Annotated in this window: 50 protein-coding genes and 2 pseudogenes (1 of these 52 running past the window's edge); 37 read left to right on the forward strand and 15 right to left on the reverse strand. The window is 37.3% G+C overall.

Annotated elements, in window-relative coordinates:
• Window positions 1–100 precede the first annotated feature (100 nt).
• Together B2107_RS06390 and B2107_RS06395 are read right to left on the reverse strand one after the other, a co-directional pair.
• Complete coding sequence (locus tag B2107_RS06390; RefSeq protein WP_293954175.1) at window positions 101–640, reverse strand: hypothetical protein; 540 nt, start codon at window positions 638–640, stop codon at window positions 101–103.
• Entirely contained in the window at window positions 588–1,106 is a 519-nt protein-coding gene (locus B2107_RS06395; RefSeq protein ID WP_293954177.1) for a hypothetical protein, read from the reverse strand. The genes B2107_RS06390 and B2107_RS06395 overlap by 53 nt, the downstream gene beginning before the upstream one ends.
• Before the next feature lie 32 nt (window positions 1,107–1,138).
• On the opposite strand from B2107_RS06395, the gene B2107_RS06400 reads away from it, so the two are divergent.
• From B2107_RS06400 to B2107_RS06415, 4 genes are all read left to right on the forward strand, one after another.
• Entirely contained in the window at window positions 1,139–1,456 is a 318-nt protein-coding gene (locus B2107_RS06400) for a hypothetical protein (protein WP_293954179.1), read from the forward strand.
• Window positions 1,457–1,671: 215 nt separating this feature from the next.
• Window positions 1,672–2,010, forward strand: a complete 339-nt coding sequence (locus B2107_RS06405) for a hypothetical protein (RefSeq protein ID WP_293954181.1) — start codon at window positions 1,672–1,674, stop codon at window positions 2,008–2,010.
• Between the two features lie 309 nt (window positions 2,011–2,319).
• A complete protein-coding gene (locus B2107_RS06410; RefSeq protein ID WP_293954183.1) occupies window positions 2,320–4,059 on the forward strand; it encodes an IPT/TIG domain-containing protein in 1,740 nt (579 codons plus the stop codon).
• 16 nt (window positions 4,060–4,075) lie between these two features.
• The gene (locus B2107_RS06415; protein WP_293954185.1) at window positions 4,076–5,812 is read left to right on the forward strand and encodes an IPT/TIG domain-containing protein; all 1,737 of its coding nucleotides are present in this window, start codon (window positions 4,076–4,078) and stop codon (window positions 5,810–5,812) included.
• 170 nt (window positions 5,813–5,982) lie between these two features.
• Here the strand turns inward: B2107_RS06415 and B2107_RS06420 are convergent, their stop codons facing one another.
• Together B2107_RS06420 and B2107_RS06425 are read right to left on the reverse strand one after the other, a co-directional pair.
• Window positions 5,983–6,672 carry a hypothetical protein gene (locus B2107_RS06420; protein WP_293954187.1) on the reverse strand — a complete coding sequence of 230 codons (690 nt, stop codon included), beginning with the start codon at window positions 6,670–6,672 and terminating at the stop codon, window positions 5,983–5,985.
• A complete protein-coding gene (locus B2107_RS06425; protein WP_293954188.1) occupies window positions 6,626–6,940 on the reverse strand; it encodes a hypothetical protein in 315 nt (104 codons plus the stop codon). The genes B2107_RS06420 and B2107_RS06425 overlap by 47 nt, the downstream gene beginning before the upstream one ends.
• An 838-nt stretch (window positions 6,941–7,778) precedes the next feature.
• On the opposite strand from B2107_RS06425, the gene B2107_RS06430 reads away from it, so the two are divergent.
• From B2107_RS06430 to B2107_RS06465, 8 genes are all read left to right on the forward strand, one after another.
• A complete protein-coding gene (locus tag B2107_RS06430; RefSeq protein WP_293884898.1) occupies window positions 7,779–8,030 on the forward strand; it encodes a type II toxin-antitoxin system Y4mF family antitoxin in 252 nt (83 codons plus the stop codon).
• A 7-nt stretch (window positions 8,031–8,037) separates the two neighbouring features.
• Window positions 8,038–8,343: a HipA N-terminal domain-containing protein gene (locus tag B2107_RS06435; protein ID WP_293954190.1), complete on the forward strand. Its 306-nt coding sequence runs from the start codon at window positions 8,038–8,040 to the stop codon at window positions 8,341–8,343.
• A complete protein-coding gene (locus B2107_RS06440; RefSeq protein ID WP_293954192.1) occupies window positions 8,333–9,286 on the forward strand; it encodes a HipA domain-containing protein in 954 nt (317 codons plus the stop codon). Before B2107_RS06435 ends, B2107_RS06440 begins: the two co-directional genes overlap by 11 nt.
• Before the next feature lie 108 nt (window positions 9,287–9,394).
• Window positions 9,395–9,670, forward strand: a complete 276-nt coding sequence (locus B2107_RS06445) for a hypothetical protein (RefSeq protein ID WP_293884901.1) — start codon at window positions 9,395–9,397, stop codon at window positions 9,668–9,670.
• Between the two features lie 271 nt (window positions 9,671–9,941).
• Window positions 9,942–10,274 (forward strand): DUF6984 family protein, encoded by a 333-nt coding sequence (locus B2107_RS06450; RefSeq protein ID WP_293954194.1) that lies wholly within the window; start codon window positions 9,942–9,944, stop codon window positions 10,272–10,274.
• A complete protein-coding gene (locus B2107_RS06455) occupies window positions 10,271–10,636 on the forward strand; it encodes a hypothetical protein (RefSeq protein ID WP_293884903.1) in 366 nt (121 codons plus the stop codon). The genes B2107_RS06450 and B2107_RS06455 overlap by 4 nt, the downstream gene beginning before the upstream one ends.
• A 24-nt stretch (window positions 10,637–10,660) precedes the next feature.
• Window positions 10,661–11,875 (forward strand): hypothetical protein, encoded by a 1,215-nt coding sequence (locus B2107_RS06460; protein WP_293954196.1) that lies wholly within the window; start codon window positions 10,661–10,663, stop codon window positions 11,873–11,875.
• The gene (locus B2107_RS06465; RefSeq protein ID WP_293954198.1) at window positions 11,872–13,068 is read left to right on the forward strand and encodes a hypothetical protein; all 1,197 of its coding nucleotides are present in this window, start codon (window positions 11,872–11,874) and stop codon (window positions 13,066–13,068) included. Before B2107_RS06460 ends, B2107_RS06465 begins: the two co-directional genes overlap by 4 nt.
• A 237-nt stretch (window positions 13,069–13,305) precedes the next feature.
• Here the strand turns inward: B2107_RS06465 and B2107_RS06470 are convergent, their stop codons facing one another.
• A complete protein-coding gene (locus B2107_RS06470; protein ID WP_183043945.1) occupies window positions 13,306–13,452 on the reverse strand; it encodes a hypothetical protein in 147 nt (48 codons plus the stop codon).
• A gap of 130 nt (window positions 13,453–13,582) precedes the next feature.
• Here B2107_RS06470 and B2107_RS06475 point away from each other — a divergent pair, with 130 nt between their 5' ends.
• Window positions 13,583–15,400 carry a DUF4365 domain-containing protein gene (locus tag B2107_RS06475; RefSeq protein ID WP_293954201.1) on the forward strand — a complete coding sequence of 606 codons (1,818 nt, stop codon included), beginning with the start codon at window positions 13,583–13,585 and terminating at the stop codon, window positions 15,398–15,400.
• Between the two features lie 203 nt (window positions 15,401–15,603).
• On the opposite strand, the gene B2107_RS06480 is transcribed toward B2107_RS06475, so the two are convergent.
• The 4 genes and pseudogenes from B2107_RS06480 to B2107_RS06495 all read right to left on the reverse strand — a co-directional run.
• Window positions 15,604–16,041, reverse strand: a complete 438-nt coding sequence (locus B2107_RS06480) for a hypothetical protein (RefSeq protein WP_293954203.1) — start codon at window positions 16,039–16,041, stop codon at window positions 15,604–15,606.
• Window positions 16,042–16,047: 6 nt separating this feature from the next.
• Complete coding sequence (locus B2107_RS06485) at window positions 16,048–16,548, reverse strand: helix-turn-helix domain-containing protein (RefSeq protein WP_293939415.1); 501 nt, start codon at window positions 16,546–16,548, stop codon at window positions 16,048–16,050.
• 7 nt (window positions 16,549–16,555) lie between these two features.
• Window positions 16,556–17,110 carry a hypothetical protein gene (locus B2107_RS06490; RefSeq protein WP_293939413.1) on the reverse strand — a complete coding sequence of 185 codons (555 nt, stop codon included), beginning with the start codon at window positions 17,108–17,110 and terminating at the stop codon, window positions 16,556–16,558.
• 95 nt (window positions 17,111–17,205) lie between these two features.
• Window positions 17,206–17,664 (reverse strand): annotated as a pseudogene (locus B2107_RS06495) (transposase); the annotation flags it as partial.
• A 451-nt stretch (window positions 17,665–18,115) separates the two neighbouring features.
• Here B2107_RS06495 and B2107_RS06500 point away from each other — a divergent pair.
• On the forward strand, window positions 18,116–19,588 hold the full coding sequence (locus tag B2107_RS06500; RefSeq protein WP_293954207.1) for a recombinase family protein: 1,473 nt from the start codon (window positions 18,116–18,118) through the stop codon (window positions 19,586–19,588).
• On the forward strand, window positions 19,585–19,779 hold the full coding sequence (locus B2107_RS06505) for a hypothetical protein (protein ID WP_293954208.1): 195 nt from the start codon (window positions 19,585–19,587) through the stop codon (window positions 19,777–19,779). The genes B2107_RS06500 and B2107_RS06505 overlap by 4 nt, the downstream gene beginning before the upstream one ends.
• A gap of 271 nt (window positions 19,780–20,050) precedes the next feature.
• Here the strand turns inward: B2107_RS06505 and B2107_RS06510 are convergent, their stop codons facing one another.
• On the reverse strand, window positions 20,051–20,824 hold the full coding sequence (locus B2107_RS06510) for a hypothetical protein (protein WP_293954210.1): 774 nt from the start codon (window positions 20,822–20,824) through the stop codon (window positions 20,051–20,053).
• 186 nt (window positions 20,825–21,010) lie between these two features.
• Between B2107_RS06510 and B2107_RS06515 the strand changes: the two genes are divergently transcribed.
• The 14 genes from B2107_RS06515 (at window position 21,011) to B2107_RS06580 (ending at window position 41,944) form a co-directional block, all read left to right on the forward strand.
• Window positions 21,011–21,889 carry an AraC family transcriptional regulator gene (locus B2107_RS06515; RefSeq protein WP_293954212.1) on the forward strand — a complete coding sequence of 293 codons (879 nt, stop codon included), beginning with the start codon at window positions 21,011–21,013 and terminating at the stop codon, window positions 21,887–21,889.
• Between the two features lie 224 nt (window positions 21,890–22,113).
• A complete protein-coding gene (locus B2107_RS06520) occupies window positions 22,114–25,176 on the forward strand; it encodes a SusC/RagA family TonB-linked outer membrane protein (protein WP_293954214.1) in 3,063 nt (1,020 codons plus the stop codon).
• 11 nt (window positions 25,177–25,187) lie between these two features.
• Window positions 25,188–26,720, forward strand: coding sequence for a RagB/SusD family nutrient uptake outer membrane protein (locus B2107_RS06525; protein ID WP_293954216.1), 1,533 nt, complete (start codon window positions 25,188–25,190; stop codon window positions 26,718–26,720).
• 10 nt (window positions 26,721–26,730) lie between these two features.
• On the forward strand, window positions 26,731–27,669 hold the full coding sequence (locus tag B2107_RS06530) for a hypothetical protein (protein WP_293954218.1): 939 nt from the start codon (window positions 26,731–26,733) through the stop codon (window positions 27,667–27,669).
• Between the two features lie 8 nt (window positions 27,670–27,677).
• Window positions 27,678–28,865: a glycoside hydrolase family 26 protein gene (locus tag B2107_RS06535; RefSeq protein ID WP_293954220.1), complete on the forward strand. Its 1,188-nt coding sequence runs from the start codon at window positions 27,678–27,680 to the stop codon at window positions 28,863–28,865.
• A 6-nt stretch (window positions 28,866–28,871) separates the two neighbouring features.
• Window positions 28,872–30,542, forward strand: a complete 1,671-nt coding sequence (locus tag B2107_RS06540; protein WP_293954222.1) for a cellulase family glycosylhydrolase — start codon at window positions 28,872–28,874, stop codon at window positions 30,540–30,542.
• Window positions 30,543–30,564: 22 nt separating this feature from the next.
• Complete coding sequence (locus B2107_RS06545) at window positions 30,565–31,611, forward strand: glycoside hydrolase family 26 protein (protein ID WP_293954223.1); 1,047 nt, start codon at window positions 30,565–30,567, stop codon at window positions 31,609–31,611.
• A 92-nt stretch (window positions 31,612–31,703) separates the two neighbouring features.
• On the forward strand, window positions 31,704–32,906 hold the full coding sequence (locus tag B2107_RS06550; protein ID WP_293954225.1) for a hypothetical protein: 1,203 nt from the start codon (window positions 31,704–31,706) through the stop codon (window positions 32,904–32,906).
• Between the two features lie 254 nt (window positions 32,907–33,160).
• Complete coding sequence (locus B2107_RS06555; protein ID WP_293954227.1) at window positions 33,161–34,657, forward strand: glycoside hydrolase family 30 protein; 1,497 nt, start codon at window positions 33,161–33,163, stop codon at window positions 34,655–34,657.
• Window positions 34,658–34,748: 91 nt separating this feature from the next.
• Window positions 34,749–35,909, forward strand: a complete 1,161-nt coding sequence (locus B2107_RS06560) for an alpha/beta hydrolase (RefSeq protein ID WP_293954228.1) — start codon at window positions 34,749–34,751, stop codon at window positions 35,907–35,909.
• Window positions 35,910–35,945: 36 nt separating this feature from the next.
• Window positions 35,946–37,115: a glycosidase gene (locus tag B2107_RS06565; protein ID WP_293954230.1), complete on the forward strand. Its 1,170-nt coding sequence runs from the start codon at window positions 35,946–35,948 to the stop codon at window positions 37,113–37,115.
• Window positions 37,116–37,138: 23 nt separating this feature from the next.
• Entirely contained in the window at window positions 37,139–38,554 is a 1,416-nt protein-coding gene (locus tag B2107_RS06570; protein WP_293954232.1) for an MFS transporter, read from the forward strand.
• Between the two features lie 29 nt (window positions 38,555–38,583).
• The gene (locus B2107_RS06575) at window positions 38,584–39,753 is read left to right on the forward strand and encodes an AGE family epimerase/isomerase (RefSeq protein ID WP_293954234.1); all 1,170 of its coding nucleotides are present in this window, start codon (window positions 38,584–38,586) and stop codon (window positions 39,751–39,753) included.
• 1,285 nt (window positions 39,754–41,038) lie between these two features.
• A complete protein-coding gene (locus B2107_RS06580) occupies window positions 41,039–41,944 on the forward strand; it encodes a hypothetical protein (RefSeq protein WP_293954236.1) in 906 nt (301 codons plus the stop codon).
• A 206-nt stretch (window positions 41,945–42,150) separates the two neighbouring features.
• On the opposite strand, the gene B2107_RS06585 is transcribed toward B2107_RS06580, so the two are convergent.
• Window positions 42,151–42,963 carry a hypothetical protein gene (locus tag B2107_RS06585; RefSeq protein ID WP_293954238.1) on the reverse strand — a complete coding sequence of 271 codons (813 nt, stop codon included), beginning with the start codon at window positions 42,961–42,963 and terminating at the stop codon, window positions 42,151–42,153.
• 80 nt (window positions 42,964–43,043) lie between these two features.
• On the opposite strand from B2107_RS06585, the gene B2107_RS06590 reads away from it, so the two are divergent.
• A complete protein-coding gene (locus B2107_RS06590) occupies window positions 43,044–44,093 on the forward strand; it encodes a hypothetical protein (protein WP_293954240.1) in 1,050 nt (349 codons plus the stop codon).
• On the opposite strand, the gene B2107_RS06595 is transcribed toward B2107_RS06590, so the two are convergent.
• The gene (locus B2107_RS06595; RefSeq protein ID WP_293954242.1) at window positions 44,088–45,140 is read right to left on the reverse strand and encodes a helix-turn-helix domain-containing protein; all 1,053 of its coding nucleotides are present in this window, start codon (window positions 45,138–45,140) and stop codon (window positions 44,088–44,090) included. The genes B2107_RS06590 and B2107_RS06595 overlap by 6 nt on opposite strands.
• 97 nt (window positions 45,141–45,237) lie before the next feature.
• On the opposite strand from B2107_RS06595, the gene B2107_RS06600 reads away from it, so the two are divergent.
• Window positions 45,238–45,837, forward strand: a complete 600-nt coding sequence (locus B2107_RS06600) for a hypothetical protein (RefSeq protein ID WP_293954244.1) — start codon at window positions 45,238–45,240, stop codon at window positions 45,835–45,837.
• Between the two features lie 40 nt (window positions 45,838–45,877).
• Here the strand turns inward: B2107_RS06600 and B2107_RS06605 are convergent, their stop codons facing one another.
• Complete coding sequence (locus B2107_RS06605; protein ID WP_293954246.1) at window positions 45,878–46,795, reverse strand: DUF4238 domain-containing protein; 918 nt, start codon at window positions 46,793–46,795, stop codon at window positions 45,878–45,880.
• 405 nt (window positions 46,796–47,200) lie between these two features.
• Between B2107_RS06605 and B2107_RS06610 the strand changes: the two genes are divergently transcribed.
• The 4 genes from B2107_RS06610 (at window position 47,201) to B2107_RS06625 (ending at window position 51,954) form a co-directional block, all read left to right on the forward strand.
• The gene (locus tag B2107_RS06610; RefSeq protein ID WP_293954248.1) at window positions 47,201–48,394 is read left to right on the forward strand and encodes a DUF5623 domain-containing protein; all 1,194 of its coding nucleotides are present in this window, start codon (window positions 47,201–47,203) and stop codon (window positions 48,392–48,394) included.
• An 879-nt stretch (window positions 48,395–49,273) separates the two neighbouring features.
• Complete coding sequence (gene istA, locus B2107_RS06615) at window positions 49,274–50,827, forward strand: IS21 family transposase (RefSeq protein WP_088159865.1); 1,554 nt, start codon at window positions 49,274–49,276, stop codon at window positions 50,825–50,827.
• Between the two features lie 18 nt (window positions 50,828–50,845).
• Window positions 50,846–51,583 carry an IS21-like element helper ATPase IstB gene (gene istB / locus B2107_RS06620; protein WP_293954250.1) on the forward strand — a complete coding sequence of 246 codons (738 nt, stop codon included), beginning with the start codon at window positions 50,846–50,848 and terminating at the stop codon, window positions 51,581–51,583.
• Window positions 51,584–51,711: 128 nt separating this feature from the next.
• Window positions 51,712–51,954: a recombinase family protein gene (locus tag B2107_RS06625; protein WP_293954252.1), complete on the forward strand. Its 243-nt coding sequence runs from the start codon at window positions 51,712–51,714 to the stop codon at window positions 51,952–51,954.
• Window positions 51,955–52,058: 104 nt separating this feature from the next.
• On the opposite strand, the pseudogene B2107_RS21840 reads toward B2107_RS06625, so the two are convergent.
• Together B2107_RS21840 and B2107_RS06630 are read right to left on the reverse strand one after the other, a co-directional pair.
• A pseudogene (locus tag B2107_RS21840) lies at window positions 52,059–52,187 on the reverse strand (ATP-binding protein); the annotation flags it as partial.
• Window positions 52,188–52,655: 468 nt separating this feature from the next.
• Window positions 52,656–55,259, reverse strand: coding sequence for an NB-ARC domain-containing protein (locus tag B2107_RS06630; RefSeq protein ID WP_293954254.1), 2,604 nt, complete (start codon window positions 55,257–55,259; stop codon window positions 52,656–52,658).
• Window positions 55,260–56,040: 781 nt separating this feature from the next.
• On the opposite strand from B2107_RS06630, the gene B2107_RS06635 reads away from it, so the two are divergent.
• Together B2107_RS06635 and B2107_RS06640 are read left to right on the forward strand one after the other, a co-directional pair.
• Window positions 56,041–57,234: an ImmA/IrrE family metallo-endopeptidase gene (locus tag B2107_RS06635; RefSeq protein WP_293954256.1), complete on the forward strand. Its 1,194-nt coding sequence runs from the start codon at window positions 56,041–56,043 to the stop codon at window positions 57,232–57,234.
• 11 nt (window positions 57,235–57,245) lie between these two features.
• Window positions 57,246–57,671, forward strand: partial view of a hypothetical protein gene (locus tag B2107_RS06640; RefSeq protein ID WP_293954258.1) — the 5' portion only. It continues 129 nt past the right edge of the window; the window shows 426 of its 555 coding nt (coding positions 1–426); the start codon lies at window positions 57,246–57,248; its stop codon lies beyond the right edge, outside the window.

Raw genomic sequence — 57,671 nt, forward strand, 5'->3', positions numbered from 1 at the left:
GTTTAATTTACACTCCCTTTTTTTTACTTGCTTGTACCTACCTCTACAATCTAACTCATTTCAATATTAATAATTTTTGTGAGTTGGATTTCATTTATATCTATTTATTATTTTGATTCTTGATTTCTTTAATCTCTTTTTTCGAAAGGGGGACTGTGCTTGTCATAACTTCATTTATAAAAAAAAGTTTCACAGATATTTCTACTTGTGAATAAAATCGACCCATATCAACTTTAGCGATTTCAAGTTCACCTAATGAATTTCCATCGGATCCATTTATATTAATATTCCCGACAGTAGGTTCAGTTTTTATGGTAAACTTAAATCTTCCTTTACTATCAGCTGTTTTTTTAGCAATTAATTTATTATTTGTATCCCGAACTTCAATTTCTGCATTGGGTACTATTTTATTACTTCCTCCCATGCGTACCTCACCCTGAAGTGATATTATTCCTTCAAGATCTCTGTTATCTTTTAAATATTTTATATTATAGCCCCCACTGTCTTTTGCTTTGAAATAATTGGCATCTCGTTTCCTAATCGATATACAGGAAAACAATGTTACGGATAAAAATAAAAACAAGAATTTAACAGCCAAGTTTTGTACCTTTTCTGGATGCACCCTCTTTAATAATTCCATATTGTTCTGCTTTAATAGTATTAGTTATCCTAGTTTTTGTTTCATCGTCTAATTTATTAAATGCCTTAGTTCCGGTCAGCCCCTTCCATGCTAAATCATCGTAATAAGTATCATTCAATTTGTATCCCATCAATTCACCATAACTTTTAAGACTTGTCGATATATCAGTAATAAAGTTTTTAGTTATTATATCATGCTGTAAGCTGTTTTGATCTACGTTCAAAGATAGTTGTATATATTTTTCAAATAATTGTGGATAAGCTAATTTACTGTTTACTGGGTCATCTTTTGCCCATGCGACAATAAAAGCATGTATAGATTCATGCAATATTGTTGTTGCTACGGCTAGATCTGTAACATTCCGTACAACATCTGGATTATTATTGAAGTTTATTGTGACATATCCGGCTTTAGATACTGTTGTTTCAACACCACTAACCTGAGATATATCAGATAAATTTACCATTTTAAAATTCAAATTGTATCCGGGTACATATCTTGTCCAGTTCCACTGCTGCAAACGTATCTATAAATGGTATTAGAATAAATGCTGATTTAGTTGCTCAATATAATTATTTTATAATTGGAGCAGCAGGATCCAATCTAAGTTATTCAATCGTTAACAGTTATACAGGACGTCGTTTAAGAATCAGGAATGCGACCAAGCTTTATGAAGCCGGGGTCTCGCCGATCGAATCTAACACAACAGCAAATAGGCCAGCAGGATTGGACGTGAGGAGTACGGGACTAAGATTTATCGACAATACCTTAAATAAGGTTATCACATGGAGTGGAACGTCTTGGTTAGAAGGGTAAGCTAACTTTTCATACAAAGTGTGGGAGGCCAAACACTGGAATGTGGGCTTCAGCTATAAATTATAGCTGAAGCCCGTCTTTCTTTTACTTCGAATCTCCAGGTTTGTGCTTGTGTGGTTTCAGGTCTGGATGCTTCGGTTTAGTGTCGGGACCTGTCTTCAACTGATCCTGGACCAGAGGATGGTGGCAGCGTAATTTCAACTCGAGGAATTAAATTGATCCATCATTTCGTCGGTAACGTGAAGGTGCTATATTTTGGCGCTAAAGGTGTCGAAACGTGCGGACAGACATCACATTTCGATGATTATCCTTATTTCCAAAATGCGCTAAACTACTGTGCAGGCAAGGGAAAATGCATCAGCCTTCCGGGGCGCAAATTCTATACTTCAAAAACACTCAATATACCCTATAATAGCATAGGCGGGGGCATTGTCAGCGAACAAGGGAGTAATCCCTATGTTAAATCCTGTATCGAATTGATGCCAAGCTCTACGGACCTAGTTATAGCTTATCGTTTCGATGCTTTAAAGATCGTCCATAGTCAAGGGACGTAATAGAACTGTATCGTTTTCAAGGATCAAATCAGACGAAAAGAAAGTTTCTGGAATCATTTTTTTTTAAATCGATGGTCATATTTTTTGAATGAAGTTCATTTAAAACAAGTTCCGTGTAATTATCGGTTATTTTGTGATTGCTTACAACGGTTTTCTATACAAAGCTAATATAGAGAAAGTTTAGATATCTAACGGTTTGTCCTTATTTTTCTTTCGAAGTAATCTATTCGTTACTTTTTTTATTCAATTAATTTTTTATATCGTAGAATTGTCTGTATTTTGCAGACGAGATTTAGCCTATTTGATCCGATGAATTTTAATCATGTAATTAATCAAATTACTAGGAGGCAGACTATAGCTTTCCTATGTAGTGTTCTTATACTTCTAACAGTTTCCTGTGTAAAGGAAGAGACCGTAGTACCTCCCGACAATAATCCCACAGAGGTCGTCATTTTGCCACCGGAGAGTAATGCAGGCAATAATTTGATCCTAGCAGCTGAAGTCAGATATTTGAACAATAGCGATGCTATTCAGTCGCATGGCTTTTTAATTGAAAAATATAGCGACGAGACTCCCGTAAAAAAGGAATATGCCGTTACCACAAGTTTACAATCAGGTCGTATTACTTTTAAAGTTCCCGACCCTGAGCAATACAAAGAAGGTGATTATTATACTTGTAAATACTTTGTTCGGACGGAAAAAGGGCTTTATTACAGTCAACCCGCTAGGTTTTTGGTAAGTAGCCTTAGGGTAAAGCCCAAAGAAGATCTCACAGTCGTCGTAGGGGAGACCATCACTGTTGATGGCGAGTTTGGCGATGCTGAAAAAAATTACGGTTTATACTACGGTTACGTACCATCCGAAGAGCAGAAAGTGCCATTTGAACTTATCAATTCACGCAAAAGTATTCGTTTCAAAGTCCCGGCTGGAATAGAGCAGGGCAATAATGCGACCTTTAGATTAATTAGCAAAGACAAAAATGGCGGACAATTAAGCGTTATTGTCGCTCAAGGTTTTATTCTGGCGACATTAGTTCCCCCTGCGATCTATACATACTATGTCGATGAAAATCTTCAGTTACCCTCATCTATAAGAGAATATAATGACAATGCCAGGCTGCAAGTTTTCGTCGGTAATGTTTTTTTGAAGCACTCCAATTACTTGAGACTTTATGACTTTGTTAAAAGTCAGAAGGGTAAGACTTTTCCGATAGGCTACACGAATGGGCGCGACACGATCACCTTTCCACAGCCTTTGCAGCTTAAAGAAGCTGATCCCGATGAGTTCAAGATGATCCCAGCTTATGTTCATCCGGGGACTAATTTTGAAGTAGTAGGGCCAGATCCTGGTCGATTTGATTTTTATGGTTATGCTAGTGTTGGAAATAAGAAAGCATATTATTTCTTTCGGGATAATACATCAAAAAAAGGGGAGTTAGCCATAGACGATATTCCAGACGGTGAGTACCCATTGGAAATGAAGAATAGTTTCTTCAGCTATACAAGCAACAATAAAATTAAAGTAAAGAGCATACATATCAGTTCAAGCAGTCATACGGAATGTTATGCTGGAGATAAAATAAAGTTAAAAGGTACATTTATACTAGGGCGGTCTTATGGGTTGCGTGTCGATCCGGCTCAAGAAAGCTATTTTTCAACCTGTAATACCTCGGGTGAGATCATATTTGAAGTACCGGCTACCAAAGCCGGAAATTACCAAGCTCAGGTGACATATCTCAGCGAGATGGGACAACAGAAAAATTACTATTCCAATGCTATTCCATTGCAAGTCAAGGCTACTGTAATCAATTCGGTCTCTCCATTACGTGCTACAGCAGGAACCCTGATTACGATTGAGGGACATGGATTGAATGGATACAAAGTGCGAATTGCGGATAGGGAGATTCAACATACGCTATCCCAGAACGATAAAATACAGTTTAAAGTACCGGATGATCTACCAAAAGGTAAATATCGGGTGAACGCCAGATTTTTTAATTATGTCATTGAAAACGTCGTTTTCGCTAGTGATTACCTTGAAATACTTTAATCGCAAAAAATAAGTTATGAAAAAGACCAGGTCTATATATATAGTTGCATTTTTTTTGCTTTGGCTATCTATAAGCAGTTTAAGCATTTTGGTTGGGTGCAAAAAGAAAGAAGTCATCGAGCCTGTCGATTACAGTCCCATTCAACTGGAAACCACTACATTCAGTGATTTGGAAGATAAAACGGTTACCTTAAATGGACATATAGCTCGATTAAATGGGATGCCTGTGGAGGATTACGGATTCTTAATCCAAAAGGTAACCACCACAAACGGCGAGAAGGAAACTGTTGTCAGCTTGGGAAAAAAAGCTACAGTCGGGAATGTCACATTGAAATACCAGCACAACAGTAATTTTGAGTTGGGAGATCGTTATCGGTATACTTTGTATGTCAAAACAAAGAATGGTTTCTATCGTGGCGAGCCCAATACGTTTGAAGTGGATGGAATTAAGATCAATCTTTTGGAAGATAAGCTTGTGCCTAATAACAATAAAGTAACCGTTACTGGTGATTTTCAGTTCCTCTCCGAAAATATAAAGTTATATTATCAGAGCCAAAATCAGGGTGAGCATGTCATACCCTATCAAGTCGGTAGTGATCGAAAAAGCCTTAGTTTTATTTTTCCAAAATCTGATAACTTCTATCATGGAAATAAGGTGTCTGTTTTTTTACGTGTTAAAGATCAATCGGGTTATGCCAGCAATAGGACAATAGCTAACATTGAAGTTTTAGGTGTAGCCAATCCACCCGTAAAAACTAAATTTTATCTAAACGAGCCTATACCCATCACGGGCAACGCAATAAAATGGGATGGAATGCCTATGTCGGCGCCATTTTATATGCTGATCAATGGAAAAAAAGTTGAATGCTATCACCAGGTCAATTTATATGAAATTGAAAGCCTAAAAGGAGGCAAATTTCAATTGGGCTTCCATAATGGGAAGGATTCCGTTATTTTCAAAGATTCCATTGAATTGATCAGACCGCTTGGTAGCAATATCCATTTTACAAAAAAGGTGATCCATTCTCCTTCCTTAATGAAGATTGATGGGATTGATATGTATACCTATCTCATGAATCCAGAAAAAGCTAGTTATTATCTAGGTAAACATAGTATCGCCCATTTTTTTGATAGCAGTACCGGGAGTATAGAGACATTTACCGTACGCGATGTCCCAGATGGCGTTTACACTTTTGGATACAGCAGCCCTTATTATTCAGTCAGTTCTACGGAGCGAGTAGAGGTTAGGACCTTGAAGTGGAATACACCAGCAGATTTGACAAAATTTGTTGGTGAGCCATTTACGATTACAGGCAATTTCATCGAGGGTCAGACTTATTCGGTTATCGGAAATGGAATTTACGAGTATCCTGTTGCTCAAGACGGTAAAATACAATTTGCCTTGCCAGGTTATATCATTGGCAGTACAGAAATCCAGATCGGTTATAGCGTAAATTACAATTATAATGAGAATTATTATTCACCCCAAAAACAGCAGTTATATATCCGCAACTTTGAAGTCACTAGTATTAGTCCGTTAAAAGGGTATCCCGGTGATGTCGTCACTATTAAAGGTCGGGGGCTCAGCCAAATAAATGTGACCATAGGTGGAGCATATGCTACCAGCGTTTTTCGAAGTTCTGAAGAACTTCGATTTATCGTACCGGCGTTTGCATCCAGAGGAAAAAGCGAAGTTATCATGACGATGCACGATAAAACCATGAAGTATAAAGATCTTTTTGAAGTTTTATAGCTCGCTGAATCCCCAGAACTTGCTTACTCCTGCAGATCGGGAAAGTTACTAATGTGCTTTGGAAATTACATCAATTGCGTCTAGGGCTTTGAGGTCATCACAAAGCCCCGGACACTATCTTAAAGCATTTCATTAACCTGAGAAGCGAGTGTAGTTTTACTATTTCCTTCTTACAATTCCCAATTCTCCAACTTCGTTTTGCCTTTGAAAAAATCTATTGAAAACCGAAATAATTCTTCCGAATATCCATTGTAATAAACGATATATTTTCCATTTCCAGCTAACTTCACATAGCTTGAACCACCTGTATCATAGAAGAAAGGTCTTCGATACAGTTCTTTTGCATTGAGGTCATAACAAACGATCCAAGTCGTATATTGTTGGTCCCATGTAATCGCATATATCAACTTGTTTTTCGTATCAGATTGCCAATAGTTGCCTTGGATGGGTTGACCTATTGGTGCTTTTGTTTTATAGTTGATCAATTGATTCCCTAAGAACGCCAGATCTTGGAAAGGTAGGATGCTAATCTCATCATAAACAAAGTTCGAGACCTTCTTTATCGGATCCCAAGTAAACAAACCTTGATAATTTTCTTTCATTCCAAAGTCAATACCGTTCGGCATCACTGTCAGCCCCGAGTAATAAAATACAGAATTGTAGCCTGATATAAGCTCAAATTTATTTTTATTTGCAACATCAAGTGTTGCGACGTTCCTACCGGTAATATTATTACCCAAAAGTGTCAGAAAAGCCATTCCATTTTTGTTGAAGACAACCTCTTCCGGAATAACATAAGGGGATTGCGGATGATCATTTGGCTGCGGGGTGAATTGAATCTCCTCTAATACCAATAGCATCTCCCGGAGGATAACCCTCCTTATAAAACGTATGTATCAGATCTTTGGTAAATTTGTTTTCAGTATAAGTCTCAGGTTTTTCAGTTATGATCAATCGATTGATGTAAGTGTCACGGTTAAATATCGCTTCCAGTATTTCCGCATAGTCTTTTTCAAAAGCGGAATAATTGAAAGTTTTTTCTGGAGCTTTTGCTTTAGGAGTTTTTTTAGTTGTGCTTTGACAAGCTAAAGCAAGAAATAAAACGGGTATTAAGAAGTATACTTTCATAAAATGGCGCGAATGATTTAACAGATGATGTCAAAATGTTTTCTTTTCCATAATGCAATTTACTAAATTCATTTATCAGGTTTTTATTTATGACCTCATTGGTAAATCATTAAATATGAAAGCAGCAATTTTTCTTTTTTTCATTATCGTACTAGTCTCTTGGGATCGGATATATAGGTGTAAATAGCGGTAGGATAGAATTTTGTGTTGGTCATTTTTCTGCTGATATCCCAAATCAAAATTGTTATAAAAGAGTCGCGGATGAATAGCACCTTCCAGTCCTAAAATTAACACACTTGGTGGTACGATGCTATTACCTCTTTTGTTTTTTCATTTCTTCTATCTCTCGCTTTAGCCGATCTCGATCTTCTTTCTTTGAAAATTCTTGTTCCGTTGTAGAATAATCGTACTTGAATAGTCTAGCTTTTATCTTAGTATTATTGACAAAAATACCAAAGTCTATGTTTGCTATCGTAAGCAAACCAAATGCTTCATAGCGAGGCTTACTATCAGGCGGTTTGGATATCCTCTCAAGTGAAGATTTTGATACCGTTGCCTATACAGTTTCTAAAATCGGTGACCATTCGATTCGGATGATTTTGTCCATTTGAATATTATGCTGAGAATTCAAAAAATCAATTTTTACTTAGTAATACCCGAAATCTCCATTTTATACGTAAATGCATATAATTTAAAAATAGTCTGCTTAATTGTATGCTTTTACATATAATATCGTTGCTTTTTTTTGTTTTATACGTTTTTGCATATAGTTATATTGTATTATGTGGTATTATATGTTTTTGCATATAATGTGTATATTTGTTTAAAGTTTATTATTATGATGACATTAGCGGATTTTGTAAAATCAAAGAGAAAAGAAGTCAACCTAACACAGGAAGAATTTGCTGAGCGAGCTGGTGTGGCATTAACCGTAGTCCGGAAAATCGAGCAAGGAAAGGAAAACCTAAATTTGGAAAAGGTGAATCAAGTTTTGAAGATGTTTGGACATACTTTGGCACCGGTTAGCTCAAGAGAAATAACGAAATCAGAAAATAAAAGAGATTATGAGGCGGGCAGATATATATTATAAAAATGATTTGGCAGGTAAACTTACTGAAACGGATGAAGGACAATATATTTTTGAATATGATGAGATGTACATCAAGAATTACCCAAATCAGTTCCTGACTTTCACAATGCCGGTTGTAGAAAAACCATATATTGATAAAAGATTATTTCCTTTTTTTGAAGGGCTGATTCCAGAAGGCTGGTTATTAGATATTGCTTCCAAAAATTGGAAACTGAATCGAAATGACCGGATGGGATTGCTTTTAGCCTGTTGCCAAAATTGCATAGGAGCGGTAAGTGTGCAACCAATAATACATGATGAAAATGAAGAATAAAAATTGCTTATACTGTTATCGAGAATTAAATGCAGAGACAGAAGGTGACTTTCATGAAAGTTGTAGCTTGGAATTTTTCGGGACCAAACAGCAACCTGTTTTTGAATATTCCATGGAACAAATGGGGGAACTAGCAAAGAATATTGTCGAAAGAAGTGTCGCAGTTCCAGGAGTGCAACCAAAATTATCTTTATCTGTAGTTAATGGTACACTTAATGATCCTGACAGAGGGCGTTTGACAGTCATAGGAGCTTTGGGCGGTAATTATATTTTCAAACCACCTTCCGAAATCTTCCCTGAAATGCCCGAGAACGAACACGTTACAATGCGAATTGCCGAAGCATTCGGGATCAATGTAGTGAAATCAAGCTTGATTAGGATGTCTTCCGGGGAATTGGCCTATATTACCAAACGGATAGATAGGACAGACACCGGAGAAAAAATCCATATGCTGGACATGTTGCAGATTACGGACGCTTCCGATAAGTATAAAAGTTCCATGGAAAAAATAGGGAAGGCCCTAGATGAATATTCAGATAACACCCTGTTAGATAAGAGTTATTTTCTGGAATTGGCGGTGTTTAGTTTTTTGACGGGCAATAACGATATGCATCTGAAAAATTTTTCAATGATCGATGGTGGTAATAGTTGGAAACTAGCTCCTGCTTATGATCTTTTAAATGTCACAATATTAAATCCGGACGATACAGAAGAACTTGCGTTAACTCTTGAAGGAAAAAAGAAAAAGCTTAAGTGGCAGAATTTTGAAAATTTAGGTAAAACAATGGGATTGAATACTAAACAGATATCTAATATGGCCGGGCGTTTTCTGAAAAATAAACCGTTGGCATTCAAATGGATTGATAATTCATTTTTATCTCAGGATTACAAGGACCTGTATAAACAACTGCTTGATCTTAGATATGAGATTCTTAACATGTAGAGAAGAAAATCCTTAAATTATGGATTATTTGTGGGATTTACACACATCGTTTCACTTCGATAATTAGTACGCAAATAATAGCGCCACATTTTTATAACAGGAAAACTTATGATAAAGTATTTCAAAGAACAGCGAGTACCATTTTTTATTGCTTTGGCCTATGTTGGAATAGGTACCTTGTCGGTATGTTCGATTCTTACTGGTGATCCGTTTTATAACGAATGGTTTGTTGTCGGTACGGTATTTACATTTCCGGTATCAATTATAAGTTTTGCATATCGCTATGCGGAAGGAGATCTACTTTACCCTGTATTTATCATTCAGGCAATTATGTTTGTACTTACTTTTTTTATTCTGAGCCATCTATTAAAGGCAGAGAAATAAAAAAGAGCAGTTGAAAATGACGATGAAAAAGCGGTGATAATCGCTATAGCAACAGTGTGATATTAAAATATATATCGCTATAACGTATAAAATTTTCATAGCTCACACCTAGCGACAATCCCTTCGTAAATGTCCGAATCCCCTATTATATACTGTTTATGTCCATCATAAAAGGCTTGGCAAATAAATATAGCAAAAGTTTGAATTGTTTAAGTGATTATTGATCTTTATATAGATAAATCTTTGATAAGCCAATAGAACTATGCGAAATATGAAAAGAAGACTTCGCTCTGCGGAAATCAAGCTGATTTCCCATTTGGTGCGAGATACACCAGAGGGAGCCGGTATTATAGCTTCATTGGAAGACTTGTTTGTTGAAGAAATGGACGATGGTGGAATGGGCAGCCTCCATGTAATTATAGAAGGAGAGGATCATAGGCGTTCTGGCGGTGTGCTAGCCGATATGGATTCTCACGATGTCGACGGAATGTATTTGCTTATCTCTGTTATCTTGGATACTGACGATAATTTTTATGAATTAGATATTTTCAAAGGTGATTTTTCTCCTTTGATACAGTTACCTGATGTATCAATAAATTTATGATGCGGTATCTAAACAAAGATGAAATTCAATCCAGATTGAGATTAGGAAAATCAGTGGAGCAATGGTTGGGTGTTGTTCAGGAAGCAGATCATACCATACTCAGATGGTTAAGCATTGATAAGGAAAGCGACGAAAGCTTTTCTGTGGCCTATTTTGAATCCTTTGATGAGGGAAATGAAGACTTCTTGGACATCTATGCGTTTTCGTTGGTTGATCCTGATGAGCCATTTGGCGTGATAGATACTTTTTCTTCAGTTGCTGATGCGGTAGAATTTGCAGAGGCGACCTACAAAGCCTCTCCTAATAAATACACTGCTGCAGGAATGATTCAGGAAGAATATAGGGATTATATTAATCGATAATTTTTTGGTTAGAAAATATAGAAAATGAAAAGTTATGTATTATTTATTTTTGTTCTTTTATTAGAGGTTCGAGCGTCAGCGCAGTCTCTCTATTCCGCCAATCTGGACAGTGCCAGTCTGTTTCCAACAAAACACGGGCATTTCGAAAACTATGCATTTGTACTGAATGGAAATGTTATTGAACAGGATTCTTTGATCAATTATGCCGGCACGAAATTGAATACTGTGTTTCCTTACCCTATCCGTTTGGGAGGGCTCCATTACAGTGGAGCCGTTTATTTCCACAATAAAGAATACTATGCTCCCCCTGTACGTTATGCCAATGATCCGGCCTATTTTGTCAATGGTAGACAGGTTAGCCCATATCGTATTCGTTTGCTCAAAATAGAAGCCTTCAATAAAATCTCCAAGACAATACCTGACACAACAATAGACGGCAAATTATACAAAGGTTCCATTCACATCGATACTGATGAGGACGTTGTTGCGAACCGTATTCTACTGCCAGAACTGATTGAAAAATATACCCATTTGCCGCTCGAAAAGGTCATTGTCCATTGGCGTGGTCTAGGTAACCGTTACACCGATGAAGACGATATTGGTACTATCATTGATACAGGTTTTCCAATCCATTCGTTCAACCTAGGCAAAACGGATCCTATCGGTAACCTGGGCATTCGCACCATAGAGATCGATCGTGTCCGTTTTGCGGAAGGCGAAAGTTATGTTGTTCATATCGCTGATAATACGTATAAATGGCGGAATGCCAAGGCAAATTTAATTTTTAGTGATCCACTGGCCGTTGATACAATATCCCCCTGTTACTTGCCTGATTTTGATGAAGACGGTTATTCCATTTTTACCAGTACCGAAATTTCTGCGCAGCCTTATAAGGGTAATAAAGTCTATTTGAAAAAACTAGCTACGTCAATGGGACTATCTACGGAAAATGCGCCTACCGCGATAAGGGATTCAATCGCAGTACAATTTGTTGTGCTCAAAAATGGAATGCTTTCAAGACTACAAAGCCTAAGCCCCGAAAGAGCCTGCCATGGAGATATACTAAAGGCGATCAAAAATAATGCTTGCATTTGGTCACCCGCAATAATGGGAGGACGTCCAGTATATGCTTGGGTGAAAATGAAAATTTTATACAGCACGGATTCTAGGGGAAATATTCGATCATTGGATCATATTGGAATTCCATATAGTATAAGAGAATTAAAAATAAACCCATGAAGATAATATACACTACCTATTACCTGTTTGTTTTTATATTTATGCTATTAGCATCTAGGACATTATCTCAACAGGTAAATACCACTGGGCGGGATAGTTCTCTATTATTTCCGAAAAGTTATGGCTCGTTCGAAAATTATGAATTTATCTTAAATGGTGGAACCATCAGACATGAAGATTTAGTCAATTATCCCGGAGCAATGCTGGGTAGGGCATTACCTTATTCGACTACAGCAAAAAACGGATACCAGGGGGCTGTCTATTTCCATACTCCCTGGTATCCGCCATCACCTTCTGATCAGTATGCTGACGATCCCGCGTATTTTATCAATACGATACAGGTCAGTCCTTATACAATTCGGGCATCAAAGGCAAAATACTATAAACAGATCCGTCGATCAGCACAGGATACGCTGATAGATGGTATATCCTACAGGGGTTCTATCTATGTAGATACCGAAGAAGATTTTTTTGCTGACCGTATTGCCCTGCCAGAACTTATCAGGAGATATACGGGCTTGCCTATTGAGCAGGTTACCGTACATTGGCATAGTGGATATCTTAATCCGTTGAATCCCGGCGTTACCATTCATCATAATTTTTTGTTGTATTATATCGATCCCAGGGGTATTAAGCAGATTAAGGTCGATCGGATCCGCTTTGCCGAAGGAGAACGCTATTTTGTGCATTTAGTGGACGATGGCTATCCGTTTAGCTATTATACAAAAAAGGGTTGGCGTTCACCGCAGCACACCTATTTGATGTTCAAGTATCCACGTGTTTTCGATCCTGCTGCACCCTGTTATTTAGCTGATTTTGATACAATAGGTACGAGAATATACCATCGTGCCAAAGAAGAACCCCGTCCTTTAGGAGGGGAGGAAGTTTATGTAAAAAAACTATCGGCTATTATGGGGCTGCCTAAAGGAAAACTGAAAGGGGCAATGCGTCTGGATTCAATCACTGTCCAATTTGTTGTACTTGGAAATGGGCAGATTACCATGCTCGAATCCATGGCGCCTCTGCAACCAGAGCATATAGGCATATTAAAAGCTATCAAACAACATTCGTGTGTGTGGCCTGTTGTGTGGGAAGATGGACGGGTTTTGCTCTTTCGGCGAAAAATGGTTGTTTATTACCATAAAAATAAAGCAGGAAATATGAAGTCGCTAGATCGGCTTGAATATCGATAAAAATGGAAATTAAATTTAAAATTGAACAATTATCATCTTCTAATTTGGATTATCATGAAGAGCTAATTCACGAAAATATTAAAACAAGAAAGTTATTCGATGCTATTTATCAATCATGGAGTAGGTGTTGGGGCAGTAATTGAATAGCACTGATTTTATTAAAAAACAACGCACGAAAATGAAGGCTTACTAGATTATAAGGGCTCTGTTATCAAAATATAACTAGCCCTTATTTCTTTACTTCGAATCCCCAGGTTTGTGCTTATGTGGTTTCAGATCCGGATGTTTGGGTTTCGTTTCGGGAGTAACCCGTTGTCTTCTGTCGGGTGTGCCGTCTTGTTTCTTCGGCTTTGGTCCCGGTTTGATTGCTTTAATTGTTTCCATATAAAAAATGTTTTTATCTAAAATACAGTTAGATAAGGAGGTTATTTTATGGTATCCCGTAGAGTATTATAATATTCTGAGGCTATAATTGCATTTTTGATTTCTCGATAGATAATCATTAAATTTAAGAATGAGCCATAATATTGCATTACCTAAATCAAGTCGAGAAGAAGAGCTAGAAACTATTTCTCGAAATCTGTTGTCGCTTAAATTTGATCCTTCATTATTTGAACTTCGTTCTGAGAGTCAACGAGACAAAGGGATTGATTTTATAGGTGAAATCAAGCAGAATGGTGTGTATACCAATTTTCGTTTTGCCATACAGCTGAAATCTACTGAGTCTAGTAAAAAGTTAAAAGATGGATCTATAACATACCCAATTGAAGTGAGTAATTTGAATTATTTAGTAAATTTTGGAATTCCTTCCTATTATATTCTATATGATTATCCCGCAGATCAGTTTTATATAGAATCAGTCGGAGAGGTATACCGCATTTTTTTTGATAAGTATAGTTCAAAAAAAACTCCCAAAACATACAAAGTCAAATTCAGACAAGCTCTTGATCATGCAAAGATTGATATGATTTTTAAGGAAGCTTTCGATTTTGGTAATGTACAGCGTAATGTAGGAATGCATCTTCGATTAAATAACAATGAAGGAGGAAAGTTAAAAGGTATTGTTATCGATGATATTCAAGAGGTATATAATATCGATCAAAACATAGCGTTTATTGAAAATTATGGCTATGAGTTGCTGAATCAACATGCATTCTACAGGATTATTGAGATAGAAGAGCGCTCCCATCCGAGAGATAATGCTTCAGCAACATTTAATATGGTATGTGGAATAGCCTACTATCATCAACATGATTTATTGAAAGCTATTAACTTCCTTAAACTGGCTTATAGTGATTTAAATAGTTTGCATCCAGAAGATCAGGCTATGGTCACATATACGCTAATCCAGGCAAAGTATTTACTTGGGATAATAGGGAAAGATGAATTTAGTAAAGAGATTGAAAGGGTTGTTGAGAATGAAAATGTAGGAACATCTTTACAGTTTGAAAATCTCTATAACAAATGTTTTGAAGGAAATGAATTTGGAGCGGAACAGATAAGGAAGTATTATGATGGTGTCATCAAAATTCTAGACAATAATCCGCAGTTCGCAGATATGCGGATTGTTGCCTATGCTCATGTGCTAAAAGCCGAAGCGAAATTATTATTGTACGAGCTGGTTGGGAATTATTTAATTTCAATTGGTAGAAAAGTCGACGCCTATCGTGACTTACTTATAGCAGAATGGTTGAAGCTGGATGAACAATATAACGATCAATTGAAAGAGCTAGTGAAGTTTGCGAAGGAGAACCACAATTTTTTAGCAGTATGCAATCTTTTATGTGTGAAAATAGAGTGGGAGTTTACGAAAACATACTATTTTCATTCCTTTAGTAATTGGAATAAAGAAACTCTCTCAATTAACATTGATATAAGAATAGAGGACCGTGATTTTTTACTTCTTTTATTAAATGATCTAGATCCAATTTTGGATACTTATGATAAATTACAGCATCGTAGAAATCAGTTTCATTGTTTGGTGTTACGGTTTGAGATCTTACATTTTTTAGGAATGAAAAATGAAGCTGATACCTGCATAAATTTGATGGAAAAACTAATAGAAGCGTATGAATTGAACGCCTTGCATAAAAATCTTGATCAGTTGGCTAATGGTCATACAAGGTCTAATTTATTTATGGAAAAATTTATCAATCAATGTAAAACAGTAGATCGAATAGCGAAGAATGGAGGGATGTATGAATATTTATATAAAGATATATCCCCAGAATTGAATACTTATCTTGGACGAAAACCGAAATGGTCGCTTGCTGGGTTATTACCACTTATTTATCCCGAGATTCGGATGAATACTAGTTTGGAAAATATATAGTACTAATTTTCTTTTTGCCTGATTAGAAGCAATAAGTATGCATTTAGGTACTAAATAATTTTCCCTCAGTTTTGTATGATTTAGAAATGAACACCTCTATCTTTCAAATCGATCTATTATGTAATTTATCTTTCGTAGGCCAAAACTAAGTGATTTTTCGAGAGAGGAGATGATAATATTCTTGTAATAAGTTGAATTATTGACTATACTACTACATCTTCTTTAAACATGGTGTTAAGCTCTAAGACGCCAACTAGATATTTGTTAAATGGCGTATCAGCAGTTTTCTCATGGAGGATGCCACGAGCGGTTCCTAAAGTTATTTCAGCAAGATGTTTTGCAAAGTTTCTCGGCAATGTTATGTGGTTTTTATCCTTGTCGGATAGACTTTCCAAATCATCACCATTCATCTCAAACTCGCAAGAAACTTTAATCTTAATAAATGGTCTTTCTTTATCCAAAATTGTGTAATCCATTATACAGCTAATTAGGTTGGTGTTCTCATAAGTTTCGAATAACACCTCTATTGTCTGTTGAGAAGGTAAGGTCGGTGAAAAATCAGGCGCTTCACCGATAGTTGCAAATTGCAGCGTTTGAATCTTGTGCAACTTAAAATGTATACTAATAGATTTTTTTTCCACGACTAACTATGTAAATTGTTCTTCACTACAATATTTAGAAGTTTCTGTTATTGGCGCGCTTTTTAAAGCGTGGGATACATATAAATTCTTTGCAGGACGTTGTATAGGTATTACAACAATATTCGATTCGAAAGTCTCCCACAATGAACTTATATGTTCTTTATAACAAACCGCTTTAATATTAAGTTTTTTTATAAAAATGTCATCACTTTTGATTTCAATTAGTTGTATCCCAAGAACTTTTTCTATTTTATCAATAGTGTCCATTGTGAAATTTTCAGATCCTTTCACCCATTTGCTCACTTGTTGTTGACTTACTCCCAGTTTTTCACTAAACTCTTTTTGGGATATACCCAATTGGCGCAAAGTTCTAAGAATCTTTAACGCGATTAATTGAGATTTTCGGTGTATACTTTGTTCAGCTTTTTCCTTTTTAAAACGATCAACAGCATTACTTTTCTGCATTCCGCCAAAAGCTTCTCGAAGTTTTTCAAAATTATTTGCCATTTGTGTCTTAATTTTTATTTGCGAATTCTATATACCCATAATCAGTGTCGTCATCGATGCCCAATTTTTTTAAATAATCTGCTACATATTTAAGTTTCTTCAATTCTTGTGCCGTATGTTCTCTTTCTTGCAATTGTTTTGTCAATTTTATTGCCCCACCTGTAACTACATATTTATTTTTACCTAATCGAATAGCATATAGCCTTAGCATCGATGCTGTGGTATCACTTCCATACGCTTTAGACTCCGATCTTTTTATGGTTATATCATTTTTGTGCAACGGTACAAAAATATGGCTATCGAGATTTCCTTTTTCTGCATAATAAATAATATCGTCTTTGAAAGCCTGGGCTTCATCTAGCACTCTATTAACGGCATCTTCGCAACTTAAATTCCAAAATCCATCTTGGAGATCACTTTCATTTTGATAAAAAAACTCTTCTAAGTACTCGATATCGTCCCATTTTGAAAAGCAGTCATCAAAGCAATCTTTTTCATCTTCTTTATACTTTATTGCAGCTAAGGAATCTTGGACTATTTCAAAGATACAATCAATTTTCATAAAATCAACTTTTAGGTTTACTTTTATTAAATATTATAACACGGCTAACGTTAAAGACTAATACAATAGTAGTTAAAATAAATCAAAAATTGTCTAGCTGGAAGTACACTTTCGGTAATACGCGATATTTCTGTGGCAGAGATCTCCATTGCATACATTTCGCGGATAAACTCGCTTATCGCCCGTGTGCTCATTCCTTTGGCATACATGCTCAATACGTGTCCCTCAAGCTGTTCAGTAATGATTAATTGTCTTTTAGGTACTACTTTCGGCTCAAACGTACCGGATCTGTCACGGCCTGTTTCCAGCTCAAATGTCCCAGTGTTAAGGCCTCGGACAGTCTTTTTGGTCTTGCCATTTCGCCGGTTGCTATTGCCCGACGCTTTCTCTTCGTTCAGATGGTTTTCCAGTTCGCCATCCATCATTGATTCCAACAGATGCTTCATTAACGGCGCTAGGACGCCATCATTGGGAGACAAACTTTTACCTTCGTAAAGACCTTGCATGGCTTCTGCCTTGAAGCGTTCAAAGTCGAATGGGTCTTTTTCTTTCATGACCGTGTCGTTTGAATAATTGAATATAAATAATCTTATTGAATTATTCCACTGACACAGTTTACGTTACAGTCTCGAACCTCAGAATTTTATTCCAAAAATGTCGAGTATTCCACTCCTCAATCTGATTTATTCGCAGAAGACTGGTTCAATTACACTAATTGTGAAACTAATACATTTAAAATAACTGAGTATTGTATCTACGCGAAAAAATATAATATTGTATTAACCATTATATGGTATTAATTTGCTAAATACTACGTGGCCTATCTTTTCCGTCTTATTCTTCTAGGGGCTAGTGCTTTGGAAGTCTTAAAATCACATTTCCGTTTAGACATATCTACATCCTTACAAAGCTTATTTAACTAGGTTGTTTCTTCAGCAGCAGTATCATCAGCTCCTATAATTCCTAATTCTTAAAAAATTGTTATGTATTATAAAGTAAAATGTTATGAAAACAGCCTATCTATACGTCCGTGTAAGCACAGACGAACAAAAGAAAAAGGGATACTCTTTGCCGGAACAAGAGGATAGATTATTAAAATATTGCCATTATAATAGTATTAAAGTTTTAGGTATTTATCGAGAAGACTATTCGGCAAAAGATTTTAATCGACCAGAATGGAAAAAGTTGCTTGCAATAGTCAAGCAGAAGCCAAGAGAAGATAAGAAAATACTCTTTATTAAATGGGATCGATTCAGTCGAAATATAGAATATGCTTATGAAATGATAGGTTTGTTACGTAAATACAATACAACACCTATAGCGATCGACCAACCAATAGATCTTTCTGTTCCTGAAAGTACAGTTATGCTAGCTGTCTATCTATCGGTACCAGAAGCGGAGAACAGTAGAAGGGCCATGAACACCGCTAATGGAATTCGTCGCGCAAAACAAATGGGAAGATTTCCTGGCAAAGCGCCTTTAGGCTTCCTTAATAATACAGGGATTGATGGAAGAAAAATTATTGTACCCAAACAACCTGAAGCTGATATTATAAAATGGATATTTCGCCAACTGGCCAAGAACATCAATAAGATAGATCATATCCGAAAGATGGCCGATGCAAAGGGGTTAAAATGTTCACGTTCACATTTTTTTAGAATTATACGTAATCCGGTGTATTGTGGCCTTATCTCAATAAAGATTTCTTCAAAAGAGCAGCAAATGGTTAAGGGAATTCATGACCCCTTGATTTCTGAAGTATTGTTTAATGAGGTTCAGCGTATTATTACTAGAAAAAGAGTAGTTACGTCTAAAACTAATGAATTGAATGAAACTTTTTATCTGAAAAGTTTTCTTCTGTGTCCTATTTGCTACAAAAGGCTTTGTGGCAGCTTCTCTAAAGGCAAAACAAAAAGATATCCTTATTACCATTGTAATGCTAAATGTAAGACAAGAGTAAATGCTTTAACCCTTAACGACGCTTATTGTAGTGAACTTCAGAGCCTGCAGCTTTCTCAAAACGTGACTGAACTATTTAGTAGTATTTTGGAGGATTGTAATATAAATATAAAGAAAGCAGAAGATATACAGGAACGCAACATGTTAGTTCGAAGATTAAGGGATCAGGAGTTACTACTTTCCCAAGCAAGAAAACTATTTGTAGCTTCTGTATTAGGAAATGATGACTACTACGCTATTAAAAGAGAATATCAAATCAATTCTCAAAGTATTAAAGGAGAACTTTCCAATGTAAATACTAAATTGGAAAACTATAAGAAGCATCGTGAGTTGATGTCAGTTTCGTTCATAGATATTTTTCAAGTATTTAAACATTTAGAAACTGCAGATAAGATGCATTTGGTCAGCCTAATACCACCTAATAGATCTGACTTGCAGAAGAGAAGTGTATCCTTGCATCTTAATAGTGCCTTATCAAAAATATTGCTACCAAAAATATCCCAAATACAACAGCCATGAATTATATAGAAAAAAAGATCTCCATTAATAAAGCTATGGCGATATTAGCTAAAAATGGAATTCATGTAAATGAGGAAGAGACTGTTACTATTTTAGATTTTTTATATTTGATGGCCAAATACTACTGCGTTGATGCATGTAGCTTGGATGCCGAATCCTTAAGGAGAAATCGAACTCTGGAAAAACGGTAGGAGAGTGGTTACAAACCTCATTTTTTGCGTCATTGATAACGAAAGATTCAAAAATTTTGTTAAAATTTTCGAACTCTAATAGAATACGCTTTAATAGCTTGGTTCATAGCTTTTTATGGGTATAAAAAAGGAGACACTTTCTGTTAAGTGTCTCCTTAAGTGGGGTCACGAGAGCTCAATAGAACCTTTAGTGCCTTTATTACAGTTTCTTAAGAAGATAAAAACAGGCAAATAGAATTATATGGGAGAAATCTCTTACAGAATAGGTTTTTCATGGCCCAATTTTGTTTGTATAACAGTTATTAAATCCTTCTGGAAATATTTTGAAGATTTCCAAATATGCCAAAATTGCCTCTGTTGGTTCTTGTTTTTTAATGCGAGCAAAGATTTTTTTTGTCTTTTTTAACAGTTTAATCTTTTCGTTGCTACGGGCTGAATTTTCCAAAAGCCGGAGATATTTATAGTAAGCATTCTGTAAATAAACATCTATTGCCAAACTAATGTGATCGATATTTGCTGGCGGATCCGATATTTCAAGTTCTGCGATCAGTTCTAGCTCGATAGACTCCATCAAGTATAAATACTCTTTATCAAAATAATACCACTTACCTGGAAGTAGGTGAAAAGAGGTGAAAAAAAACTTATAGAAAGGTTGGAGGTTTAAAAAATGATATCTGCTTAATTCTCGGTTAAGTACTTCCCTAACAAAATGATTTGCTTTTACCTCATCATTTATTATCAGTAGGCACGCCTTTTTAAATGCAAGTCTTAGGTCGTCGCTTTCAATATAATAAATCGTATTTGTTCCACGATCATATATTTTTGAGTAATATATGCTTTCATTCGTAATTAGGTAAAGAATTGCAAGTATTTCAAGATTGAATATTTTAGTTGTTCCTTGATTGACTAAGCTGCTGCTTTTGTTATTTTCCAGTTCTATAAATTGGGATAATTCTAATGTTTCAGTGAGTATATGTAAATATTTTATATAGCGATCAAAAAGTGTAAAAGCTATTTCTTGATTCAGAAATTCAACAGTAGGCATAACATAGTTTGTTTTTCAAGGTTTTTAATTGTCTTCAGAAACTAAAATAAGAAAACTAAAGCCAATATACGGGGGAAAATATAATACTATTTTAACTGATAATAGCTTGATTTATACCATTTGATTGGTCTGTTATTGTTTATTAATAACTATAGTGTTATTTTAGATAATAGTATTTTAACAATTATGAGCCACCATCCGATCAAAGAAGTCACTCCATTAAGAGAAACAGAATGCTTCACTGTGTTTCATCGCATTAAAGATAAATTTGATTTTCCATATCATTACCATGAGGAGTACGAATTAAATATGATTTTGAATGCTTCCGGTGCTCAGCGAGTTGTCGGAGACAGGATTGAAGAAATTGGAGATTATGAGCTCGTTTTGACAGGTCCTAATTTGCCACATGGCTGGTTCAATCATAATTGTAGATCAAAGAATATTGTTGAAGTGACAGTGCAATGGAATAAAGATCTATTTAGCGATCAATTTTTAAATAAAAATCAACTGAATTTTATTAAAAGAATGTTGCAAATAAGCAGCTTTGGTATAAAATTCTCGAAAAGCACTATTCAGTCAATCGCACCCGAGATATTGAATTTGCATAAAACGGTGGGGTTTGATTCAGTGATAAAATTAATGCTAATTTTGCGGGATTTATCGGTAAGCAAAGACACTGAACTACTGGTCGAGGGAGATATGCTTTTGGACAAATCACTGAATTTTCGAAGCCGTCGTTTAGATGTCGCATTTGATTATATGAATAAAAACTTCAGCAAATTGATCTCCCTTAATGACGTCGCCGAACTGGTCAATATGTCCGAAGTTTCTTTCTCCCGGTTTATAAAAAAACGTACAGGAAAAACATTTATTGACAATCTCAATGAAATAAGACTTGGCCACGCTACCAGAATGTTAATAGAGACGAGCAATACAGTCGCTGAGATTTGTTACCTATGTGGTTTTAATAATATTTCCAACTTTAACCGGGCATTCAAACGTAAAAAAAACTGTACCCCATCTGCCTATAGACTCAACTTCAGTGGTAGCCGTGTTTTCATTTAAGAGTTAAAATAATATATATAGTATTTTGTGGTTTTGATTGTCAGATGAGGTATATTCTAATTTGAGTATAACATTTGGTTAAAATAGTATTGATCTTTAAGTGGGGTATTGGAATATATTTGTCTAATACTTGAGGCTAACCAATTAAGAAAGGGATATACAGTACGTATGCTTAATAGAAGTTACCCATAGTAAGCAATTTATAAATCTAAATGTTATATATTATGAGAAGAAGTTTATTGACGACTTATACTCTTTTTTGCAGTGCGCTATTTGCCGTTCAATTAAGTGTTGCTCAGAGTCGATTAGTTTCCGGAACCGTTCGGAACAATCAGGGTCAGCCTTTAGCTGGAGTAACAGTAAAATTTGGAAATCAGGCAGTCACCACAAATGAAAAAGGGAATTATCAGATTTCTGTGCCAGGCGGAACAGGAGTTTTGACCTTCACTTCGCTCGGACTCAAGACCGAAAACGTCCAATTAAATAATCAAACAGTTGTAAATGCAGTTTTGGCAACCGCCACAGTCGATCTCGAGGATGTGGTTGTTATCGGTTACGGCGGAGTTAAAAAAAGTGATCTTACAGGCGCAGTGGCCACACTCAAAGGTGGGGACCTAAACAAGACTCCGGCTTCATCAGTGGATCAATTATTGCAAGGAAAGATCCCTGGAGTCCAAGTAGCAATTTCAAGCGGTAAGCCTGGAGCTGGTGCTACAGTACGTATCCGTGGTAATAGCTCTCTCAATGGATCCAATGCGCCACTTGTTGTTGTTGATGGATTTCCCTGGGGTGATGCAGGAGATCTAAAACAGATAAATCCTGAAGATATTGAATCCATCGAAGTACTTAAGGACGCCTCATCAGCAGCAATATATGGTTCGCGTGGAGCCAATGGAGTTATTATGGTTACCACCAAAAAGGCAAGAGCCGGTAAACCAAGAATATCTTTAAACACTTTAAATTCTATTTCGACACTAGCTGTCAAACCTGATCTTTGGCGTGATGGCATCGAAGAAGCTGTTTATGCAAATGAGGCGGCATTAAATGGGGGGACTCCTTTAAGTCAATTACCTTATCTAGGCGAAGTTAGGAGTGGGGTTTACTTTCCGTCTATAGCTGAATTGCGCGGGTTGGACCCCAATAAACCACAGTGGACCACCAATACCGACTGGGCAGATTTAGTCTATCGAAACCCTTTTTCCCAAAACTATACGCTTGGTGTAGATGGAGGTTCAGATAATACAAAATACTCCATGTCCGGTAATTATTATAAGGAAGAGGGACTCGCGATAAAAAATGCGTATGACAAATATACCGGCAGATTGAATTTAGACCAGAAATTAACTGAGGCTATCTCCGCTGGTACAAATGTGATATTGACACATACGAACAATCAAGGGCAAAATTTGAGTGCCGGCCGTACGCGTATATTCCCTGTTTATGACAAAAATGGAAACTATTTTCGTACATCAGCTACGGATTTTGGTAATCCGATAGCGATCGCTAATGAAGTGCTCAACAAGTCAAAGACTATAGACGTCTTGGCTACAGTATTTGCTAATATAAAATTTACTGATTGGCTTCAGTTTAGGACACAGTTAAGTACTAAGTTTGGTAATTCTGTTGGTGATATCTACGAGCCAGCCACGGTGACATTTCGAGGTTATGAAAATACAGGTTATGGCTCTATTAGCAACTATAACAATAATGAGCTAGTCAATGAAAACTATCTCACCATCAACAAGACATTTAACGATATACATCGCTTCAATATTGTAGGAGGTTTCTCTTTACAGACATCAACAACCAGAACGAGTAATTTGATAGGGATGAATTTTGTCAACGATAACCTTCAAAATGAAAATCTCAACAGTGCAAAGACAAAGACACTCAGTAATGGACTCTCTTCATCTACATTGAATTCTTGGTTTGGACGGGTAAATTATGCTTTAGCAGATAAGTATCTTTTTACCCTGACCGGTCGCGCAGATGGCTCTACTAAATTTGGGGACAATAATAAGTGGGCGTTTTTCCCGTCAGCAGCATTCGCCTGGAAATTAAGTGAAGAAGAATTCATTAAACACCTGGGCGCATTTTCCGAGCTGAAATTTAGAGCAAGTTATGGATTGACAGGTAATCAGGGGATATCTCCTTATCAGACCATGGACCGCTATGGCTCTGAGCGCTATTTTGTAGGATCACAAAATGGTTTTATGACGGGCTTTGGTCCGGGCTTAGCCGGAGCCAATAATGAGCAGGGGCTTACTGTCGTTGGTGGCTTAGGGAACAAAAGCCTAAAGTGGGAGACGACAACATCTTTCGATATTGGTTTGGATATCGGGTTTATGAACCAGCGCTTTATCCTGACGGCAGATTATTACGACAAGCAGACGAAAGATTTACTTCGTACGCGTACAATTTCACCATCCTCAGGCTTTGATCAACAATGGGTAAACGATGGTGAAATAAGTAACCGTGGTTTCGAATTGGGACTCAATGCTAAAGTAATTCAAACCGACGGTTTACAGTGGTCTGTTGGTGGCAATTTCGCTCTCAACCGTAACAAAGTGGTTAGAATGGGCGAGAGTGACCGTGTTGTCACAGGATCATTGATTGAAATGGTACGTCAGAATGTCAACCATTTTATCGTTGGCCAACCAATGTATACGTTCTATGGTTATCGTGCAAATGGAATAATTCAAACATTGGAGGAAGGGATAGGTGCCGGACTTACCGGGCGGGAGGCATTACCAGGTGAGATTAAATACGTCGATATCAGCGGCCCTAAGGGCGAGTCTGATGGAACCATAGATCCTACATATGACCGTACAATAATTGGCGACCCTACACCTAAATTCATTTATAGCTTTAATACCAGTGCATCGTACAAGCGTTTCGACCTGAGCGCACAGTTTTACGGCGTATATGGCAATGATATTTTCGACCTTCAAAAGATGACACCGAGCAGGCAAGTGCAGCGCTGGACGCCTGATAACCCAAGTCATTTATACCCTAGAGCCAATAATACGCGTGGTTATAAAGCATCGGATTTTTTCGTTGAAGACGGTTCCTTTCTTAGGCTGCAGAATGTTACCATTGGCTATAATTTTAAGCCGGGCCTGATTGCTGGCATCAGCACATTAAGGTTGTTTGCCTCCGGCAATAACTTACTGACTTTTACCAAATTTAACAGGGGCTTTGATCCCGAGATGGGATTGGATGGAATCAACTGGGGTAATTACCCACGACCTCGAACTTATTCCCTTGGATTATCCGTTGGATTTTAAATTAAACAGACATGAAAATCAATAAACTTTTTATACCTATTTGTCTTTCAGGACTAATCAGCAGCACTTTTATTTCCTGTTCTAAATTAACAGAAGAGCCTTATGGAATAGTCAACTCAAAGTCTTTTTACAAGACGGGACAAGATGCGCTTTCAGGCTTGATTTATGCCTACGCTATTTTACCCGAAGTCGGATACTATACTAGAGGGTTTTATATTATCACTGAATTGCCGACCGAAAACCTGACTGCAAAAGCAGATGCAGGGCAGTCAAATTTTGAACTGGATCAATTACGGACTACCTCGACAAATTCAGATCTTGATAATCTATGGACATATCTTTATCGTGGTATTTCACGGGCCAATGCTGTTATCGCCAATGTTCCTAACGTACCGAATATGGCCGAAGCTGACCGCAATCAAATTATCGGCGAGGCCTATTTTTTGCGTGCACTCCACAATTTTAACTTGGTACGCCTATTTGGTGAAGTTCCACTGCGCTTAGAACCTCTTGTTGAGGCTGAGCAGATCCCCGTAGCCAAGTCAAGTATCCAGCAGGTATATGATGTTATCATCGCTGATCTAAAAAAAGGCGAACAATTAATGTCAAGTTCTAAAAATTTTGAGGGAAGGGCAAATCGGTGTGCTGCCCAGTCATTACTAGCAAAGGTATACCTCCATATGGCATCTTCAAAAGCTTCAGCCTCGCCAGGGTACGAATTCGTGGCAGATGCCACAAAGCTTTACCTCGAAGCGAGTACATATGCCGCAAAAGTGATCAACGATCAGCAAATTTTTAATTTTACAAGTGTTTTACCTGATATCTGGAATACCGAGATTTATAAAAAAGCGGCCGTCTCAGAGCATATCTTTGATGCCGCTGTAGACCGCTCAGGTGAACGCGAGGGTAATTATTCCAAACTACCGAACATGTTTTTGCCTGATCCCGGTTTTGCTATGCGTATTCCATATAATCCAAGCGATCCGGGGACTGCAATGATCAATATTGGTAAAGGGTGGAACCACTTTCAGATGGAGGCTGCGCACTACAACAGCTACAATTCCAGTGATAAGAGAAAAACAGATCTTATTGTTTCAGAAGTTGTCAATCCCGATGGAAAAACCATTAAACTTGGTATCGCCGATTTCTCGAGGCCTTTTACCCGAAAGTATATTGATCCACTCCGGGATGCGGATAAAATGAGTACCAATTCGCCAGTGATACGTTATTCAGATATCCTCCTGGTTTATGCGGAGTCTGCAGGGCCTACAGCTGAGGGATATGCTGCGGTGAATAAAATCCGTAGCCGGGCAGGCCTAGGTCCGCTTACAGCCAATCTTTCGGTCGCTGCATTTCGTGAGGCGGTGGTTGAAGAACGTGCGCTTGAGCTTGCATTTGAGGGGAATAGGCTATTTGATTTACGGCGTAATCATCTGATGGAAAAAGTTTTGGTGGAAAAATATGGTAAATCCATCACTTCGGGAGCATATTTTTTTCCAATTCCACAGCGTGAAATTGATACAAACCCATTATTGAAACCATAACTATTTTATTATGAATCTGAAAACATATAAAGCTGGTTTTGCAGCATATTTGATATTGGTTTTTACAGTCTTTGGTTGTAAAAAGGATCCCTATAAGGGAGTCGAGAGCAATGAGAAATCCATTGAAAACTTTTCCATGGGGACAGGCTTTACGCAGATAGGAGCAGCAGTTGTAGACAGGGCCGCTGGGACAGTGAAAGTAAAAGTATTGGTGGAGGACAATACTGACTTTTCCAAAGTGAAACCTGTGATCCAACAATCTTATCGCGCTACTGTTTCGCCTGCCTCTGGTTCTGAAGTCAATTTTCTTGCCGGCAACTATAAGTATAATTATACCGTGACAGCAGAGACAGGTGAATCTCGAGAATGGGAGGTCATCGTCGAGCCTTTTACCGAAACGATCCTCGGTACCTACGATATTACCGGACTTGTACTTTATGGTGGTACAGGGCCTGAATATGGTGGTAGCGCGGTTTTATCCTTAACGAGTAAACCATGGATATGGCCTGTATCTGATGGTCCTCAAGTGGAATTGGATAATAGCATAACCTTTAAACTGACAGGAGTAACACCGACAGGTAAAACTACGGGTACATTTGTAAATGATGCCGGCGCTGACGGAAAATATGCCAATTTCATTTATACACCAGACCCCAAAACAGATGTCAATAAATTTTATCGTAAAATACCGAAGGGTGAAGGGAAATGGGAGCGGGACTACACAACCGATATCTTGACGCTAATTGCCGCAGATGGAAGCAGCGTAAATTGTAGTTTTCTTGGTCCTGGTACCGAGGATCTTGGCAATAAACAGGCTAAAACAATTGTTAACAATGCTTTTGCTTTTTCATTGAACGGTAATGACGACTGGTCTGCAATCTATACAGACTATGATAAGTTTGTGAAAAAGCCCAGAAGATATTGGGTGGAAGTGAAAAAGCGTAATTGATCCAAATCATGAAGAAGTTATTTATCTATGCCGTGTCCATCTTAATAGGTGGAACGGCATGTACCAAGGCTGATCCGGCCACAGATCAAAAGCCCGGAGAAAAACCCTCACAAATCGAACTCCGATTATTTGACAAGCAGGCGACGGCAGAAACTAAAGCGCTCTACTCCCAATTATGGAAGATAAAAGACAAAGGCTTTATGTTTGGCCATCATGATGATCTGATCTACGGCAGAGAATGGAAGGAAGTTGCCGGTAGATCTGACGTTTACGAAATTGTAGGCGACTACCCCGCAGTTTTTAGTGTTGATTTTGCTGAATTGATGGATGACCGCCGTACCAGAGCGACTTTAAACGAGGCCCGTAAAAAGGCTATCCTTGAAGCGCGTTCCCGGGGTGAAGTTATTACCGCTATGTGCCACCTAAACAATCCCTTGACGGGCGGGGATTCATGGGACAATTCATCAAAAACAGTTGTTAAAGAAATTTTGACCGATGGAAGTGCAACAAATTTAAAATTTAAAAGTTGGTTGGATAATCTCGCCACGTTTGCACTTTCATTGAAGGATGGCAATGGCAAATTGATTCCTGTTATCTTTAGACCTTTTCATGAACATACCCAAAGCTGGTCCTGGTGGGGAAGTTCTTGTACGACTAGTGAAGAGTTTATAGCGCTTTGGAAGTTTACGTTATCTTATTTGACAGTAGCGAAAGGGGTACATAATTTTATTTTTGCGATATCGCCACAACGGGACAATAATGGACGGAAAGAAGATCTGCTATTCCGCTGGCCGGGGGATGAATTAGTCGATTTTATAGGTATGGACTGTTATCATGGTACAAATACCCAAGCGTTTCTTTCCAATTTAAACGCGTTGCAAGAGCTTTCTTTAGAAAAGAAAAAGCCTGCTGGTGTTACCGAAACAGGAATTGAAGGGATCAGAAATGGTAATGTACCCTATGTCAGTTATTGGACCGAGCAGATCCTCACTCCACTCGTTGGTAAAAAAATCAGTATGGTCGTTATGTGGCGAAATGAATACGATCCATTAAAGCAAGGGATACATTTCTATGGACCATGGAAAGGGCATCCCTCAGCCGATGATTTCAAAACGCTATTTAGGAGCAGTATAAGTTTATTTTCAAAGGACCTCCCCAATATGTATTTATTGGCCGATGGTGTAACCGTTAATTAATCAGGTATGCGCTTTTTAATTGGAATAATCTTTTTTTTCATATTTCCAGTAACTACATTTTCCCAGATTATTTCTGTCGATTTTAAGGAGTCAGCAGCACTTCAAGGAAGACGGATGGATTTCGTTATAAAACTTAAATCGACCTGGACAAACCCTTATTTGCAGGAAGACATTAAGCTTGACATGGAGATATATACAGCATCAGGTGAGGTACTGCTTCAGCCGTGCTTTTATGTAAAGGGGCAATCTGGGGATATTTCAGAATGGAATGCCCGGTTCTCACCCAGACAGCATGGCGATTATCATTTTAAGTTCGTATTGAGCAAAAATGGAAAAATAGTCGCCACATCTAGGAAATTCGATGCGCGGGTGCGGGAAACGGCAGAAAAAGGATTTCTAAGTGTTAAAAATAACTGGTCCTTACAATTTGATAACGGTACATCCTTTCGTGGGATAGCCGAAAACATCTGTTGGGAATCAAGGCGTAAAGACGATTCAAAATATTATGCAGCACTGCACCAAAATGCTTCCGTTTATAATTATGACCGTATGCTTGCCGAATTTGCTGAAAATGGCGGCAATTTCTTTAGGATCTGGATCTGTTCGTGGAATTTGCCCATAGATTTCCAGGACGGATTCAACAATGACCGCTACCAGTCAGATCCAGCTCATTTTAACCCCAGCGCAGTACGCCGGCTCGATCATCTCGTCGATCTTGCCGATTCACTCGATTTATATGTTATGCTTACCTTGGGAATGGGTAATTTCAGATCCGATAATATCGGAGGAGTAAAGACGACGGACGAGTTTTTTGCAGCCGAAGAGGCTAAAACGCTTTATAAAAATCGTTTGCGCTACATTGTGTCACGCTGGGGGTATTCACCGCATATTGCTATGTGGGAGTTTCTGAATGAAGTAGATAATATTCAGTTTAATGGTCGGGAAACGCCGATTGCTTCTAAAGCTATTGTAGAGTGGCATACTGAAATGGCTACTTATTTAAAAGAGATAGATCCATATAAACACATTGTTACTACCAGCATATCCCATAGAGATATCCCGGGGCTCAATGATATCGAGGCAATAGATATCAATCAAAAACACATTTACAAACATACTGATCTGATACCCTCAGAAATCAATGCATACTCCACAAAACATAAAAAGCCTTATGTCATCGGCGAGTTTGGCTATGAATGGGATTGGCAGCAAAATTTTGATGATTTTGCATATGAGATGGAAATAGATTTCAAACGGGGGCTCTGGTATGGGCTTTTCTCATCAACACCGATCCTACCGATGAGCTGGTGGTGGGAATACTTTCAGAATAGGGATATGCTACCTTATTATCGTGGGGTACGGCAGTTGAGCGACCGTATGTTGCTGAATGGAAAAGGAGAATTCAAGCCATTGGCATTAAAAGCCGGTAGGCTTGAAGCCTATGGCGTAAAATGTGGCGAGGAACTCTATATCTATCTTTACAATCCCACGAATGAGGTTTTTAGTAGTAGCGTGGAGATTTTGGACATCATCGGAAACAAAAAGGAGATCCAATCATTTGACCCGCTTACATTAAAATATCAGGCAGAAGAGCTGAAAGATCATCAGGATGGAAAAATAGTATTGAAAGATCTTTTTGTGGGATCTAAAAAAGAGAAGCTTTATATCATTAAGTAAGGACAGTAACAAATCAACTATTATGGAAAAAAATATATTCAAGTCACTAGCGCTACTATGTAGTTCATTAATCGTGATCACCGGGATCGGCTGTAAAACATTGACTAGCCAATCGCTGGCGGCAAATACGCAGGTCAATGATTCTGTTTCGTGGTCGGCTAAAAAAGAAAAGAAAAAGATAATGGATTACCTATCCCAGATTAAGGGAAAGCGTATTATTGGTGGTATACACAATCGCGAACCCAATAGTGAGCCTGCCCGCTGGACCAATGCCATAAACAAATTAGTAGGTAGATATCCGAAGCTGTGGAGCGGTGATTTTTTATTTCAGCAGGAAAATATTGATCACAGGAGCACTATGATTGATGAGGCTATCAGCCAATTCCATCAGGGTGCAATTGTTAATATCATGTGGCACGCCTGCAACCCTGTCAATGGACAACCTTGTGGCTGGGATGACGGACGTGGCGTTTTGAGTCATTTGACAGACAGTCAGTGGGAAAACCTTTTTATAGAAGGGACCTTAGAGCATGGTAAATTAGTCTCGATGATGGAAGAAATTGCAGTTTATCTAAAGCGATTGAAAGACAACAAGGTCATCGCTCTGTTCAGGCCCTTTCATGAGATGAATCAGGGGAAATTTTGGTGGGGGGGACGCCCGGGAGAAAAAGGCACCGCTAGACTCTACCGGTATGTACATGACTTTATGGTTAAGAAAAAAGAGCTCGATAATCTAATTTGGGTTTGGAATGTTCAAGATTTTCAAAGCCTGGATACTGACGTCGAGCTGTATAATCCCGGAAGATCCTATTGGGATATTGTTTCGCTTGATGTGTACGATGATCACACGGGGTTTAGTAATGAAAAGTATGATGCGATCGTTCGTGTAGCAGCAGGAAGGCCAATGGCGATCGGAGAGTGCCAGGTATTACCGTCACTTGAGGTACTTAAAGACCAGCCCAATTGGGTGTTTTTTATGGGCTGGTCAGAATTGGTCTTTGAAAAGAACAGTGAGGCTGATATCAAAGCATTATACGGTTCCGATCAGGTAATTATGCTTGGTGAGTAAAATAATTACACTCTTGTATAACTATTTGTTAATAAAGTATTAGCCAGCAATATCGTTAGCTCACTATCTTAGAATAACCAAAATTAACAATTATGAGATCTTTATGTAAATTATGGTGCATCTGCTTGATCATATTGTCATACAGCTGCCAAAAAAAAGCTTTTGATCAGGCTGCAGAATCTCTGCCCAAGCAGAAAAAGATGGCTTTGAACAGTAATGGCGTTGTTCCGACCTCAATCACTGATGCCGTGACTATTTCGGGCAATAAATTTTATGTTGCTTCAAAGCAGATTTTTTTCAATGGTATCAACACGGCCTGGCAAAAGCAAAGCGATTATACTTTAGACTTTTTAGGTAGAAATTTTGATTACACCTGGTGGAGCAATGAGTTTCAGCGTTACAAGGATAATAAAATTAACCTTGCTAGAATCTGGGTGCATGGGTCTGGGAGCCATAGTCCGTCTTTAAACGGTGACGGTCTTGTCACAGGTGCCAGTAGTCAATTCTGGACAGATATGGACCAACTCGTTCAGATCGCTAAATCAAAGGGAGTGTATCTACTGGTGACATTTTGGTCATTTGATATGGTAAAGAATACCAGCAGCAAGTATAATCAATTTAGGCAGATCATCAATGACGTCAACAAAACCCAGTGGTATACCGAATATTTCCTTGTCCCCTTTCTGCAGCGTTATGAAAATGAACCCACCATTATGGGCTATGATATCTGCAATGAGCCAGAGCATATGTGGCGTGATGCAAACTGTGGCAATTTAAATAAGAACAATGTCGTGCGTTTCATTGCATGGTGCGCGGCAAAGACAAACCAATTTTCTACCAAGCCGGTGACGGTAGGTTCAATGTGGATTATTTTTAACAGCGATAGGTACACATCATGGGATACCTATGGGGGCAATAATTATAGCAATGCAAAATTGCAGGCGCAGTACAACAATTCCAACGCCTATTTAGATTTTTATTCACCCCATTGGTACCAGTGGCAATCCTCCGGGGCGCCATTTACCACGACCATCGGGTATTGGTTAGATAATGGTGATAAACCCGTCTTGATCGGAGAAACACCAGGTTATGATGTCAACAGCTCATCCTATAATAATACCGGTAATTGGAATATTACTCTAGCCAATTATTACAAACAAAGCTATTGGAACGGGTACGCAGGCGTATGTGCATGGAAAAATCCATGGGAAAATGATAACTACGGTAATTTCAATGCCATTAAGGTGGCTACAAATGATTTTTATGTCAATTATCCGAATCTAGTTTATCCCTAACAGTGTTGTATTCTAGTGATTGGTAATTGGTGTTAGAGGAGCAGTTTACTGCTCCTTTTTTACTAGTTGGCCAATTTGGAGATAAAATAGTATACGCCGTAAGTGATGTTTAAGTGTTGTTTTGATGATTTTTAGTTCGAATTGAATTACCTACTGCTAAAATAGTATTAGTCGAGGTAAGCTTTACCAAGTAAATTTGCTGTAAAGATGTTAAAAGATAACCAATTGTAATATTCAGACTAGGCTCACAAATTATGATTATTCGACGACCAAATCCAAAATTATTATACGCCTTATTATTTGCGATCCTATCTGTTTTTCAATTGAAGGCGCAAGAACACAAATTAAACCAGTGGGTGACCCAAGATCAGCCTCTTTCGCAGCTTTCCGCGGGGCCGCCGGCAGTATTCGAGCCGACATCACGGGGGCGTCAACTACCTATTGTTATTGACGAAAGACAGACATTCCAGACTATTGATGGATTTGGGTTTGCGCTGACGGGAGGTAGTGCCCAACTGATACATCAGATGGTACCGGATAAAAGGTCTAAGCTTCTACACGAACTTTTCAGTGCCGGAGATGGAATCGCCATTAGTGCTATCCGTTTAAGTATTGGTGCATCCGATCTAAATAGCTTTGTTTATACCTATAATGATCTCAGTGGTGGTCAGGCAGATCCGGATCTTTTGAATTTTAGCCTGGGGCATGATTACGAACATGTCATTCCTGTACTCAAAGAAATTTTGGCCATCAACCCCAAAATTCAGATTATGGCTTCGCCCTGGACTGCTCCTGTGTGGATGAAAGTGGGACAGCAGTTTCAAGGCGGCTCATTAAAGACGGACTGCTATCCTGTATATGCCCGTTATCTTTTACGTTACGTACAGGAAATGGAAAAAAATGGGATCCCCATTCATATGATCACTGTTCAAAATGAACCACTCAATTCGAGGAATACTCCCAGTATGCCATTTTCTGTATCGCAGATGCGCAATTTTCTAAGAGACCACTTACTGCCCGTCTTTAACAAATTGAAGCCGGATACAAAAATTATTCTTTTTGATCATAATTGTGATCGGCCAGATTATCCATTGACCCTGTTGAATGACCCTGCTATTGGTCCATATGTAGATGGATCCGGTTTCCACCACTATGGAGGTGACATTGGTACGATGTCATTGGTGCATCAAGCCAGACCTGACAAAAATATCTATTTTACAGAACAGATGGTCATTCAATCTAGCCAGAGTAAAATCAGCAACCTTGCCTACCAGACCGAACGCCTTGTTATCGGAACCATGCGCAACTGGAGCCGGAATATGATATTGTGGAATTTGGCCGCAGATCCCAATAATGATCCCCATACAGATAATGGTGGATATGCCATATGTCAGGGCGCACTTACCATTGATGGAGATCAGGTATCAAGAAATGTGGCCTATTACGTTGTTGCACATATTTCAAAATTCGTTCCGCCGGGATCGGTACGTGTTTCCTCCAATGCTCCTTATGATCAAGGCGTTGACATTACCACGGACGAGGAAAACGCGGATATCAAACGCGTTACTACAGTACGGAATAGTGGAGTATTGCCCAATGTTGCGTTTCTTACTCCCAAAAAAGAGATTGTCCTGATTGTTGCAAACAGTTCATTCTATGATCGGGAGGTAAAAGTTCAGTATAAGGGTAAATTCAGCATGATCAAGTTAGCTGCTGGAGCAGTAGGCACCTATTGCTGGAAATCAGAATAAAAAATTATGAAACCACCATGAATATTCAAACCACACAGTGGGAAGAATAAATCTGGCGGCCTCATTACCATTGAAAATAAATGATATACAGATGAAAAAACTAATTTTATTGGGCACAGCGTTGTTAGGTCTCTATTTGCCTGTTAAAGCACAGCAGGACGGATCCTCATTTAGCACAGCCGGATGGTGGCAGGCATCGACAGGCAAATTTTCACCTGCGATTGATTCCAGTGGACGGGTTACCTTCCGTGTGAAGGCTCCCCAAGCCAGCAAAGTGCAGGTCGAGATTGGCGACTGGAACATTATGAGATTGGCGATGGAACAGGATACAAGCGGTGTTTGGACGGCATCTACGAGCTCCCTATTGCCAGGTATTTATCAGTATGTATTTGTGGTAGATGGAAAACGTTCTATAGATTTAGCCAATCCTAAAGTCAAATACGGCACAGAAGTGTATGGCAGTGTATTGGAAATTATAGCACGTCAGCCTGCCGTTGATCAGTTAAGAGCCGTCAACCACGGAGAACTCCGCATCTTAACCTATACCGCTAGCAAATTAAACAAGCAGCGCAACCTTTATGTCTATGTGCCACCCCAAGCTGTCCAGTCAACTAAACCCCTGCCAGTTTTATATCTCAGGCACGGTGGGGGAGATGATGAGGGGAGTTGGTTTCGTGATGGGCGTGTTGCGTATATCATGGATAATTTGATTGCCGAAAAAAAAATAAAACCCATGTTGGTGGTTATGACCAATGGTCTAACGGATGGATCCTGGGCCGGGGGTAGTTCAGTTGAAGGGATGGATCTTCTTGAAGATGAGTTGCTAAACGACGTGAAGCCGCTTGTCGAGCAACGATTTAATGTGGGTAAGGATAAGTCATCTCGGGCCATAGCTGGTTTATCTATGGGAGGAGGCCAGGCTTTCGTGATCGGTATGCGAAATAAAGATACTTTCCAATATATAGGTCAATTTAGCTCGGGACTTTTGAGTGATCCAGCATTTGATTTTGATCGCTATATCCCCAATATGTCAGCTTTAAAATCTTCTTCCAATAGTCAAGCTGTCTATATCTGGTCCAGCTGTGGTACCAAAGATCCTCGGTACAACGGACATTTAGCTTTTCTCCAGAAGTTGAAAAGCTATGGGGTTGATTATGTCTATGACCAGGCAGATGCTGGCCATGAATGGTCATTCTGGAGGGGACAATTGGAAAAATTTGTCCAACAGATCTTTAAAGAGCACAAGAAATAGAAAATATACAAGAGAAACAAAACTATACTTATAGAGATGAATTTAATATTTGAAAATCGTAGACAAGCTATCGAACAAGCACATCAAGAACTAATTTCTCGAAAAAATACGCCATTATTGCCAGGAAATGGGATATACGAGCGGTATACCTATCCAGTTCTGACTGCTGATCATACACCACTTCATTGGCGTTATGATTTTGATGAGCAGAGAAATCCCTTTCTGATGGAGCGTTTCGGCATCAATGGGACATTCAATGCTGGGGCAATCAAGTGGCAGGACAAATATATTATGGTTGTGCGCGTAGAGGGTAATGATCGCAAGTCATTTTTTGCTATTGCCGAAAGTGAAAATGGCATAGACGGTTTCCATTTTTGGGATTATCCGATAGATATTCCCGAGACCGAAATTCCAGATACCAATATCTATGATATGCGTCTCACGCTACACGAGGACGGATGGATCTATGGTATTTTCTGTACCGAACGCAAAGATCCCGCAGCTCCTGCTGGTGATCTATCTTCGGCAGTTGCAGCTGCCGGCATTGTACGTACCCGCGACTTGGTCACATGGGAACGCTTGCCAGATTTACAATCCAGCAGTCAGCAGCGCAATGTGGTCCTCCACCCCGAGTTTGTCGATGGTAAGTATGCACTTTACACACGTCCACAGGATAGTTTTATTGATGCAGGCAAAGGTGGTGGAATAGGTTGGGGGCTGGTAGACAGTATGAAAAATGCGGTTGTTTCCGAAGAGAAAATTATAAATCACCGGCACTATCATACCATTAAAGAGCTTAAGAATGGGCAAGGGCCAGCGCCCATTAAAACCGAGCGTGGCTGGCTACACCTGGCACATGGCGTACGGATGTGTGCTGCAGGCCTCAGGTATGTACTCTATCTTTTTGTAACAGATCTGGCACATCCCGACCAAATAATTGCTGAACCCGCGGGACATTTTATGGCACCCAAGGGTATAGAAAGAGTAGGAGATGTCTCCAACGTACTCTTTTCAAATGGCTGGATCGCAGACCCCGATGGTACCGTTTATATCTATTATGCTTCGAGCGATACACGGATGCATGTCGCCTTATCATCGATAGACAGATTGCTTGATTATTGTTTTAATACAGCCCAGGATGGATTTCGGTCAGCAGCATCAGTCAAGGTCGTACATACGATCGCTTCAAAAAATCTGAATAGTTAGATTTGTATCCAGAATACCTACTTATGAGAATTGAAAATGAAAAAATCTCGTTGAGAGAGAAAATCGGATATGGCCTGGGAGATGCAGCGTCGTCCATGTTCTGGAAGCTGTTTGGTATGTACTTGATGTTTTTTTATACCGATATTTTTGGTATGGAGGCGAAAGCTGTTGGTACTATGTTTTTGATCACCAGAGTTTGGGACTCGCTTTTCGATCCCATTATAGGTGTACTTGCAGACCGTACACGGAGCCGCTGGGGCAAGTTCAGACCATTTATCCTTTACGTTGCCATACCCTTTGGTTTGATCGGTGCAGCAACATTTTATACGCCTGATTTTTCGCATACCGGAAAAATTATCTATGCCTATCTGACTTATTCCTTGATGATGATGGTGTATTCGGCAATCAACGTACCATACGCATCATTATTGGGTGTAATGAGTCCCTTTCCCAAAGTGCGTAATGTACTGGCTACCTTTCGGATGACATTCGCCTATATTGGGAGTTTTGTTACCCTGCTTTTATTCAATCCATTAATAGATTTTTTCAGTAAGGCGGCAGCAGATCTTACGTCACTTCAGCATGGTTGGTTTATGGCTGCTCTCGTTATTGCTGCATTTTCAACGATACTTTTTTTGTTATGTTTTTATTGGACAAAGGAAAGGGTTGTAGAGGTGACGGCGCATCACTCGACATTAAAGCAAGATATCGGAGACTTGCTAAAAAATGGTCCTTGGTGGATACTGCTGGGAGCCGGGGTGTCGGCGCTTGTTTTTAATTCCATTCGGGATGGAGCAACGCTGTACTACTTCAAGTATTATGTTGAGGAGCATCAAATCGACCGCATCATGATCTTTGAGGTACCATTTATATTAAGTGGACTTTATTTGGCCCTTGGGCAAGCTGCTAATATATTAGGTGTTGTATTAGCAGCTCCAGTAAGTAATTGTATCGGAAAAAAAAGCACCTATATGATTGCCATGCTTATTGCTACGGTGGGAAGTATTGCCTTTTACTGGTTGGGCAAAGAAGATCTAATTCTTATATTTTTTCTTCAGGTACTCATCAGTATTTGCGCCGGGAGCGTATTTCCCTTGCTTTGGTCGATGTATGCCGACTGTGCAGATTATTCCGAACTACGTACAGGTAATAGGGCAACAGGTTTGATCTTTAGTTCTTCATCGATGAGTCAGAAGCTCGGCTGGGCATTTGGGACGGCTCTGACAGGTTGGCTATTGGCCTATTATGGTTTTCAGGCCAATCAGCAGCAAAGTGAAGAAGCACTTCATGGTATTCGGATGTTCTTGAGTTTTTTCCCTGCAATCGGTACTGTATTATCCGTGTTGTTCATAAGTTTTTACCCTTTGAGCGAAAAACGGATGGATCTGATCCTTAATGATCTAAAGAATAAAAGAGAGGCTGATCTTGAAAAAAAATAAGATGAAGCAACACATTTAGCTTGAATTAAATGAATCGTTTTAGAGAAACACTTGAAAACAACATACTTCCATTTTGGAGTGAAAAAATGGTCGATCTGGAATTTGGCGGGTTTTACGGAAAGATGGATGGGCATAATCATTTGGTGCCCTATTCTAGCAAAGGAGCTGTTATGCATGCCAGGATCCTCTGGACGTTCTCTGCTGCCTACCGCCAATTTAACGATATATCCTATTTACGAATGGCCGAACGGGCTTACCAATACTTACGCGATAATTTTATCGATAAAGAATATGGCGGAGTTTATTGGGAGCTTGATTATCAGGGCAAGCCCCTAAATACAAAAAAACAGACCTATGCACAGGGCTTTGCACTGTACGGCTTCTCGGAGTTTTACAGGGCTACAGGAACATCCGAAGCTTTGGAGTTATCAATAGATCTTTTTAAGTTGATCGAGCATACTTATGATGATGAGTATGGCGGATACTTGGAAGCATTTTCGCGCGACTGGTCACCGATAGCCGATATGCGGCTGAGTGAAAAAGACGAGAATCAGGTCAAAACCATGAATACCCATTTGCATATTCTTGAGCCCTATACCAATCTGCTACAGGTGTGGCCAGATGATCAATTAATTTCAGCCCAAAAGGGTCTGGTCGATCTTTTCGTCAGCAAAATCTATGATTCGCGTACAGGGCATCTCAATCTTTTTTTTGATCGGGAGTGGCACTCAACAACTGATACCATATCATATGGTCATGATATTGAAGCAGCATGGCTTTTGTGGGAAGCTACTATCGTATTGAATATTCCCGCACTCTCCCAATCCATCAAAGATATTGTGATCAGCATTGGTCTCGCCGCTGTGGAGGGCATCCTTCCTGACGGAAGTATGGCTTACGAATTTAAAAATGGTCATTTAGATGACGAAAGACATTGGTGGGTACAGGCCGAGGCAGTAGTTGGTTATAGCTATCTGTCCAAAATTGTACCTGATTCCAAGTTTTTAGATTTAGCAGAAAATGCCTGGAACTTTATTCAGACAAAACTTATTGATGTTCAATTTGGAGAATGGTACTGGAGTGTATTGCCCGATGGACAAATAAATCGTAACGATGATAAGGCAGGTTTCTGGAAATGCCCTTATCATAACGGCCGGATGTGTTTAGAAATGTTTAGGTTTAATGACTACGTCTACTAAAATTATGAAATAAATTTTTAGCTATCGGATATTTATTTTAAATTAATCTTTGCACTTGTGGCTAGAATGTATGTCAATTCAGTGATTGGGAAAAAGAAGCTTTATAAGTTATTTTTCTTTCTAAACTGCATTGTTCTCGATTCTATTACCAACTATCTAATATCAAAGGGCGATTACAAAAGAGAATATAATAGCATCATAGTTACTCTAAAAGAATGTTACTGACGTAGCGTTTAAATATAATTTTGATGATCAATATTAAATATTGTAATGTCAATTCAAGTATTTGTATGCCGAATCCTTAAGGAGATATCGAACTCAGGAAAAATGGTAGGAGAGTGGCTACAAACCTTATTTTTTGCGTCATCGATAACCAAAGACTAAATATTTTTATTAAAATTTTCGAACTCTAAATGAACGTGCTTTAATAGATTGGTTCATAGTTTTTTATGGGTATAAAAAAAGGAGACACTTTCTGTTAAGTGTCTCCTTAAGTGGGGTCACGAGAGCTCAATAGAACCTTTAGTACCTTTATTACAGTTTATTAAGAAGATAAAAATAGGCAAATAGAATTATATAGGATTTACTATATAATTCTATTTGCCTGTTTTTGTTTATCTAAATTTTAATGTAATGAAAAATGTAATTTTGTTGTTTGTTATCAATATAGTTGTGGTCATCGGTTTCTTTGCTGCGCTAAGTATGAAAACTCCGTGGGTTGGCTTTGCTATTGCTTTCAGTGTATGGTTTATATACTTGTGGAAAAGTACAAATACATGAGATTAAAATTCAAATGCGATTACTATTTCGCTATTTTTCCTTTTTATGATTTGATTTCTTCCCTTAAAAATATTTAAGAAGTATTACAATACAAATATTAGCATTTAAAAAAGTGAAAATATCCTCGACCAAATTTGTCTTATAATTCTCATAGTATTCCACCTAATTGAAGTCTTGAAGTTTTCTTTTTTGATAATATTGAATTAATTCAGTTATATCGTATGGCAACTTATCAAATAAATAAGTGAGAAAATAATTAAATTCAGTTTGCTTGTATAGTCTTCTGTGAGATTGAAAATAAATTTTGCTTAATTTGGTTACTGCTTAATAAACGGATTATTATATGTCGATTTATCAGAATAACGATTGTTTCGGGAGAAATATTGTTAAGTCATATGCGGTTACGCAGGAAGTTGAGGCGTCCTTTAAATTTATTGAGTCGGGTATTTTAAACCTACAGGCTCAAAAGTTTGCTGTATTAAATAACCATGTAACATTACAGTTATTGGCAGCAGGATTTGAACGTTTATTAAAAATCCTCCTTCTATTGAAAGAAAAAGAATTGAATGGTGACTTCCCAGAGCTTGAATTGGCAAAAAAACAATTTAATAAATACAACGGTGGTCATGGAATTGGAAAGATGTTAGATGAACTATTGGAATATTCCGAAGGTGTAGAGGAAATGAAGAATATTCCTATGATCGAAGAGGATATAAGGTTTCTTAAAGAAGATGAAAAATTTACAATCCTAATAGATATTTTAACGGAGTTTGCAATATCTCAAAGATATTTCTATATCGATACTATCGTACTTAACAAGGAAAATACCGCATCGAATCCATTTGAGAAATTCACCTCATTCGTCTATAGTTTCAACAAAAATATTGATACCGATAATTTATCTTATGAAGAAGAAGATAAGCTAGCTATAAAGAATTCCATAATATGTATCGAAATGGGAGTTAGAGCTATCAGTAGGTTTTTTACACATGGCTTAGGAGATTTGGGAAGGCAATATTATGGAGATTTTTCAAGCTTTATCCTGCTCAAAGAAAAAGATTTGGGTTCATTGGACTATACAAAGAGCCGAGTAGCCCCTCATCAACTTTATGTGCCCATGTCAAAATATTCGTTAAAGTTTCTTGGTTTAAAAATGGATTCAAAATCTAAGTTAATTGTTTCATCAGAATATGAAGACTGGCCATTTTCAGTTGGCTCTATAAAAGTTTACTTTACGGGCAGCCGATACTATTTTGCTGAAATCGGTAATAAAATTTTTGCTTTGACGGGAGCTACCAGTAGAGATTATGAAATTCCGACATATTTTAAAAGTAAAAAGTTAAAGCCAAAAGGGTACGCGTTATTTCTATTGGAAGAGGCAAAGAAACTAAATCCAAAAGAACCCCTTTGATGCTATTGGTTCAGATTGGTATATTCAGGAATATAGACATTTAGAAATCTTAGCCATTATTATACAAAGATTTTTTTTGCAATGCTTTAATATAACGAGCTTTTATTTCTAGGTGCTTTTTTTTGAACCTGTGATGCTTTTAAAAATTCTAGAACAAATGATATAACAGATATAAGTCGTACCCGATAATCAATATATTTTCAATTTTATGAATTGCCAAATGGGACAAAAAAATAAAAAATATTAGCTTCTTCCGGCATATTATTCTTGCGACAATAACATAGATATGCCATATATGCTATTTGCGAGTATAAGTCAAGAAGTTTAATAAATGAAGAGCCCTTTAATTGAATATAACCGATTTCATAATTTATTGAATAACAAAAATTTTCTTTTTGTAAGGCGCCGTAAAATTGAAGGTTTTTAAATTTTTTACCCTCCTTAATTTTTTTATTGAATTCAATGAAATCATTTTCTAATGCTTGCACTAAACCTCCATTATGAGTGATACAGTTTCTAAATAGCCTAAGATTATGCAGTATCAATATGGTGGGTGTTTTAAGGAGCTTTTTGTTATCTATAGCCACTAATTGCTCTTGGAATTCAATGTCGAATTCGTTAATAATATTGATGCTTTTGCTACTATTTGTCCCTAATAAAGTTTTTAAAAATACACAGATGTGCTCGAAAACAGGTACACTCAATTGACAATAAATACTAGAAAGAAATTCTATCGATAATTTCGTTTTATTTGTCTCATCAATCACTATTTGGCGCCCAGAACTTCCTTTTTTTGCCCATTTTATTTCAGTATCCGACCTTCCCAGAAGTTTATTGAAAAAATCAACCTGTTCTTTTTCCGATTGAATATCGACATTGAAAGGATCTGTGAAAATATGGGGGGAATAACTCAGTTTGGTACTATCCAGCCAATTATCATTGATAGATTGAGCAGATTTTTGGATCGTTAGGACTTTAAGAAAAAATTCATTTAAAGATTGAGTCGCGTTGCTTGCCATAACATGGAAATAGGTTCTACCGTCAAAAATAACGATTTCAGTTAGAATGATTGTGTATATTAGGAAATATGACAGACCGTATGCTTTTTGACGATAAAGAGAGAGTAGAAACACGTCCTTCAAACGGAAATGAAAATACGTTCGACTATTTCAATAATAGTGGCCGTAAGGAGATAATTCCAGTTCGGGAGGTAATGGAGAACTGGTTTAGGATGTATCCCGATTCAGAGAAAGAAGAAATGAAAAAAAGAGTTAAAGCAGATTTTGGCCCCGCTTTCTATGAACTTGGAATGTATTCTTATTTTAAAAACATGGGTTATGATATTTTTATACACCCAACAGTTCCAAATTCATCTAAACGACCAGACTTTTTAGTTGTTAAAAACGATCATGACTTTTATGTGGAAATAAAAGAAATGAGAATGTTATCTGATGCTGAAAGGCTAAAAGAAAGACGTTTAAATACGCTAACAGATTCAATGAATTTGGTCGATTGTACATACTTTATGCTTTGCATTGAAAGTATCAGATTCAAATCAGGAAACCAACCAAGTGGAAAGAAAATCATTAAACACTTTGACGATTTAATCGAAACTTATGACCCAGATGTATATAGGGAAATGCTCGAAAAAGAGGGGTTTAGATTTATGCCAGAATTGAAGTATGATGATAACGACGTCTCCATTAAAGTGAAATTAATGCCGAAGGCTCCACACCTGAGAGGAAAAAGAGGTCGAGCTATTGCCAGTTATGGGGCGTATACAAAGATTGGTGGTGACGAGGAAATGATCAAAAGTGCTATTCAAACAAAAGCAACACGATATGGAGAATTGGACATGCCATTTCTTATCTGTCTAAATTATCCAAGTAACTTACTTCATAAAGAAGATATAAATATTGCATTATATGGGAATGATGGAATTTTCGGGGCAGAAAATAACCCAAGGAATACAAGGATGTCCGCTGTTCTAATCACTACATTCACGGTGTCTGGCCTTCTGAATACAAATTTGTATTACCATGAGAACCCATTTGCAAAAAATAAAATTGATTTTTTGCCATTTACAGATCTGATAAAAGGTTTGAATCTTACAGATCGATACGTTCAAGAATTTGGTTCGGAATTATAAGTCCCGAGGGTCTAAAATCTCCTGAATTTGGTCTTCCGAAAAACTATAGTTAAAGGTTTTTGGCCCATTAGGGAACTCATTGCTTCGTACAATGAGTTCAATTTTTATTTCCGACGGTCTTGAAAAAACTAAAGCAATTTGGTCATTGAAAATATCAGTTTCTACTCCTTTTTGCTTAACACGAACAGCCGTATGTGTGCCCTTTTTTGGAGTAATCTCATAAATAGAATAGGAAGCATGTTTTGTAAACTCTAGATTTAAATCTACACGTAAAAATGGAGAATACATATTGTCTAGATAAGGAGTATTGGAAAACATGCTTTTCTCACGTTTATCCTTATGATATTTCTCTTCAATGTCTTGTGTACATAGAGCCGTAACACCCCTATTATTGTAAATTTTAGCTTCAACATCCAGATCAATAGAGGAGTTAGAAAGATTTATCACATCAACTCGTAGATGCTTTATATAACCAGTATATCCTATCTCTGAGAATTTAAATCCACCAAGTGTTATTTCAAATTCTATTTCATCGCTACGATCTTTAATGCTAAAACGTTCTGTATAGATTTTTTCAAAATCATCTCGTTTTAATTCGCGCGTTGAAGTTCCTGTTCTAACGAATCCTGAACCTATTTTGTACTGATTTCCCTTTGGCTGAATATCCTTATATTCTTTCTTAAATAAATATGGTCTCTTATTATTGTTAAACAACCTAAAATAAGCCAATCGGTTGCCTTCATGTATAATCTCTCTGTACTCAAAATTGATTTCAGGTTCTATATATTGATTTAAGAATTGCTGATACGACGCCTGGTCGTGTAAATTATCAATAGATTTAAAACTCACTGCAATACCATTTTCTTCTTCAGCTCCTATGATAATAAATTTATCCTCTTTGCTGATGAGATTTGCAAATGCACACATATCTTTTAAAAATTCTCCTTTCTTAATATTCCCTTTTTCGATAGGGTACTGCTCAAGCTTAAAATCAAGCTTAGTGTTTTCGCTTTCGTTTTCAATCAGGTTAACAATGGTTTCTTTCATAGCTTTTCTATTCCTAATAAATTTACGATTTTTATGTCATTGTTAGCCCTGAACTGAAAGGTCGAAATGAGTATATTTGTTTAAAATACTCTATACTATGTTTGGTAACCAACAAAACGACAAAATTAGAATTATCAAAGCTAATACGGGCGAAATTTCAACAGAGATAAAAGCACGTGTAGATTCTAGGAATAATATAATTTATATTTATTTTCAACATCTTCCGGTAAATTGGTATGTGGAAGATGGTGATTATCTGGAAAGAGACTTGCCAGGAGATAGAATTGAGAAATTTACCATAAAAAATAACGGTTATCAACCTGCTGGAAAGATTTCTCCCGAAAGATATGAATGTATTGTTACTAAAGGAGATACTTTCGATAGAGAAGCATATTCATCTATAACTTATAATCTACACGGTGATAATTCCAGAGTATATAATAATTCAGTAGATAATTCTAGCAATATCATATCATCCGATAACGGTTCAGAAGTTTTTATTTTATTGAATAAAATAATTGATGAGCAGCTTTCTAGCAATTCAGTGTTACTAAATTTAGTTAAGGACATGGAGCAAAGTCATAAAGATAAAAGCTTTGTTAGCCTTGAAACATATCAGAAGTTTATTGCGCAAGCAGCCAATCACATGACTTTGTTCTCGCCGTTTATACCTGCTCTAACTGAAATGCTTAAATAACTTTTTTGTTATTAAAGAAATATATTAGAGTAAGAAGGTATCACTGTTTCTGTTTTTTTTCTAGGAAATCCAAATCTTTTATCGTTTTTAAAATGTCGTTTTTTTCTCCGTAAACGAAATGCTCTGCTCTTTCCAATTGAGAGATATTAAGAATTCTGACAGCTTGTTCGGAAGCAACTTTCCCATGCTCAATTCTTAATATAATATTTTGGTCTGTATCTTCTATAAAGGGGTACAAATTTATCATGTGGTATTTGTCAATTGGTAGCGATATCCTACAAGAGGGAGAATATAGCGGTTCCGAGGTGTAAACGGGACGGTCACTTGAGATTAAGCCTATGGGGCTATTGTATTTAACGACCATAATATGATAGGAAAATTTCAACTTTACTAGCCCTCTTAATCTTGATATACATTCGATATTGGAAATTTGTCTGTTTTCATTTCTATTTTTGGTTTTAGCTTCATCTATGCTTTTCTCAGACCAATCGTATGCTAGTTTTCCGTCTTCTGTATATAATTTTTTTTCAGTACCTAATTGTTCATGGGAATTGAATACATAATCAATAGTTCTATCCGTCAAACTATTTAATGCTTGAGCTATTTTAGGAGTTCTTAATTCTTGGGAGATTATATGGCGAAGAATTTTATTCTTGATTTCTGGTGTTATTTCTTCTGTCTTTTCATCAGTTAGCAAATTGTAAATACTGTTGTAATGGCTTTCAATATTATTTGCATAATATTTTTCCAACCACCTTTTATCTATTTCAGAAGGTGAGTGGTCGAATGTGTAAAATTCATTGATTTTACAAATATTTTTGATGTTGACCCTCGGTATATTAATGCCTTTTTGCTTTTTATAAAAGACATCCACGAAATAATCCTTTTTCTTGATTGATGTTGAAAAGTTCTTTAAATAAACTCTGGGTACTATATGTTGGCCAATAGGTTCAGTCATGGTAATTATTATTTTGGATGGTTAAGACAGTGTCTTTTATTTAATAAAATTAATGCTTTCTTTCCAATTAAATGTACTATTAATTCTTTATTTTCTGACTACATGAAAAGGGGTAAGGTGCTCCGCTTAGGAATAGCATGGTCTGAATGTCTATAGTCTCGAATATATATATGCAAAACAAATTATGATGAATCTTTGAATTAATTATTTTCTGATAAAATTACTTACCCTATTTGAATTTTAATTGATTTTTTTGATCTTTGAGTAGAGCTTTTAGCGGAAGCTTGCCACTTGTCTTAAGCTAAGCTGTTTCGGCACCGCCTCATCAATCTGATTCGTAACCCAATTTCTCGTTACGGAGAACGGTAGACAGGTGACGTTTTTCTTCGAGAGTTTGGAGGAACGATGACTCAAAAAACAAAAGAGGGCGAAGTAGAAAAAATTAAACGTAACGCCAAGAAAATCAAAAAGCAGATGGGTATACCTCATCACCAAGCGCTGGATATGTCCGCTATTGAGCAGGGCTATTCCAATTTTCGAAATTTATTAAATAGTTTTCAGCCGAAAGAGAAGGACAAAAGAAATAGAATGGAAGTAATAAATTCTTTACCACGTCCTTTAACATTTCCTTACAAAACGTTGGGTAGTCCAAATGGTGCAAGAAGACCCAATGCTAAAGTACCTGTTAAAACTCATCAGGAATTAGGAAGGGTTTTGAAGGAACTGTATAGTTCACTCGAATTTAATAAAAAAGGACATAAAGCTGTTTCAATTATTAAATCTACTCTCGATGATTGGATACAATTAGAATACACTAGTAAAACAGAATTGAAGGATGAGTTGTATTTTACAATCTATTATGGAGATACCGACTACCCCTCTGATCCATGGCCAACAGATAAGAGAAAAATGGAATTGGAAAAGTTGGTCGAGGTCTGTAGAAAACTGCTGAAAAATTCATATCCTAGTTGTTCGCCGATACATTCCCTCAATAAAAGATTGGATCAAGTTTTAAAAGCAATACATAATTGGCCTTTGAACAAAAAGGTCAAGGGGCTGAAAGAAGTGAAAGGCCAAATTGCTAAGGGTACTTTGATCTATCTTAAAAAGAACCAAAAAAAACCAGCGATCCTTCTCTCACATGATACCGTAAATAATCTTATTTATTGCTATGAAGATGCCGGACCTGCTGTTTTAGCTAGGGAGGAAATAACGGTTGCAAGGGATCAATCAAAGATTAAAAAATTTCATCCTATGCGATTGTCATTACCATATGGAAAATGGTTTTGTGAGAATGGAGCGGAAGTGTTGTTCAATAGGGATTACATTCCAATTTGGATGAAAGATAAAAACGGTAAGGTTCATCAGATTGATCCTGATACAAATGTAGTGAATGTAGATAATCCTGTATTCTATTTTAATGATGGATCTACACCATGGGGAGGAAATCAATCTACTTTTGTGAAATGTAAGAACATCTTGCTTAGTTGGAATGTGTCAGATAGAACGTCTTTACTATTGAAGGCTTTAGGCGATTCAGTAATAAAGGGTAATGCAAATAATCTTAAATTTAGAAAAAGGACCAATATCTTTCCATAAGCAAAGCCTGTCAGTTGGCTGTAATTTGCCAGCTGACAGTTCTTTTAGGGATATGCTAATTTAGAAAATAATGTGAATTTTCACCATATCCTTTCGAATTGAGGAGTAGGCTTCTTCCATTTTTTTATTCAACTATTGTCCTGTTGGAGATTTTGAAACCATTGACCATCCTGATTTAAAAAAAGATGACCATTCAATTCGGATAATTTTGACCATTTGAATAATACGCCTAGGAGTTACAAATTCATTTTTACTTAGTTTGTATGGTTTAACTCAAAGTGGTCAATTTGCCTCCGAATTGCATAGTCTCTATGACCGTAATCTCCACCTTGAAAGCATTATACAAAGGAACTGAAATAATTATATTTTTCATGGAATTCACTTTGTGGTAAGTTGGTTATGAGTTCCAAGTCTTCCTAAACTAATTTCTGTTCTTCTTCACTATAGTTTATGATACGGGTAAAAATGTTCCCAGTATGGATAATTGAATTTACAAATATAAATTTCTAGTTATTTGAGATAATATCGGCTAGATCTTGGAAAAGTTATTTTTTATTCCAGACATCACGCTCCTGTCTAAATATACCTTAATCCATAATTCCGTATTTATCATTTTTTGAATTTAAGAAAACTTTTAGAATAATTTTTCGAATAAAATTATGCAAATAATTGTTGCTTTTTATGTAATCTTGATAGAGTTGGATATTACGGTTTGATTTGTGCCAGTCATTTCGGTCGGATGGTGCCAGCTATTACGGTTCAAATGATGCCACTTTAGTGGTATAGTTTTAGTCCGTCCATCCGTATTTTTTACGGTTTGAATTGTGCCACTTTAAAAAGATCAAGAAAGAATTACCTTGTCGCTTTAAATACAGCGATATGGCCAACAAACTTGATCCGATGGACTTAAAACAAATACTCACATTACATCTGGACGGTTACAGTAACCGTAAAATAGGTTCCGTTCTCGGTATTTCCCGCAATACAGTCAATACCTATATGCAGCTATTTGCGGGCAGCGGCTACTCATTCAGAGAGCTTCTGGGCTTTGATACCGCTGTTTTATCCGAACTTTTTTCATCCCATACGACGCTGGACGCTACCCGCCACAATGAACTCATGCTTTACTTTGAGGGGGTCAACAAGGCCCGGAATCATCCCGGCTTTACCTTTCTGTATCATTATCAGCAATATGTTGAGCTAGCCGCAGAACCATATAGCTACACGCAGTTTCTCGAACATTACCGCCGTAAATATCCAAAAGAAAAGGGTTCAATGAAACTTCAGCATATTGCGGGCGAAGAAATGTTCGTGGACTTTGCCGGGAAGAAGCTGCAGATCATCGATAAACACACCGGAGAGGTTATCGCTGTGGAAGTATTTGTGGCCATACTACCGTGCAGCCAGTACACCTATATCCAGGCATGCAGGAGCCAGAAACGCGAAGATATGATATCCTGTTGCACAGCGGCGCTTCGTTTTTATGGTGGATCGCCCAAAGCGATAGTGTCCGACAATCTAAAGTCCGCCGTCAATAGATCGAGCAGATACGAAGCGGACATCAACCGTAGCTTCAAGGACTTTGCCCGCCATTATAACTGTGTCATCAACCCGACTCGTAGTTACGCTCCACAGGACAAAGCGCTGGTTGAGAATGCGGTGCATCTGGCCTATCAGCGTATCTATTACCCATTACGTGAAATGACTTTCTTCTCGCTGGAAGATCTCAATAGAGAAATTGCAGTACTACTGGAGCGTTATAACAATCTATTGTTCAAACGAAAAGAATCGAGCCGTATCGAGCTCTTCCAGAGTATTGAACGAGAATATCTCAAAGCCCTTCCCGCTGATCCATATGAACTGAAAGATTACAAAAGGGCCAAAGTACAGAAAATGGGTTACGTATACTTTTCTCCCGAGAAGTGTTATTATAGTGTTCCATACCGGTATATCGGAAAGGAAACAATGATCCATTACACCAGAAGTCGTATTGAGATCTTTTATAATCATGAAAGAATTGCGCTACACCCGCGCAATCTGACCAAAGGCAGCTACATCACCAACGCAGATCACCTGAGCAGCACACATAAGTTCTATTCGGAATGGAGCCCTGAGTTCTTTAGAAAAAAAGCGCTGCCACATGGGGAATATGTCCTGGCATGCATCGAAAAGATACTTGCTTCCAATGATTATCCCGAAATAAACTATAAACGCTCCCTTGGAATTATCCACCTGCACCGAGCCTATGGATCCGGGCGTCTGAACAATGCGTGTAAAAGAGCATTGGATACAGATAGCTGCTCCTATCTACGGATAAAGAATATCCTGAAAAACAATATGGACAGGCTGCTTTTATCTGTGAATGAGCTTGAGCCCCAAAAACCACATATACCTTTTCACAGCAATATACGCGGTGCTTCCGCATATGAATAATAAACAAAAATCAAGAACATGAACAATCAGACAGTTGAAAAACTACGCGACATGCGTTTAGGAGCTATGGCACAGTTACACCAGCAGTACGTTAAGGAAAACAGGCTCGAAGGTATGACCTGCGACGAATACCTCGCGTTACTTACTGACCATCAGTGGGAAGACCGGGAAAATAAAAAGATAGAGCGTTTGCTCAAGCAGGCAAACTTTAGGCATAATGCCAGTCTAGGTGATATAAACTACGCCAGTGAAAGAAATCTGGACAAAAATATGTTTGCGCGTCTGGGTACACTGGACTTTATGCTCCGAAAAGAAAACATTATTATCTGTGGTGCTTCTGGCACAGGAAAAAGCTACCTGTCACAGGCTCTCGGACATCAGGCATGTATTACAGGGGTAAAAACCTCATATACAGTAACTGCCAGACTGATCAAAAGGCTGAAATTGAGCAAAGTTGACGGAACATACCTTAAAGAACTGGAAAAACTAACGAAAACGGAACTGCTGATACTTGATGACTTTGGCTTACAGGCTTTTGATAGCCAAGATCGGGAAACACTGATGGATATTATTGATGATCGACATGGTAAAAGATCAACCATAATATCATCCCAAATACCTGTATCGGCCTGGTACGAGGTCATCGGCGGAGAGGGCACTATTGCGGATGCGATCTTGGACCGGATTGTAAACTCCTCACATCGGATAGACCTAAAAGGTGAATCGCTAAGAAAAGGAATATTAAAAAAGGAATAATCATAGCTTTTTTATATAATTGTATGATCTTTTAAGTGGCACGGTTTGACCGAAATCACTGGCATCATTACTCCGAAATACCCAAGAGTCAACTAGTTGTAAACAAGTTAAATGAATTCATTATTCATATGAAAACAGCCTATCTATACGTCCGTGTAAGCACAGACGAACAAAAGAAAAAGGGATACTCTTTGCCGGAACAAGAGGATAGATTACTGAAATACTGTGATTATAATCATATAAAAGTTCTAGGTGTTTACAGAGAAGATCATTCGGCAAAAGATTTTAATCGGCCAGAATGGAAAAAGTTGCTTGCAATAGTCAAGCAGAAGCCAAGAGAAGATAAGAACATACTCTTTATTAAATGGTGAATATTCCGACAAAAGTACACCACGGGTTCCGGACGAAAGTACACCAGATTTAGTGACCAATAACCCGAGCTATTTTACAACTGGATTGTATTAACTTTTCAAACTTAATGATTTTTTTTCTTTCTCAAAGACTTCCCCTGTAGCGAGAGTCTGTGTGCGGAAGCTGTCAATCTGTCCATTATCGCATCCGCAAGTGTTGGCTCATCAATAAAGTTGTACCATGCTTCAATCGGTAGCTTGGATGCCGAATCCTTAAGAAGAAATGGAACTCTGGAAAAACGGTAGGAGAGTGGTTACAAACCTCATTTTTTGCGTCATTGATAACCAAGGATTACAAAATTTTGTTAAAATTTTCGAACTCTAAATGAACATGCTTCAATAGCTTGGTTCATAGTTTTTTATGGGTATAAAAAAAGGAGCCACTTTCTATTAGCTGTCTCCCTACTTGGGTTACGAAAATTCAATAGAATTATTAGTTCCTGTATTACAATTTATTAAGAAGATAAAAACAGGCAAATAGAATTATATGCGATTTTCCCAGTTGATTCTATTTGCCGTTTTTTTATCTAAATCTTAAAGTTATGGGGAGCGTAACTTATTTATTATCAATATATTTGTTGTTGGTCTCTTTGATGCGTTAAATATGAAAACTCCGTGTATTTTATTTGCACACATAGAGCAAACGCCTCACAGGTTGGATACTAAATTGATTTATACTCTACCAATTTTTCGAGAATCTTTCTACAATATGGACTATTACGATCTAGTTCTAAACCTTTCTCGGCTATTTTTATAGCTTCTGTTTCCTGATTATTATTTAATAATAGCCAAGCAAGGCGAGAATAATCGGTAGCTTCACCTTCGTGGATTCTTTTCTTCATCGTTTCTATCACTTTATCTAGTAAAAGCTTTTTGTATTCGATATCTTTTGCTTCGGGATGGTTATAAAAGTAATTATTTATACGATTACACGCATCGCTGATGTAATGAAATTCAATATTAGGCAAAAGTACAAGCTCAGATAATGCATGACTTTCGCCTTCCCAGTCTTCCTCTATTTTGCAAACGTTTGCTAATCGATGCCAGATTTTAGCCTTCTCAGTTGTTGGTAAGGCTGTTTTTAGATACTCTCGAAGATAGTATTTGACCGATTCATAATCGTTATACTCTTCAAAGATGTCTGCTATAGAGATATGTGCTCTGGCATATTTTGATGCAATATATTCAAGTGTTGACAACTCCTTTTTAAAATCTTCAACAGAATCAATTCTTTTAGCTACTTCAATAAATTTGCGATCAATTTTGGGAGTTAGACCGTTGCTAATTGTGCTTTGAGACGTCGCGCCAAACTCCATTAAAAGCTTTCTGTCATCGAATATTTTGATCTTTTCAGGATATACCTCCAATTCATTTTTACCAAAAATAGTTGCCGCCAAAGGTACATTAATCATTGCCTCATCACTGTCTTCATTTAACAGTTCTATAAAGGAGCTTCGCAAAAGCTCGTCTATGCCTCCTTGGACATCTATTTTCTCGTTTTCTGGTCGCCAAAGTACAGCTTCGACCGCAATTTTCGGTATTAAAGTGTTCCAACTGCATAATGTTAAAAACACACGTTTTGCAGCTGGAGATAGAGTGTTAAAAGTTCGTTTGAATAGTGCAGTTAATATTTTATCTTGATCAGCTACTATTCTATTAATTTTCCCAATTTTCTTGGTTTTCGCTACTTCACCTAAAAGAATCTTAATAATGTAAGGGTGTCCGTCCGATTCTATAATCAAATTCTCTATATATTCTTCTGATAGTAAATTGTTTATTTCTAGTTTGTCAGAAACTATTTTGATTAGTTCTCTACACTCATAGTCATTCATTCCATGGATTTCAATGGGATAATCTGCTTTGAAATTTCTACTAATTCTAGAAGTTATTAAACACTTATTAGGATTTCTTATATATGTATTGATCCACTCAAAAACTTCAACAGGATTTGTTACAGTTTCGAAATTATCGAAAATATATAATGTGCTTCCGATACTATTCTTTGTTAATTCCTTCGAAAAAAAATCAAGAGAATTTGCTATTCTTTCATTTGGATAAGCGAGTTTGCAATATTCATCTGCGATATCTTTCTGATTCAATACTTTTGTTTGAACTTGTTTAGGTCCTTCAATAAGAAGATCAATATCTCTAGAACTAAACCAAATAATTAAATCATATCTGCCGAGACTTTCTTTTAAAGCCAATGCTCTTACAACATTTAAAGCTAAAGATGTCTTTCCAATACCGCCCCTTCCTAAAAGGGTGACAATAGGAAATCGATCCTTTTCTCCTAATACTTTTAATAGTTCATCCTCAAGTGATTCACGTTTGACATATTCGTCACTTGACCTAGGCAAATTTGTAAATGTATCTCCTAGTACTTCAAGCTCATTTTTTCCTTCTGTATGACTACTTGGTAATTCCGTAATTGGTATGAGATATTCTTTTGCATCGCTTTTCTGCCTTTCGTCAGTAAAGTAGGATATAGATTCGTAATTTTCATTTTTTAAATTTCCATTAGTATAAAAAAAATCTGAGAGCCCCGCGTCGGAGAACATCAACTCTATTTTCCTAGGCTTATCTAAGAAACAATATATTCCATTTTCAAAGTGATGATGGTTTTCCGATTTTAGAAAATTGAATTCTTCTGCTTTGTTGCTAATAGAAGATATTCTATATTTTCCCGAATAATTTCTATGAAGATAAGCCCACGGTCGTTTAAATGTGGTAAGATTCTGTACTATGAGATCAATAGAAAGTTCTAAAAGGGGAGCGGCGGCAGTGCACGGTTCTATTGTTGTAGCCCCGTGTCCCTTTGTTTTATTACGCAGGTATACAAACATACCGAACCAATTCCTCAATGGAGATTTTAAAGGAATTTCATCATGAGGAATTTTAAAAATCTCTAGTACCCGGTGTAAGTTTTTAATAGCTTGATATTGCCAATCATCTCCACTTGATCTTTGCATTAGTTCTTTAAGTTCGAAGTCTCTTATCTCCGAACAAAGCAGTTGAGCCGGAGGTCCAGTTAAAACGTCATCTATTGACCGAGCATATTCTCCAATAGAACTGCCTCTAACTAAAGAATAATATTGTCGATATCGAGTTCGCTCATTATCTTCATTTATAGCAGATACTAAGTATAAACTAATAGTTTTTGTTAAGCATTCCCCATATAGGAGTAGATCATAAAAATATGCTAAATCAGAATCTGATTTGGAAGACTCTAAACGACTCAACATTTGGTCAAAGGGTTTAAAATTCATTAGATTATTTTGTGGTTTTTATAATTAGTTTGCGGATTGAGAGAAACGTATCTCAATCTAAAAAAATGACTCGTCTTCGCCTATTGTAAAAGTAACATTTAAGAATTTATTAATCAAGTATATTATCGGGAATAAATACCTTATTAGTGAAAAAAAGTAAAATTTTATGTAAATTTAAATTATCACTTGTTATTTTTATCTTAACTAGAATTGAAAATAGAATTACGGTAATACGGATAATTTTTAACATTGGCTGAGAAATTTCAAACTCATTTTTATTTGTTTTTTATGGTTTTGCTTAAATTGGTCAATTCGCCTCGGAATCGCATGGCCTCAATGATTGTAATCTCCAATATTGGCTAAAAATGGAACTCATGTAAATGAGAAAGATGATTGTTAGTATTTAGATTTTTTATATTTAATGTCTAAATCTACAGCAAAGATCCATGTAGCTTGTATGCCGAATCCTTAAGGAGATATCGAACTCAGGAAAAATGGTAGGAGAGTGGCTACAAACCTCATTTTTTGCGTCATCGATAACCAAAGACTAAATATTTTTGTTAAAATTTTCGAACTCTAAATGAACGTGCTTTAATAGATTGGTTCATAGTTTTTTATGGGTATAAAAAAAGGAGACACTTTCTGTTAAGTGTCTCCTTAAGTGGACCTGGAGAGATTCGAACTCTCCGACTATAAAATTCTTTTATTAGAGGGTATTTACCCTTTATTTTTATTTTATATAGAAAATTTACTGTATATTTGAGGGTAAATACTTTCAGAAATGAAAAATATAGATGTAGATAAACTCCTTCAAGATATATTCAATGATGATGTATCATTTGATTTGAAATCACGCTTTGACGAAAAGATAGAGGAATACGGGATCACAAAGACAAAAGCACTTAAATTATTGAGTATAGACAAGGATGTATTTGAGGATATTATTAGCGGTACAGCCAAACAGCCAAATCTTATTCATGTTGTCAAAATAGCGGAGTTCTTGGAAGTCGGCGTGGACGACTTTATCCAGATGGTCCTTAAGAATCAGAATACGGAAAATATCACCTCAATAGATCGTGCGCGTAAAGTGAGATTTTTAATGAAAAACTTTGATGTGAAGACGCTTACTAAAGAAGGTTTCTTTGAGAACATTGATGACGTTGATCTACTAGTGGAACGAGTATTACATTATTTTGGTTATGATTCCATTAGGTCGTTTGAAGACGAACTGGTAACACCTTTGTATAGTAGGACTAAACGTAAGTTCTCAGATAAGATGAAAGACTTTTGGGTACGTTCTGCTTATCAAACATTCAAGCTGATAAACAATCCTAATGAATACGATCGTGAACGGCTTAAGGACGTTGTCGTTAATATGAAACCGTATTCACAAGATGTTAAGAATGGTCTTTATACAGTATGTAGAGCTTTATACAATATTGGAGTTACTGTAATATTTCAAAATTATTTGACAACGACTCATGTTAGAGGTGCTACTTTTATCATCAATAATAAACCTTGTATAGTTTTAACAGATAATCTGAAAAAATATCCTACCATCTGGTTTACACTACTACATGAGTTGCATCATGTTTTGTTCGATTATGATGCAATCAATACCAATAGTTACCACTTATCTGACGATGAAGATCTGTTTTTAATTGAAGAAAAGGCAAATACTTTTGCTCGGGATTATTTTTTGCCTAAGGCAGATTTTGATTATATCAAGACCTATATCAAAAATGCGTATGTTGTAGAGCGGTTTGCTAAAGACAAGGAGATCCATCCGTCGTTGGTATATTCATTTTATACGTGGTACCAAAAGGAACTTTATGATAAAAATTACCATGCTGCCTTTAAAGAGTTTTATCCCGATTATAAAGTTGCGGTTGCTCGGCTGAATCCAATTGCTTGGAAAGAGGACAGTGTACGAGTAACGAGTGAAAAAATAAAAGCTGTATTTGAAATCAATTAATATACTATTTTATGGAAGATAATAACAAAAAGAAAGTACAACAGGACGAAATTGTCAGTAAAGCAGATTTAGAGCGTCTAGAATTATTGCAGCGTGCCCATGAGAAAAAGGGGAAGCAATTAACTATTGATGGTCAATCCGGAAGCTTAAGGGAAATTGACGAACTCCGAGAGTTGGTTGGTAAACAATTAGAGAATCCTGAGGAAAAATATAATATTTATTACGGAGGTATTCGGAAATTGTTAATGGATCATCTGCCAAAAGGAGAGGAAGCCAAGGAACTGCGTAGTATTATCTATGATGAAAAGAATATCTTCTTAAATCTTGGTAAACGCAAATGTGATGGCGGAGGAGTACGTGGCTCTGATGGCCGCATGACTTTTCAGCCAGTTATGAACGAGATCTTAGATATCATTATAAAATGGGTAGGTAGTTCG

Source organism: Sphingobacterium sp. UBA7855 (genome assembly GCA_002500745.1).
GTDB lineage: Bacteria > Bacteroidota > Bacteroidia > Sphingobacteriales > Sphingobacteriaceae > Sphingobacterium.

Coding starts and splice junctions, on each gene's coding strand:
- B2107_RS06390 (WP_293954175.1), bottom strand. CDS start 640: ATGGAATTATTAAAGAGGGTGCATCCAGAAAAGGTACAAAACTTGGCT.
- B2107_RS06395 (WP_293954177.1), bottom strand. CDS start 1,106: ATGGTAAATTTATCTGATATATCTCAGGTTAGTGGTGTTGAAACAACA.
- B2107_RS06410 (WP_293954183.1), top strand. CDS start 2,320: ATGAATTTTAATCATGTAATTAATCAAATTACTAGGAGGCAGACTATA.
- B2107_RS06415 (WP_293954185.1), top strand. CDS start 4,076: ATGAAAAAGACCAGGTCTATATATATAGTTGCATTTTTTTTGCTTTGG.
- B2107_RS06420 (WP_293954187.1), bottom strand. CDS start 6,672: ATGCTATTGGTATTAGAGGAGATTCAATTCACCCCGCAGCCAAATGAT.
- B2107_RS06425 (WP_293954188.1), bottom strand. CDS start 6,940: ATGAAAGTATACTTCTTAATACCCGTTTTATTTCTTGCTTTAGCTTGT.
- B2107_RS06430 (WP_293884898.1), top strand. CDS start 7,779: ATGATGACATTAGCGGATTTTGTAAAATCAAAGAGAAAAGAAGTCAAC.
- B2107_RS06440 (WP_293954192.1), top strand. CDS start 8,333: ATGAAGAATAAAAATTGCTTATACTGTTATCGAGAATTAAATGCAGAG.
- B2107_RS06445 (WP_293884901.1), top strand. CDS start 9,395: ATGATAAAGTATTTCAAAGAACAGCGAGTACCATTTTTTATTGCTTTG.
- B2107_RS06450 (WP_293954194.1), top strand. CDS start 9,942: ATGAAAAGAAGACTTCGCTCTGCGGAAATCAAGCTGATTTCCCATTTG.
- B2107_RS06455 (WP_293884903.1), top strand. CDS start 10,271: ATGATGCGGTATCTAAACAAAGATGAAATTCAATCCAGATTGAGATTA.
- B2107_RS06460 (WP_293954196.1), top strand. CDS start 10,661: ATGAAAAGTTATGTATTATTTATTTTTGTTCTTTTATTAGAGGTTCGA.
- B2107_RS06465 (WP_293954198.1), top strand. CDS start 11,872: ATGAAGATAATATACACTACCTATTACCTGTTTGTTTTTATATTTATG.
- B2107_RS06470 (WP_183043945.1), bottom strand. CDS start 13,452: ATGGAAACAATTAAAGCAATCAAACCGGGACCAAAGCCGAAGAAACAA.
- B2107_RS06475 (WP_293954201.1), top strand. CDS start 13,583: ATGAGCCATAATATTGCATTACCTAAATCAAGTCGAGAAGAAGAGCTA.
- B2107_RS06485 (WP_293939415.1), bottom strand. CDS start 16,548: ATGGCAAATAATTTTGAAAAACTTCGAGAAGCTTTTGGCGGAATGCAG.
- B2107_RS06490 (WP_293939413.1), bottom strand. CDS start 17,110: ATGAAAATTGATTGTATCTTTGAAATAGTCCAAGATTCCTTAGCTGCA.
- B2107_RS06500 (WP_293954207.1), top strand. CDS start 18,116: ATGAAAACAGCCTATCTATACGTCCGTGTAAGCACAGACGAACAAAAG.
- B2107_RS06505 (WP_293954208.1), top strand. CDS start 19,585: ATGAATTATATAGAAAAAAAGATCTCCATTAATAAAGCTATGGCGATA.
- B2107_RS06510 (WP_293954210.1), bottom strand. CDS start 20,824: ATGCCTACTGTTGAATTTCTGAATCAAGAAATAGCTTTTACACTTTTT.
- B2107_RS06515 (WP_293954212.1), top strand. CDS start 21,011: ATGAGCCACCATCCGATCAAAGAAGTCACTCCATTAAGAGAAACAGAA.
- B2107_RS06520 (WP_293954214.1), top strand. CDS start 22,114: ATGAGAAGAAGTTTATTGACGACTTATACTCTTTTTTGCAGTGCGCTA.
- B2107_RS06525 (WP_293954216.1), top strand. CDS start 25,188: ATGAAAATCAATAAACTTTTTATACCTATTTGTCTTTCAGGACTAATC.
- B2107_RS06530 (WP_293954218.1), top strand. CDS start 26,731: ATGAATCTGAAAACATATAAAGCTGGTTTTGCAGCATATTTGATATTG.
- B2107_RS06535 (WP_293954220.1), top strand. CDS start 27,678: ATGAAGAAGTTATTTATCTATGCCGTGTCCATCTTAATAGGTGGAACG.
- B2107_RS06540 (WP_293954222.1), top strand. CDS start 28,872: ATGCGCTTTTTAATTGGAATAATCTTTTTTTTCATATTTCCAGTAACT.
- B2107_RS06545 (WP_293954223.1), top strand. CDS start 30,565: ATGGAAAAAAATATATTCAAGTCACTAGCGCTACTATGTAGTTCATTA.
- B2107_RS06550 (WP_293954225.1), top strand. CDS start 31,704: ATGAGATCTTTATGTAAATTATGGTGCATCTGCTTGATCATATTGTCA.
- B2107_RS06555 (WP_293954227.1), top strand. CDS start 33,161: ATGATTATTCGACGACCAAATCCAAAATTATTATACGCCTTATTATTT.
- B2107_RS06560 (WP_293954228.1), top strand. CDS start 34,749: ATGAAAAAACTAATTTTATTGGGCACAGCGTTGTTAGGTCTCTATTTG.
- B2107_RS06565 (WP_293954230.1), top strand. CDS start 35,946: ATGAATTTAATATTTGAAAATCGTAGACAAGCTATCGAACAAGCACAT.
- B2107_RS06570 (WP_293954232.1), top strand. CDS start 37,139: ATGAGAATTGAAAATGAAAAAATCTCGTTGAGAGAGAAAATCGGATAT.
- B2107_RS06575 (WP_293954234.1), top strand. CDS start 38,584: ATGAATCGTTTTAGAGAAACACTTGAAAACAACATACTTCCATTTTGG.
- B2107_RS06585 (WP_293954238.1), bottom strand. CDS start 42,963: ATGGCAAGCAACGCGACTCAATCTTTAAATGAATTTTTTCTTAAAGTC.
- B2107_RS06590 (WP_293954240.1), top strand. CDS start 43,044: ATGCTTTTTGACGATAAAGAGAGAGTAGAAACACGTCCTTCAAACGGA.
- B2107_RS06595 (WP_293954242.1), bottom strand. CDS start 45,140: ATGAAAGAAACCATTGTTAACCTGATTGAAAACGAAAGCGAAAACACT.
- B2107_RS06600 (WP_293954244.1), top strand. CDS start 45,238: ATGTTTGGTAACCAACAAAACGACAAAATTAGAATTATCAAAGCTAAT.
- B2107_RS06605 (WP_293954246.1), bottom strand. CDS start 46,795: ATGACTGAACCTATTGGCCAACATATAGTACCCAGAGTTTATTTAAAG.
- B2107_RS06610 (WP_293954248.1), top strand. CDS start 47,201: ATGACTCAAAAAACAAAAGAGGGCGAAGTAGAAAAAATTAAACGTAAC.
- istA (WP_088159865.1), top strand. CDS start 49,274: ATGGCCAACAAACTTGATCCGATGGACTTAAAACAAATACTCACATTA.
- istB (WP_293954250.1), top strand. CDS start 50,846: ATGAACAATCAGACAGTTGAAAAACTACGCGACATGCGTTTAGGAGCT.
- B2107_RS06625 (WP_293954252.1), top strand. CDS start 51,712: ATGAAAACAGCCTATCTATACGTCCGTGTAAGCACAGACGAACAAAAG.
- B2107_RS06630 (WP_293954254.1), bottom strand. CDS start 55,259: ATGAATTTTAAACCCTTTGACCAAATGTTGAGTCGTTTAGAGTCTTCC.
- B2107_RS06635 (WP_293954256.1), top strand. CDS start 56,041: ATGAAAAATATAGATGTAGATAAACTCCTTCAAGATATATTCAATGAT.